Origin of the sequence: Curtobacterium sp. MCBA15_005 (genome assembly GCF_001864855.1) — a bacterium.
Lineage (GTDB): Bacteria > Actinomycetota > Actinomycetes > Actinomycetales > Microbacteriaceae > Curtobacterium > Curtobacterium flaccumfaciens.
Map to the genome: position 1 here is coordinate 57,672 of NZ_MJGL01000067.1, position 49,032 is coordinate 106,703.

A 49,032-nucleotide genomic window follows, 5' to 3' on the forward strand; every position below is an offset into this window, starting at 1 on the left:
TGCTCGCCCTGGTGCCCGGCGGCCGCAGCATCGCCTGGAAGAAGCTCCGCACGGTCGTCGGCGTCAACAAGCTCTCGATGCCCGACGCCACCACGGCGCTCGAAGCGTCCGGCTACGAGCGCGGCACCATCACGCCGATCGGTGCCACGGGCGACCTGCCGGTGTACGCCGACGAACGCATCGTCGGCCGCCGGGTCGCCCTGGGCGCCGGCCGGCACGGTGCGAGCGCCTTCGTCGACGCCGACGCGCTCATCGCCGCCTACGGCGCGACCGTCGCCGACATCACCGACGAGGAACCGCAGCGCGACTGACGCAGCCGTCAGTCCGGCACCTCGGACCAGTCGCCCTCGGCCCCGGCGAACGAGCCGGCGTCGATCAGGCAGGCGTCGCCCTCGCAGACCGGCGCACCGCCGTGCTTGACGAGCGTCAGCAACGCGGGACGGGCCTCCAGACCGGGAACGCCCGAACCACCGAACGCGCCCGGCAGTCCCGTGATCGCGTCCGGTACGGAGGGCACCGACGTCACGGCCTGGAGGCGCACCGCGCCCTGGTCGCTGATGGTCATGTCCGTCATCGGGTCACCGCCACGTCCGCGCTCGCGTCGTCCGCAGCGCGCTCGGCCGCCGAGGCGACCTCCTCCGGCGTGGTCTCGCGGAGCGCGACCACCTGGCGGAGCACCTGCTCGAACGCCGTGGGGTCCTGGGCGCCGGAGACGCCGTACTTGCCGTCGATCACGAAGAAGGGCACGCCGTTGATCCCGTACGCCTGCGCCTGGGCCTGGTCGGCGCGGACCGCTGCGAGCTGGGCGTCGTCGCGCAGGGTGCTGAGGACCTCGTCGCGGTCGAGGCCGATCTCCGCCGCCAGGTCGGCGAGCGAGGACTCCTGTCCGACGTGTTCGCCGCGCTCGAAGTAGGCGGTGAACAGACGCTCGACCATCTCGAGCTGCTTGCCGTGCTGCTTGGCGAGGTGGATGACCTGGTGGGCCTTCACCGTGTTGGTGTGGTGCATGGCCTCGAAGTCGTAGTCGAGACCGACGCCAGCGGCGATGGCGGTGACCTGGTCGAGCATCTGCTGCGCCTGGTCGACGGGCATGCCCTTGTGGCCCGACAGGAACTCGGCCTCGGTGCCCTCGAAGTCGACGGGGGTGTCCGGGCTGAGCTCGAAGGAGTGGTACTCGACCTCGACGGGGCGGCCCTCGCTCGAGGCGCCGAACGCGGCGACGCCGGCCTCGAACTTGCGCTTGCCGATGTAGCACCAGGGGCAGGCGATGTCCGACCAGACATCGACCTTCACGGAGTCGTTCATGCTGACCCCAACGCGCTCGTGCGGCGCGCATTCCCGCCGCTGGCAGCAAAACACCGGTGTTCGCAGGTCGAACACCCTGCTGCGGGTGTGCAACACACGAACACCGGTGTCTTGCGGAGCCGCGGAACCCCTACGCGCCGAGCAACCGCTGCGCCAGGTACCCCTGCAGCTGGTCGAGCGAGACGCGCTCCTGGCCCATGGTGTCGCGCTCGCGCACCGTGACGGCCTTGTCCTCGAGCGTGTCGAAGTCGACCGTGATGCAGAACGGCGTGCCGATCTCGTCGTGGCGACGGTAGCGACGGCCGATGGCACCGGCGTCGTCGAAGTCCACGTTCCAGTTCTTGCGCAGGTCGTCGGCCAGCCCGCGGGCGACGGGCGAGAGCTGCTCGTTGCGCGACAGCGGCAGGACGGCGGCCTTCACCGGGGCCAGGCGCGGGTCGAGGCGCAGGACCGTGCGCTTGTCGACGCCGCCCTTCGCGTTCGGGGCCTCGTCCTCGTGGTACGAGTCGAGCAGGAACGCCATGAGTGCACGGGTCAGCCCGAACGACGGCTCGATGACGTACGGCACGTACTTCTCGTTGGCGGCCTGGTCGAAGAACCGGAGGTCCTGGCCGGACGCCTCGATGTGGTTGTTCAGGTCGAAGTCGGTGCGGTTCGCGACGCCCATCAGCTCGCCCCACTCCGAGCCGGTGAAGCCGAAGCGGTACTCGATGTCGGCGGTAGCGTCGGAGTAGTGCGCCCGCTCGCCGTCCGGCACGTCGAAGCGGCGCAGGTTCTCCGGGTCGATGCCGAGGTCGGTGTAGAACGCGACCGAGTCGGCGATCCACTGCTCGTAGTGCTCCTCGGCCGAGGCCGGCGGCACGAAGTACTCGATCTCCATCTGCTCGAACTCGCGCGTGCGGAAGATGAAGTTGCCGGGCGTGATCTCGTTGCGGAACGCCTTGCCGACCTGACCGATGCCGAACGGGGGCTTCATGCGGCTGGTCGTGACGACCTGCGCGAAGTCGACGAAGATGCCCTGCGCCGTCTCGGGACGCAGGAAGTTCAGGCCCTCTTCCGACTCGACCGGGCCGAGGTAGGTCTTGAGCATCCCGGAGAACTCGCGGGGCTCGGTCCACTCGCCGCGGGTGCCGCAGTTCGGGCAGGCGATCTCGGCCATGCCGCCCTCGGGGGCGCGGCCCTTCTTCGCCTCGAACGCCTCGAGCAGGTGGTCCTCGCGGAACCGGTGGTGGCAGTGCAGGCACTCGACCAGCGGGTCGGTGAAGGTCGCGACGTGCCCGGAGGCCTCCCACACCTTGCGGGGCAGGATCACCGCGGAGTCGAGGCCGACCATGTCCCCGCGGCCCCGGACGAACCGCTGCCACCACTGGCGCTTGATGTTCTCCTTGAGCTCCACACCGAGGGGCCCGTAGTCCCATGCGGAGCGGGAGCCTCCGTAGATCTCACCCGACTGGAAGACGAAGCCGCGGCGCTTGGCCAGGGCGATGACGCTGTCGAGACGGGAGGGCTGTGCCAAAGGGTGCTCCAGAGGTCGCCGAGCTGGGTGCTCGGTGCGGAAACGGTCCGGGCAAGACTACCGGCGATCCTGGCCCGGGAGGCCCGCCACGGGTCCGCCCTCCACGCTCACCTCGCCGACGTGCCCGGCCCCACCCCGCCGAGCGCGGCCACGACGTCGGTCACGTCGGACTCGTCGTTCCACAGGTGGAACGCGATGCGCAGTCGCCCGGCACGCCCCGAGGCGGTGACGCCCGCGGCGGTGAGTGCCCGGAGGGCCGCCCCGTCGGCGTCCGCGAACGTCACGATCGCCTGCCCGCCGCCCTGCCGGGGCGACCCGAGGGCGTCGCACAGCCGATCCGTGAGACCGGTGGCGTGCCTCCAGACCGCCCGCTGGTCGAGCGCGACCGCGTGTTCGAGCGCGGCCACGGCACCGGGCCACGCCTGCCAGGCCGGCGAGACGTCGAAGCGACGCGCGTCGTCGGCCAGGTGCATGGCGGGGCCGTAGCAGGAGGACCAGACGTCCGCTCCCGCGTACCAGCCGGCCTGCACCGGGCGGAGCCGGCCGAGGGCGGTGTCGGAGAGCGTCATGAAGGCGACGCCGCGCGGAGCGCAGAGCCACTTGTAGGTGTGCGTGAGCGTCACGTCGAACGCTGCGGCGTCGACGGGCAGCACGCCGGCGGCCTGCGTGAGGTCGCAGAGGGTCAGGGCGCCGACACGACGGGCGGCGGCCACGACCGGGTCGGGGTCGGTGACCACGCCGGTCGCGGACTGCACCGCGGACCACGCGACCAGGGCGGTGTCGGGCCCGACGGACGCCGCGAGCCGCTCGAGCGGGACGCTCCGGACCCGGACGCGGCGGTGCGCCTGGGCGAGGAACGGGAAGACGACCGAGCTGAAGTCGCCGTCGGGGACGACCACCTCGGCGCCGTCCGGCAGCGCGTCGGCGACGACCGCGGCCATCACCGAGGTCTGCGATCCCGTCGCCACGCGCTCCACCGGGACGCCGACCAGCGCGGCGAAGAGCGCACGTCCCTGCTCGACCAGCGCGCCGTACCGGGCGGGCGACGTCTCGGCCCGGGACCACGCGTCGAGGTCGGCGCGCTGGGCGGCGAGGGTGCCGCGGGTCGGCAGGCCCGCGGTGCACGCCGCCAGGTAGCCGCGGCCGGCCGGGAAGGAGTCCATGCGGACAGCGTCCTCGTTCCCGCCCCATCACGCCAGAGCCGGTTCGTTGTGTCACCGATAACATCGGGTGATGGACGACATCGATCCCCAGTTGCTCCGGGTCCTCCGCGCCGTGGCCGACGGCGGGTCGATCACCCGCGCTGCCGCCGCACTCGGGTCGAGCCAGCCGGCCGTCAGCCAGCTGCTGGCCCGGGCCGAACAGCGCCTCGGCCACGCGCTGGTCCTGCGGGGCGGACGGGGTGCGACCCTCACGCATGCGGGGCAAGTGCTCGCCGACCACGCCCTGCACGTCCAGGCCGCGCTGACCGCGGCGCGCGAGGACCTCGACGCCGTCGGTGGACTCAGCCGTGGCCGGGTGCGACTCGCCGGGTTCCCGAGCGCGTCCTCCGCCCTCGTGCCCGCGGTGCTCGCCCGGCTCGCCGCGACGGCGCCCGGCGTGACGACCTCGTACGTCGAGGTCGAGCCACCCGAGGCACTCGACCTGCTGCGCGGCGGCGAGGTCGACGTCGCCCTGACCTTCACCTACGTCGGCGACGAGGTCGGGACCACCCCGGACCCGGGCCTCGTGACCCGGGCACTCGGTCGCGACCCGCTCGCGCTGGTGACGCCGATCGAGCCAGGAGGCGCTGCGCGACTCCGCCCCGCCGGCTCCACCGTCGTGGACCTCGCGTCCCACCACGACGCCCGGTGGATCGGGGGCTGCCCGCGTTGCCGTGGGCACCTGCTCGCGTCGTGCGCGAGCGCGGGGTTCACGCCGGACATCGTGCTGGAGACGGACAACGCGGCCGCCGTGGTGGGGCTCGTCGCCGCCGGGCTCGGGGTGGCGCTGCTCCCCCGGCTGGCACTCGCGACGACGGTCATCCCCGCCGGTGTCGCGATCGACCCCGTGGACGACGAGCTCGCCCGGCGTGTCGAGGTCGTCGTCGCGCGTGGTGCCGACCGTGTGCCGAGCGTCCGTGCGGCGCTCGACGCGGTGCGCTCCGCAGCCCACCTGCTCGAGGGGCCGCTGCCGGGCTGAGGGGCCGGGCTTCGGGGCTCGGGCTTGGGCCCGGGCTCGGGCTAGGCCGTCGGGGTGTCGACCGCGCCGCCGTAGCGTCGGTCGCGGCTGGCGTACTCCTCGATCGCACCCCACAGGTCGGTGCGACGGAAGTCCGGCCAGAGCCGGTCGAGGAACACCATCTCGGCGTAGGCAGACTGCCACAGCAGGAAGTTGCTGGTGCGCTGCTCCCCCGAGCTCCGGAGGAACAGGTCGACGTCGGGCATCTCGGGCACGTACAGGCGCTTGGCGAGTGCCTTCTCGGTGACCTGGCTCGGCTTCAGGCGTCCGGCGGCGACGTCCTCGGCCATGCCCCGCACGGCGTCGACGATCTCGTTCCGGCCGCCGTAGTTCACGCACATCGTCAGCGTGAGGACGTCGTTGCCCGCCGTCATCCGCTCGGCGGTCTCGAGCTCGTCGATCACGCTCCGCCACAGCCTCGGACGGCGGCCGGCCCACCGCACCTTGACGCCCCACTGGTGCAGCTGGTCGCGGCGACCGCGGATGACGTCGCGGTTGAAGCCCATCAGGAACCGGACCTCTTCCGGGGAGCGCTTCCAGTTCTCCGTCGAGAACGCGTACGCCGACACGTGCCGGACGCCGATCTGGATCGCCCCGGCGACGACGTCGAGGAGCGAGGCCTCGCCTGCCTTGTGCCCCTCGATCCGCGTCAGGCCACGGCCGTTCGCCCACCGGCCGTTGCCGTCCATGACGATGGCCACGTGCTCCGGCACGAACCGGGCCGGGATCGCCGGGGGCGTCTCGCCGGTCCAGTCGATCGGGCGGAACGGTTCGACGTCGTCGGGGCGGCGGGGGCTCATGCGGTGGGGGCTCCTTCGACAGCGGGATCAGGATCGGGCTCGGGCACGGCGGGTGCCGGGGTCGAGGCCACCGCGCGCGCCGTCGCCTCGGGTCCGCCGTGGGTCTGCGGCACCGGCATCGGGTGTTCGGAGCGGTCGACGTGCGGCAGGGACCGGAGCGATCGTTCCAGGTGCCACTGGGCGTAGGCCGCGACCACGCCGGAGGCCCGCGAACGCGTCCGCTCGTCGGTGGCGTCGACCGTCGCCCAGTCACCGGCGAGCAGGGAGCCGAGCACCCCGAGCGTCGCCGGGTCGAGCCGCGGGGTCCCCGGTGGTGCCGCACGGTCGGCGACGACACCCCCGAGCTGCACCACGAACGCCGAGTGCGGGCCGGGCTCCCCCGTCACCGCACAGTCGCTGAACGAGGGGGCCCACCCCGCGATGCTCATCGCGCGGAGCAGGTACGAGTCGAGGGTCGCGCTGGACTGGTGCTCACCCCGCGACAACGAGCGGAGCGCCCCGACGAGCAACAGGTACTGCTGCAGCCCGGCGTCGGCCTCGCTCAGTCGGTCGGCGGTCTCGACCATGGCGCTGGCCGCGGTGTACGCGCCGTAGTCGGCGACGATCTGGGCCCCGTACGCGCCGAGGGACTCCGCCTGGGTGACGATGTCGAGCGAACGGCCCTCGTAGAACTGGGCGTCGACGACCATGAACGGCTCGAGGCGGCTGCCGAACTTCGACGCCGTCCGCCGCACGCCCTTGGCCACGGCGCGGATCTTGCCGTGCTGCCGCGAGAGCATCGTGACGATGCGGTCGGCTTCACCGAGCTTGTGGGTGCGCAACACGACGCACTCGTCCCGGTACAGCGGCATGCCCCCAGTATCCCCCGCCCCGCCGACAGCCGCGTGTGCTGCGGGGCGGGGGCTCGGGGTACCGAGTGGAATCGGGCGTACCTGGTCGGAAGAATCGACCAGGTACGCCCGATTCGACCTGCCATCGCGCGTGACGGGGGAAAGACCAGGCACAGACGGGAGGCGCAGTGCGGGACGGACCCGCACCGCGCCTCCAGGGCTGGTCGCGTCTCAGGCCGAGACGAGCTCCGGCGCGCCGGCCGTGGCCCCCGCACGCACCGCGCGGTTCACCGCGGACACGATCGCCTTGAGCGACGCCGTCGAGATGTCGGCGTCGATGCCGACGCCCCACAGGCGCACGCCGTCGACGTCGAGCTCGACGTAGGACGCGGCCTTCGCGTCACCGGAGGCGCTCATCGTGTGCTCCGAGTAGTCGTACAGCGTGACCTGGACGCCCTGCTCGGCGAGCACCTTCAGGAACGCGTCGATGGGACCGGTGCCGACGGCCTCGGCCGTGACCGCGCTCTCGTCGACCCGGAGTGCCACGGACAGCGAGGTCGTGCCCTCGAAGTCGCTCGACGTCGCCGTCTTGGTGAGCTCGTACCGGCCCCACTTCTCGTCGTCGATCGACGCGGGCAGGTACTCGTCCTGGAACACGTCCCAGATGCGCTGCGACGAGAACTCGCCGCCCTCGGTGTCGGTGTGCCGCTGCACGACGCCGGAGAACTCGATCTGCAGCTTGCGGGGCAGGTCGAGGGCGTGGTCGGTCTTGAGCAGGTACGCCACACCGCCCTTGCCGGACTGCGAGTTGACGCGGATGACGGCCTCGTACGACCGGCCGATGTCCTTCGGGTCGACGGGCAGGTACGGCACCGCCCACTCGATCTCGTCGATGTCCTTGCCCGCGGCGGCGGCCTTGGCCTTCATCGCCTCGAAGCCCTTGTTGATGGCGTCCTGGTGCGAGCCGCTGAACGCCGTGTACACGAGGTCGCCCGCCCACGGCTGGCGCTCGGGCACCGGCAGCTGGTTGCAGTACTCGACCGTGCGCTTCACCTGGTCGATGTCGGCGAACGAGATCTCCGGGTCGATGCCCTGCGTGAACAGGTTCATCCCGAGGGCGATCAGGTCCACGTTGCCGGTGCGCTCACCGTTGCCGAACAGGCAGCCCTCGATGCGGTCGGCGCCCGCCATGTAGCCGAGCTCGGCGGCCGCGACCGCGGTGCCGCGGTCGTTGTGCGGGTGCAGCGACAGGATGACGTCCTCGCGGTGGGCGAGGCGGCGGGACATCCACTCGATCGAGTCGGCGTAGACGTTCGGTGTGGCCATCTCGACGGTGGCGGGCAGGTTGATGATGACCTTGCGCTCGGGCGTCGGCTCGAAGACCTCGAGGACGGCGTTGCAGATCTCCAGTGCGACCTCGAGTTCGGTGCCCGTGTAGGACTCCGGCGAGTACTCGTAGTAGATCGTCGTGTCGTGCTGCAGCGTCGCCTCGGCGGCCTTGCAGAGCTTCGCGCCGGTGACCGCGATGTCCACCACGCCCTGCACGTCGGTGCGGAAGACGACCTCGCGCTGCACGATGCTCGTCGAGTTGTACAGGTGGACGATGGCCTGCTTCGCGCCGTCGATCGCCTCGTAGGTGCGCTGGATGAGGTGCTCGCGCGCCTGGGTCAGCACCTGGATGGTGACGTCGTCGGGGATCGCGCCCTCGTCGATCAGCGACCGGACGAAGTCGAAGTCGGTCTGCGAGGCGCTGGGGAACCCGACCTCGATCTCCTTGTAGCCCATCCGGACGAGGAGGTCGAACATCGCCCGCTTGCGCTCGGCGTCCATCGGGTCGATGAGGGCCTGGTTGCCGTCACGCAGGTCGACGGCGCACCAGCGCGGCGCCTTGTCGATGCGCTTCGTGGGCCAGGTGCGGTCCGGCAGGTCGACGCTGATCTGCTCGTGGAACGGGACGTACTTGTGGATCGGCATCCCGGAGGGCTGCTGGGTGTTCTGCATCGTTCTTCGCTTTCGTCGCGTGTTCGTGAGCTGTTGTGGTGCGGCCACGACGGACTCCGCGACGAGGTGGGCCGGAGTGTCAGGCCTCGTCGCGGCAGCGAAGGAGGAGGAGTGCCGAGTACATCGGGACCCACGGTAGCACCGGTGTACCAGGCTGGCGCAAGCGTGTGACGCGGGACCGCCCGGTGCCGTCGAACGGGGTTCCGAGTGGGTGCCGGGTGGGTGCCGGGTGGGGTGCCGGGGAGGTGCCGAGTGGTCGAGACCTGCCGCGCGCCGGTCGCCGAGCGGTCAGGATCTGTCGCCCGGGCCGCGTCCAGACGACGGTTCGTGACACCTCGGCGGACGTGAGCGGCGTGGCGGAGCCGGGCAGGGCACGTCGGCGCGACCACACGACGACACGGGAGGCCCGGTGCCAGCTGGCACCGGGCCTCCCGTGTCGTCGCGTGGTGCGACCAGGGCGACGGGTCAGTCGACCGCGAGCGCCTCGGTCGGCGGGACGCGCATCGCGCGCCGCACCGGGGCGATGGTGGCGACGACCGCCAGGACCAGCGCGCCGATCACCACGATGCCGATGGTCAGCGGCGGCAGCACCGGTGCCACGGGCGTCCCGAGCGAGCCGAGCAGCGTCTGCCCGCCGACCCAGCCGTACAGCGTGCCGAGTGCGAGCCCCGAGACGACGGCCGCGACGACCATCTGCACGGCCTCGGTCACGATCATCCGTCGGACCTGCGCGCCGGTCAGGCCGAGCACCCGCAGCAGCCCGAGTTCGCGTCGACGCTGGAGCACCCCGAGCGCCAGGGCGTTCACGACCCCGACGGCGGCGATCACGGCGGAGAACCCGACGATCACGCTGACGACGGCGTTGATCTGCACGAAGAGGTCCCGCTGCGCCTCGATCATCTCGGGGGTGGCGCTCCCCGCGCTCATGGCGCGCATCTCGGTCTCGAGCACGTGCTGCATGATGCCGAGCGCCACCGCGAAGGTGACGAGCAGGGTGACGCCGATGACGAGCCCGATGGTCGCCCGCGAGGACCGCCCCGGCGCCCGCATCGCGTTCCGTCCGGCGAGCAGGACGACGGGGTCGTGCGAGCCGATGCGGCCGATGAGCTGCAGCACGGGCGGCATCACGATCGTCGCCCCCACGGCGACCCCCGCGAAGGACACGAACCCGCCGAGCGCCGCCGGAAGGACCGCGACCGGGGACAGCGAGCTCACCGCGAGCCCGAGCAGCATCAGCACCGCGCCGCCGGCCATGAGCACGATCGCCCAGACCTTGCGGGCCGTACCGGACCGGACGTCGTCGTGGCTCGGCTCGACGGACGACGACAGGGCTTCGAGCGGTGTGACGGTGAGCACGCGGCGCGACCCGGCAGCGAAGGCACCCCAGGTGGCGAGGACGACGGCCACGACCGGCAGGACCAGCTCCCACGGGACGTACGTGTACTCGGCGTCGGGCAGGACCCCGTTGCCCCGCAGGACGACCACGAACAGGGCCGAGAGCGCGGTGCCCACGACGGCGCCGACGACCCCGCCGAGCACGCCGACGACCAGGCCGGTGCGGGTGATCCGCGCACGGAGGGTCGCCCCGGTCGCACCGACGAGCCGCTGCAGCGCGATGATCCGGGTCTGCCCGGCGATCAGGGTGGCGCAGGTGTTCGCGGTGACGATCGCGCCGACGTAGAGCGCGATGCCGAGGAACAGCCACCCGACCACCGACAGGATCGCCTTGATCGGTCCGAGGTCGGCGACCCCGGCGGCTCGGAGCGCCTCGGTCACGATCCCCGGTGCGATGACCAGGGCGGAACCGAACGTGGTGCCGAGGGCCGCGACCAGGACGGTGGGGGCGAAGGATCGGATGCCGTTCACGCTGCTGCCTCCATCCCGAGCATCGTCGTGGAGATCGCGCCGGCGTCCATCGCGGGGCGGTCGGCGACGATCCGGCCGTCGGCCAGGAACAGGATCCGGTCGGCGTTCGCGGCCGCCACCGGGTCGTGCGTGACCATGACGACGCTCTGGCCCCATTCCTGGACGGCGCCGCGGAGGATCGCGAGCACGTCGCGCCCGGTGCGGGAGTCGAGCGCGCCGGTCGGTTCGTCGGCGACGACCACCGCCGGCCGCGAAGCGAGCGCCCGTGCGATGGCGACGCGCTGCTGCTGCCCGCCGGAGAGCTGGTGCGGCCGGTGCGTCAGCCGGTTGCCGAGCCCGAGCATCTCGACCAGCCGGTCGATCCAGGCGGTCTCCTCGTGCGAGGGCCTGTGCCCACCGAGCAGGAACGGCAGGCGGATGTTCTCGCTGACGTCGAGCGTCGGGACGAGGTTGAACGACTGGAACACGAAGCCCAGCCGACGACGACGCAGCTCGGTGAGGTCCTTGTCGCCCAGGGCCGTGATGTCGACGCCGTCGATCTGGATCCGGCCGGCGGACACGGCATCGAGGCCGGCCGCGACGTGCATGAGGGTCGACTTGCCGGACCCGGACGGGCCCATCACCGCGGTGAACTCCCCCGCGCCGATGTCGACGCTGACGTCGTCGAGCGCGGTCACACGTCGGGCGTCGTCGCCGTAGTGCTTGGACACGTGGTCGAGGCGGATGATCGGGGCGTGGCTCGTGGTCATGCATCCACCATGGCGGTCAGCGGTCCGGTCCCGCGTCGCCCGCTCGGCTCCTGTGGATCGTCCGCTCGGCTCGGTTGCCTGTGGAGGGGTCATCCCCGCGGATGACCCGGCATCAGTCGGCCTTGGTGACGAGCCCGTGTTCGTGGGCGAAGACGACGAGGCGCACCCGGTCCCGGAGCTCGAGCTTCGTCAGGACCCGCGAGATGTGCGTCTTCACGGTCGCCTCGCTGACGTACTCGTGCTGGGCGATCTCGCTGTTGCTGAACCCCCGGGCGGCCAGGTCGAAGATCTCGCGTTCACGCGGCGTGAGGTCGGCGAACGCCGCGGGGACGGCGGCAGCGCGTCCGACCGAGTCGTCGTACCGCCGCAGGAGCTCCCGCGTGGCCGACGCGGCGAACACCGCGGTGCCGGCGTGCACGGTCCGGACCGCCGCGAGCAGGAACTCGGGGTCGGCGTCCTTGAGCACGAAGCCGCTCGCACCGGCGCGGATGGCCTTGGCGGCGGCCTCGTCGAAGTCGAACGTGGTCAGCACGAGGACCTTCGCACCGTCGGTGCCGGACTGCTCGACGATGTGACCGGTCGCCGTGATGCCGTCCATCACGGGCATCCGGACGTCCATCAGCACCACGTCGGGACGGGTCCGTCGGACGAGTTCGACCCCCTCGGCACCGTCGCCCGCCTCGCCGACGAACCGCAGGTCGGGCTGTGAGTCGATGAGCATCCGGATGCCGGTGCGGAACAGCGCCTGGTCGTCGACGAGGGCGACACGGATCGAGTGCTCGTCGGTCGGGATCGTGGTCATCGGGCGGTGCGCTCCTGCTCGGTCGGGGTGATCCGGCCGCGGGGCATCTGCCCGCTGGCCGGGACGGTCGGCATCCGGACGGCGACCGCGAAGTCGTCCCCTCGGGCCCCGGCGGTCATGGTGCCGCCGGTCATGACGGCGCGCTCGCGCATGCCGACCAGGCCGTGGCCCGTGCCGGGGCCGCGGACCCCGTCGTCCGCGCGTCGGTTCACGACGGCGATCTCGACCGTGTCCGGCCGGTAGGTCAGGGCGGCACGCACCGGGCTGCCGGGCTCACCGTGCTTGTACGCGTTCGTCAGGCTCTCCTGCACGATCCGGTAGACGGCGAGCTGCGTGGTGGTGGGCAGCCCGGCGGGGTCGCCCTCGCGTTCCACCCGTACGTCGAGCCCGAGCTGCCGCATCTCGTCGACGAGCCGGTCGATGTCGTCGATCTCGGGCGTCGGCGCGGTCCCCTGCTCGTGCCGGAGCGCGCCGAGGAGCTCGCGCACGTCGCCGAGGGCTCGGCGGGCCGTGGCCGAGATGGTGCTGAGGGCCTGGTCGGCCACCGCGGGGTCGGCCTTCAGGGCGTACCGGGCACCGTCGGACTGCGCGATGACGACCGCGAGCGAGTGCGCGACGATGTCGTGCATGTCACGGGCGATCCGCACGCGCTCCTGCTCGACCGCGACGGCCCGATCGGCCCGCGCGGCGTCACGCTCGGCTAGCAGCTGGGCCTCGCGACTCATGCTCGCCGAGCGACGGGTCCGGACGACGAGTCCGGCGAGCCACGGGAGCAGCAGCAGGAGCAGGACGACGGCGAAGAACGACAGGGTGACCTGCAGCGACTCCGGCACCGACGTCGAGGTGGTCTCGTAGGTGAGGCGGTTCTGGTAGTCGTCGAAGCCCATGTACGCCGCCGCCGCCACGGACCCGAGGATCGCCGACACGAGCCCGGCCAGCCGCACACGGCGGCTGCCGTAGGCACTCGTCGTGTACATGACGCCGGCGATGAAGGCGTTCGACACGTCCGGCACCTGCAGGGTGGCCATCTCGAAGACCGCGAACACCCACGCCACAGCCAGGGCGAGCCCGGGTGACAGACGCCGGATCGCCAGGGCGCCGGTCATCCCGACGACGGTGACCACGGACAGCGGCCCGTCGAGCCCGCGCCCGCTGGCGACCAGCACGAGGCCGCCGAGCAACACGGCGATCAGCAGGTCGGTGATGACCTGCGCGCGCAGCATGGGACGGAACACCCGTCCACGGTACGGCGGGTCGCTCGTCCCCGCGTCCCTCGCCCGGATGACCCGGGGTGCGAGCGGCGGACGGTCAGAAGCCGAGGCGTCCGAGCTGCTTCGGGTCACGCTGCCACTCCTTGGCCACCTTCACGCGGATGTTCAGGTAGACGTGCCGGCCGCCGAGCAGCGACTCGATCTCGACGCGGGCCCGGGAACCGACGTCCTTCAGACGCTCGCCCTTGTGTCCGATGACGATCGCCTTCTGGCTGTCCCGCTCGACGAACAGGTTCGCGAAGATGCGCAGGGGGCCGTCGGCGTCGTCGTCGGCGTCGGGCTCGACGATGTCCTCGATGACCACGGCCAGCGAGTGCGGCAGCTCGTCACGGACACCCTCGAGCGCAGCCTCGCGGATGAGTTCCCCGATGCGCTCCTCGTCGGTCTCCTCGGTCACCGCGCTCGAGTCGTACAGCTGCGGCGACTCGGGGAGCAGGGCGGTGATCACGCCGAGCAGGTCTTCGAGCTGCATGCCCCTGGTGCCCGAGGTCGGCACCACGGCGTCCCAGTCGCGGAGCTTCGAGACGGCCAGCAGCTGCTCACCGACGCGGTCCTTGGAGGCGCTGTCGATCTTCGTGACGATCGCGATCTTCTTGGCGCGCGGGTACTGGTCGAGCGTGTCGTTGATGAACCGGTCGCCGGGACCGACGGGCTCGTTCGCCGGCACGCAGAACCCGATCACGTCGACGTCGCCGAGGGTGGACTGCACGAGGTCGTTCAGCCGTTCGCCGAGCAGGGTGCGCGGCCGGTGCACGCCCGGGGTGTCGACGATGATCACCTGGCCGTCGGGCCGGTGCACGATCCCGCGGATGGCGCGCCTGGTGGTCTGCGGCTTCGACGAGGTGATGGCGACCTTCTCGCCCACCAGGGCGTTGGTCAGCGTCGACTTGCCGACGTTCGGACGGCCGACGAACGAGACGAAGCCCGCGCGGTAGGGCTTCTCCGAGCCGGCCTGGGTGGTGTCGGGGTCGGTCATGCGTGCGTGGTTCCCGTCGTGGTGGGTTCGGCGTCGTCGAAGGCGTCCTCGACGTCGGCCAGGGCGTGGGTGCGCTCGGCGAGCACGGTGATGAGGTGGCGGCGCTTGCCCTCCACCCGGTCGGCGGTCAGGACGACCCCGGACACGGTGACGGTGTCGCCGGAGACGGCGAGGTGTCCGAGCTCCTTGGTGAGCAGGCCACCGGCGGTGTCGACGTCGTCGTCGTCGAGCTCGATGCCGAACAGGTCGCCGAGCTCGTCGATCGGCAGTCGAGCGGAGATCCGCCAGATGCCCGGTTCGACCTCGGTCCGGTCGACGACGGCGCGGTCGTACTCGTCGGAGATGTCGCCGACGAGCTCTTCGATGAGGTCCTCCATGGTCACGAGCCCGGCGACACCGCCGTACTCGTCGACCACCAGCACCAGGTGGTTCTTGGCGACCTGCATGTGCCGCAGGGTGTCGTCGGCGTGCTTCGACTCCGGCACGAACTCGGCGGGCCGCAGCAGCCGGCTGACCCGCTCACTGCGGGACGCCGGCCGTTCGTACAGCCACCGCGCAACGTCGCGCAGGTAGAGCACCCCCCGCACGTCGTCGCTGTCCTTGCCCGTCACCGGCATCCGGGACACCCCGGCGGCCAGGAACTGCTCCATGGCCGCGGCCAGCGTCTCCGCACCGTCGACGGTGAGCATGTCCGTGCGGGGCACCATGACCTCGCGCACCAGGGTGTCGCTGAACTCGAACACCGAGTGGATGAGCTCGCGGTCCTCGTCCTCGAGCACGTTGCTCTCGGTGGCCTCGTCGACGAGCGAGAGCAGCTGCTCCTCGCTCGACACGGTGGAGGCGCTCCGGCCGCGGCCGGGGGTGACGCGGTCGCCGATCCGCACGAGCAGCCCGGCCAGCGGACCGAGCACGATGCGGACCCCACGGACGATGCCGCCGGTCGCACCGATCAGCCGCTCGGCGTGGGCGCGTCCCACGCTGCGCGGACTCGACCCGACCAGCACGAACGACACCGCGGTCATGATCGCGGCGGAGACGACGAGTGCGATCCACCAGCTGTCGAAGGCGCGTACGAGGGCGATCGTCACGAGCACCGCAGCCGCGGTCTCGGCGAGGACCCGGAAGAAGTTCAGCGCGTTGACGTGCGCCCCGACGTCGTCAGCGATCGCCTCGATGGCACGGCGGCGCTTGTTGCCCCTGGCGATCTCCTCGAGGTCGGCACGGGAGACCACCGAGAGTGCGGCGTCGCTCGCGGCGAGGAGCCCGCCGAGCACGACGAGCCCCAGCGCCACCGCGAGGAGTCCGGCGACGACGACCACCGGCTACCGCCCTCGGTGCTGGGCGGCGAAGGCGGTCAGGATCTCGCCCTGGATGCCGAACATCTCGGCCTTCTCGTCGGGCTCGGCGTGGTCGAAGCCGAGCAGGTGCAGGATGCCGTGGCAGGTGAGCAGCAGCATCTCGTCGGTGCTCGAGTGCCCGGCGGTCTTCGCCTGCTCCTCGGCCACCTGCGGGCAGAGCACGATGTCGCCCAGCAGCCCGGCAGGCGTGGGGTCGTCCTCGGTGCCGGGGCGCAGTTCGTCCATCGGGAAGCTCAGGACGTCCGTCGGTCCGGGCTCGTCCATCCACCGGACGTGCAGCTGCTCCATCGCGCCCTCGTCGACCAGCACGATCGCGAGCTCGGCATCGGCGTGGACGTGCATCGCGTCCAGGGCGAACGCGGCGAGCCGCTGGATCGCGGCCTCGTCCACCTCGACGCCGGACTCGTTGTTGAGCTCGATGCTCACCGGGTGCCTCCTCGGGCGTCGTTCTGGGGGTACGGGGGTCGTGCGCGGTCCTGCGGCGGGCGCCCACGGCGTTCGGCGCGGTTCGCTCCGTCGGGGTTGCCGACCGGGGCGGTGCCACGGCCACCGGGACGCTGCCCGGCCTGCTCGGCGAGGCGCTCCTCGTCGTAGACCGTGTACGCGTCGACGATCCGGCCGACGAGGGTGTGGCGGACCACGTCCTCGCTGCCGAGACGGGCGAAGTGGATGTCCTCGACCTGGTCGAGGATGCGCGTCACGAGCCGGAGACCGGAGACGTTGCCCGGCAGGTCGACCTGGGTGATGTCACCCGTGATGACCATCTTCGAACCGAACCCGAGCCGGGTCAGGAACATCTTCATCTGCTCGGGCGTGGTGTTCTGCGCCTCGTCGAGCACCACGAAGGAGTCGTTGAGGGTCCGGCCACGCATGTACGCCAGCGGGGCGACCTCGACGGTGCCGGCCGCCAGGAGCTTCGGGACCAGCTCCGGGTCCATCATCTCGTTGAGGGCGTCGTACAGCGGGCGCAGGTACGGGTCGATCTTGTCGGTGAGCGTGCCCGGCAGGAAGCCGAGCCGCTCGCCGGCCTCGACCGCGGGACGGGTGAGGATGATCCGGTTGACCTCGCGCCGCTGCAGCGCCTGCACGGCCTTGGCCATCGCCAGGTACGTCTTGCCGGTACCGGCCGGACCGATGCCGAACGTGATGGTGTGCTCGTCGATGGCGTCGACGTAGGCGCGCTGCCCGTCCGTCTTCGGGCGGACGGACTTGCCGCGGCTCGACACGATCGGGGTGCCGAAGGTGTCGGACGGCTTGCGGTCGTCGTCGAGGATGCGCGCGGACATCGGGATGTCGGACGGGCCGATCTCCTGCCCGCGCCGGACCATGCCGACGAGCTCGTCGACGAGCGCCTTCGCGCGTGCGACGTCGCGCTCGGGCCCGGTCAGCGTGACCTCGTTGCCACGGACGACGACCCGGACGCCCGGGTACTGGCGCTCGACGGTCTTGAGCAGACGGTCCTGGGGACCGAGCAGCTGCACCATGGCGATGCCGTCGACCTGGAGCGAGACCGAGACGGACTCGTCGTCGGCGGCGGTGGGCTGTACTGGTTCGTTAACCGGCAAGGGTGCCTTCCTGCAGTTCACCTGCGAGTACGTGCGCGTGCACGTGGAACACGGTCTGACCGGCGGCTTCGCCGGTGTTGAAGACGAGTCGGAACTGGCCGTCGGCGCGCTCGTCGGCGATGCGCTGCGCGGTGGCGACGACGTGGGCCAGCAGGTCGGGGTCGCCCGCTGCGAGTTCGCCGACGTTCGCGTACTGCTCGGTCTTGGGGACGACGAGCACGTGGACGGGAGCCTTCGGGGCGATGTCCTCGATCGCGATCACACGGTCGTCCTCGGCGACGATGGTCGCCGGGATCTCGCGCGCGATGATCTTGGAGAAGACGCTGGGCGTGCTGCTGCTCATGGGTCCATCGTAGGACGCGCCCGACGGCGTGGTCCGGCTCACCAGCGACCCAGTCGCGCCTGCAGGACAGCGAGTGCCGCCGGTCCGGCGGTGGACGTGCGGAGCACGCTGTCGCCGAGTCGGACCCGCACGGCGCCCGCGGCCTCGAGCCGGTCGAGCTCCGCGCCGTCGATGCCTCCTTCGGGGCCGACGACGAGGGCGATGTCCTCGGCGTCCGTCGGGGGCTCCCAGGTGGCGAGCCGCACGGTCGCGGTCGGGTCGAGCAGGACGAGGGTGGTCCCGTCCCCGAGCGCGGACAAAATCTGTCCGGTCGTCACCAGCGGCGCGACGACGGGCACGCGCGGACGGATCGCCTGCTTCGCGGCCTCGTGCGCGATCGCGGCCCATCGGGCACGGCCCTTCTCGACCTTCGCGCCGTCCCACCGGGAGACGCTGCGCGCGGCCGACCACGGCACCACCCGGTCGACGCCGATCTCGGTCGCCGCCTGCACGGCCATCTCGTCGCGACCGCCCTTGGCCAGGGCCTGCACGAGTGTCAGCGACGGGCGCGGTGCGTCCTGGTGCTCGACGGTCTCGACCGCGAGCTCCAGCGTGTCCTTGCCGAGTGCCGTCACCGGACCGGAGACCACGGTGCCCCGGCCGTCGGCGATCCGCAGGACCTCGCCGACCCGGACGCGCGCGACGGAGACCGCGTGCCGGCCCTCGGCGCCGTCGAGCGACACCGGGTCACCGACGGCGACGCCGTCCAGCGAGTCGACGAGGTACAGCGACGCCATCAGTGGTTGAAGAACCGGTCGCGGAGCTTGCCGAACATGCCCTGCTGGAACCGGGCGAGCTGCGGGGCGGTGGTCTTGTGCGACTTCGCGAGCTGCTCGACCAGCTGCCGTTCCTTGTGGGACAGCTTGGTCGGCGTGACGACCTGCACGCCGACCCGCAGGTCACCGCGGCCGTTCCCGCGCAGCTTCGTGATGCCGCGGTCCTTGATGACGAGGACGTCGGCACTCTGCACACCGGGACGGATCTCGAGCTCGACCGGACCGTCGAGACCGTCGATCGTGGTGGTCGTGCCGAGGACGGCGTCGGTCATGCCGACCTCGAGCGTCGCGAGCAGGTCGTCGCCGTCGCGGCTGAAGACGTCGTCGTGGCGCACGCGGATCTCGAGGTACAGGTCGCCGGACGGGCCGCCGGCCGGACCGACCTCGCCCTGGCCGGGCATCTGCAGGCGGAGTCCGGAGTCGACGCCGGCGGGGACGTCCACCGGCACGGTGCGACGCGCGCGGACGCGGCCCTGACCCTGGCAGGTCGGGCAGGGGCTCGGGATGACGGTGCCGTAGCCGCGGCACGTGCCGCACGGGGCGCTCGTCACCACGTTGCCCAGGAGCGAACGGACCTGGCGCTGGATGTGCCCGGAGCCACCGCAGATGTCGCACGTGCGCGGGCTGGTGCCCGGTGCGCAGCAGGAGCCGTGGCAGGTCTCGCACAGCACCGCCGTGTCGACCTCGACGTCCTTGTGGGTGCCGAAGACGACCTCGTCGAGGTCGACCTCGATGCGGAGCAGGGCGTCCTGGCCGCGCTCGGCACGGCTGCGCGGGCCGGATCCACGGCCGCCGCCACCGCCGCCGCCGAAGAAGGCGTCGAAGATGTCGCTGAAGCCACCGGCGCCACCGCCGAAGGGGCTGTCGGCCTGCGGCCCGGCGTCGTACCGGCGCCGCTGCTCAGGGTCGCTCAGCACGTCGTACGCGTGCGTCACGTCCTTGAAGCGCTCGGCGGCGTCGGGTGCCGGGTTCACGTCCGGGTGGAGCTCACGCGCCAGGCGGCGGTAGGCCTTCTTGATGTCGGCATCGGAGGCGTCTCGCTGGACGCCGAGGACGTCGTAGTGGTCTGCCACGTATCCCTCAGTCGGTTGGGTTCGGTCGGTTGGTCAGTGTTCGCCCAGGAGCTTGGACAGGTAGCGGGCGACGGCGCGGACGGCCGCCATGTTCGTGCCGTAGTCCATGCGGGTCGGTCCGAGGACGCCCAGGCGGGCCACCTCGCCACCGGCCAGGTAGCCGCCGGCGACGATGCTCGTGGCGTCGAGCCCGTACTCGGCGTTCTCGACGCCGATGCTGGCCGCCACCGCGATGTCGTCCACCTGCATCTCCCCGAACAACCGGAGCAGGGTGACTTGTTCCTCGATCGCTTCGAGCACCGGGAAGAGGCCGCCGGAGAAGTCCTGCTCGCTCTTCGCCAGGTTGGCCGCACCGGCCATCAGCAGGCGGTCCTGCCGGTTCGCCGCGACCTGCTCGATGAGCGTGGCGACGACGACCCCGCCGAGCGTCTGGGCGTCGGGGCGGAGCTGCTGCGGCACGGCTCGGAGCGCGGTCGGGACGTCCTGCAGCAGGAGCCCCACCGTCGCGCCGTTCACCACGGTGCGGAGTTCACCCAGCGAGTCTTCGTCGAGCGGGACGTCGGTCTCGACCACGCGCTGTTCGACGCGGGCGGTGTCGGTGATGAGCACCACCATCAACCGGGCGTCACCGAGCCGGACGAGCTCGACGTGCTGCACCCGGGCGCGCACCATCGAGGGGTACTGCACCAGGGCGACCTGGTTGGTGAGCTGGCTGAGCAGCCGGACGGTGCGCCCGAGGACCTCGTCGAGGTCGTTCGGGGCGCCGAGGAAGGTCTCGATGGCGTGCCGCTGCGCGCTGGAGAGCGGACGGGCACCCGCCAGGTGGTCCACGAAGACGCGGTACCCCTTGTCGGTCGGCACCCGGCCGGACGAGGTGTGCGGCGCGGCGATCAGCTGCTCGTCCTCGAGCAGGGCCATGTCGTTGCGGATCGTCGCGGCGCTGACCCCGAAGGCGTGCCGCTCGACGATGGTCTTCGAACCGACGGGTTCACGCGACGCCACGTAGTCGCGCACGATGGCCTTGAGGACCTCGAGGCTGCGTTCACTGACCACGAGCGCCTCCTTTCCCGATCGACCTGGCACTCGGACGTGTCGACTGCTGATCCTACGCCCGACCGCTGACGGCCCGGGACTTCCGGGCGGTCGGCCGATACGCTTCCGCCATGACCTACGGACAGCAGCCCGACGGCCCCGGACCCGAGCAGCCCGGCGGCCAGTACGGCCACGGCCCCGGTGGCCCCCAGCAGCCCGGCGGACCGCAGTACCCCGGCGGGCCGCAGTACCCCGCCGGCTACACCCCGCCCCGGCCGATGAGCCCGGAGGACCAGCGCCTGTGGGCCACGCTGACGCACATCGGCGGCATCTTCTTCAACTTCATCGCACCGTTGGTCGCCTACCTGGTCCTCCGCGACCGCGGCGGCTTCGTCCGCGAGCACACCCGCGTCGCGCTGAACTTCCACATCACGATGGGCATCGCCTACGTGGTCGGTTCGCTCACGTCGGTGTTCGGCGTCGGGGTCCTGATCGTGCTGGCAGCGGGCATCGTGTCGCTGATCTTCAGCATCATGGCCGCGATCGCCGCGAACCAGGGCCAGTTCTACCGCTACCCGCTCTCGATCGAGTTCATCAAGCAGTAAGCGGCAAGCACTGCGCAGCCGGCAGTGCGCCGGCCCCTCAGTCGAGCAGCTCCCGCACCACCGCGTCGGCGAGCAGGCGACCCTGCAGGGTCAGGTCGATCCGTCCCCGCACCGCGGCCGACCCGTCCACGAGTCCGCGTGCGATGAGGCCGGCGACCCGGCCACGGGCCTCCTGGCGGATCTCGCTCGTCGCGAGCTCTCCGCGGACCCGCGCCGCCAGCAGCAGGCGCTCGACGTACCGCGTCTCGTCGTCGATGGTCTCGCGGCCGGCGGCCGGCGACTCCCCCGACAGCACCCGGTTCGCGTACGCGGCCGGGTGCTTGACGTTCCACCAGCGCGTGCCGGCGACGGCGGAATGTGCGCCGGGGCCGACGCCCCACCAGTCGTGGCCCTTCCAGTAGGACAGGTTGTGGCGACTCGCGTGCGCGTCGCCGCGCGCCCAGTTCGACACCTCGTACCAGGAGTAGCCGGCGTCGCCGAGCACCTGGTCGGCGAGCTCGTACATGTCGGCGGCCAGGTCGTCATCGGGGGCTGGGAGCTCGCCGCGGGCGACCATGCGGCCCATCGCGGTGCCGTCCTCGACGATGAGCGAGTACGCCGACACGTGGTCGGGCTCGCAGGCGATCGCGGCGTCGAGCGAGGTCCGCCAGTCGGCGAGGGACTCCCCCGGCGTCGAGTAGATGAGGTCGAGCGAGACGTCGAGCCCCTGCTGCTTCGCGAGGTCGACGACGACGGGGACCCGGAGCGGGTCGTGCGTGCGGTCGAGCGTGGCGAGCACGTGCGGCACGGCGGACTGCATGCCGTAGCTGATCCGGTTGAAGCCGCCGGCCCGCAGCGTCTCGAGCGACGCCGCGTCGACGGAGTCCGGGTTCGCCTCGGTGGTGACCTCGGCCCCGGGCAGGATGCCCCAGGTGTCGTCGATCGCACGGAGGATCATCGCCAGGTCGGACGCCGGGAGCATGGTCGGGGTGCCGCCGCCGAAGAAGACGGTCGACACCGGCCGCCGCGGCACACCGGAACGGTCGAGCACGGTCGCGGCCCACTCGATCTCGCGCACGGCGTGCCCGGCGTAGTCGTCGCGACGGACGCCGCGGAGTTCCGACGCCGTGTAGGTGTTGAAGTCGCAGTAGCCGCAGCGCACGCGGCAGAACGGCACGTGCACGTACACGCCGAAGGGCACGTCACCGGCGGTGGGACCAGCCCCCGGCCCGGCAGCGGAGCCCGCTGCCGCCCACGGGGTGATCAGGCCGTCCGCTGGTGCTGGATCGGCGATCGGGAGAGCACTCGGCATGGGCTCCATTCTCCGTCATGATGGAGCCATGGAGCACCATCCCGTCCCCACCACGGTCCTGTGGGACATCGACGGCACCCTCGTGATGAACGCGTCGTCCCCGGGCAACCTCTACCACCTCGCCCTCGAGCGGGCGGTGGGCCGCGACCTCACCCTGCGGGTCGGGCACCAGCACGGCCGGACCGACGCCGGGCTCATCGCCGAGCACGTGCACGCCCACGCGTTCGAGGACACCCTGATCCCCACGGTCAGCCGGCACCTGCACGACCTGACCGCCGAACGGCACGCCTCCGGCGACCACCGCAGCCCCGTCCCCGGGGCGAAGGCGCTCCTGACCCGCTTCGCCGAACTCGGGTGGCGCAACGGCCTGCTCACCGGCAACTCCGAGTACCGCGCCCGGGTGAAGCTCACCGGCGCCGGGTTCGACGCCGACGTCTTCGACTGGGAGCACTCGTACTTCGGCGACACCGAGGTCGAGCGGGCCGGGGTCACCCTGCGCGCCGCCGCCGAGCTGGTCGGCACCCGGGCGGTCATCGTCGGCGACACCCCGCGCGACGGTGAGGCCGCGGACGCCGCGGGCATCCCCTTCCTGGCCGTGGCGACGGGTGTCTACGACGTGGACGCGCTGCGGCACACGAACGCCGTGACGGTCGCACGCGACTGCCAGCAGGACGCCGCCCTCATCGAGGATGCGATCGCCGCACTCCCGCCGCTCCGCTGAGGAGCAGGAGCGAGCGGGGTCGCGAGACCGCGGGCGCGACCGCGAGACCGCGGGCGCGACCGCGAGACCGCGAGACCGCGAGACCGCGAGACCGCGACCAGACGCCTAGTCGCCCCGCAGCGCCGCCAGGTACTTCTCCGCCATGACCTTCTGCTGCCGCCGCACGAACGGCGCGACGAAGCGCCACTTCCGGCTCGCCGGCTGCGAGAACTGCCGGACCTGCAGCCACACCGAGCCGTCCGGGGTGCGCTCGACGACGAACGACTCCTCGCCGGAGAGCGGGTGCCCCTCGAGCGTGCCGTAGGCGAACCCCTTGCGGTCGTGCTCGTCGATGATCGACACGACGCGCACCGGTGCCAGCACGGTCTGCCCGAAAGCGTGGATCGTCAGCGTCGCGCTGGTGCCCGCGGTCAGCAGCGGGGTGCCGTCGGGTGCGAACTTCTCGACCCGGGGCGTGCCGATGGACGCCGGGGCGATCGGCACACCGTCGTCGTCGAAGGTGACCGGGTTGTACCGGACCTCGTCGTCGTCGGGCTGCTCCTCGACGCGCACGCGGACCCCGCTGCGCTCCTGGATCTGCCACGTGAGCGCCTGCACCACGGCGGTCTCGAACCGTTGGTCGCCGTGTCCGATCCGCGCGCGCGACTCGGCCGGCGTGAAGCCGTCCGGCGGGTAGGTCATGAGGTCCGACGCCTGGGTCGCCCCCACCGCGCCGTACGTCAGGGCGGTCCGGTAGCTCCCGCGGATGCTCATGCCGCCATGTTACTTGGGCGGGCCGCCCCGGATCGAACCGATCCACGCTCACCTCCGTCGGATCGGCCCGCCTGCCGTGCACCCCGAACTGGAGGCCCGACAACCGCCCGCCCCGGGGCTATCGTCAGCAGGTGCCCCACCCCACCCCCGTCCGTCCGCGGTCCGTCGACCGCCGGACCGCCGTCCTCGCCGCGCTCACGCTCGTCGCGTTCGGCGTGGCGGCGACCGCCCGGGTGCTGGTGGACGTGACCACGTCGGCCGCGGCGTCACCCGCCCGGTACGCCACCGTCGCGCTCGCTCCCGAGGCGTGGAACGGCTTCGACACCGCGAACGTCATCGCCGCCGTCGGGGCGAGCTGCGCCGGCGCCGGGGTGCTGCTGTTCGGTGCAGCACTGGTGTCGGCGGTGCGGCGTCAGCGCGGCCGTCGGCTGCCGCTGGTCCTCGCGGTCGTGACGCTCGCGATGGTCGTCGGCGCCGTGGTCGCCGGGGTGGCCTCCGGCGAGCAGACCGACTTCGACGCGGCTGCCCACTGGGCCATCCTGCGGACCGCACTGGCGGGACTGGCCGCTGCGAGCCTCCCGGCCCTCTGCCTGGCCGCCCTGCGGGCGCGCGCCCGCCGGACCGGCTGACCCGCGCCGAGCTTTCGCGCTCACCGACAGATCTCGGCGGTCGCAGTGCGTGAGCTGTCGCTCAGCGCGAAACGCGCCGCGCGCTACGCGCCCGGCGCTACTTCTTCTTCTCTTCGACGTCGCCGGAGAGCGCCGCGATGAAGGCTTCCTGCGGGACCTCGACCCGACCGATGGTCTTCATGCGCTTCTTGCCCTCCTTCTGCTTCTCGAGGAGCTTGCGCTTGCGGGTGATGTCACCGCCGTAGCACTTCGCCAGGACGTCCTTGCGCATCGCGCGGATGCTCTCACGGGCGATGATGCGGGCGCCGATGGCAGCCTGGATCGGCACCTCGAACTGCTGGCGCGGGATGAGCTTGCGCAGCCGCTCGGTCATGAGCGTGCCGTAGGCGTACGCCTTGTCACGGTGCACGATCGCACTGAAGGCGTCGACCTGGTCGCCCTGCAGCAGGATGTCGACCTTGACGAGGTCGGCGGCCTGGTCGCCGGTCGGTTCGTAGTCGAGCGACGCGTAGCCCTGGGTCTTGCTCTTCAGCTGGTCGAAGAAGTCGAAGACGATCTCGCCGAGGGGCATCTCGTAGCGGATCTCGACGCGGTCCTCGCCGAGGTACTCCATGCCGAGCAGGGAGCCGCGGCGCTGCTGGCACAGTTCCATGATCGCGCCGACGTAGTCCTTCGGGGCCAGGATCGCGGCGCGGACCATCGGCTCGCGCACCTCGACGATGCGGCCGGTCGGGAACTCCGAGGGGTTCGTGACCTCGGTCACGGCGTTGTCCTCGGTCGTGACCTCGTAGATCACGCTCGGGGCGGTGGTGATGAGGTCGAGACCGAACTCGCGGGACAGCCGCTCGGTGATGATCTCGAGGTGCAGCAGCCCGAGGAACCCGCAGCGGAACCCGAAGCCGAGCGCCACCGAGGTCTCCGGCTCGTAGACCAGTGCGGCGTCGGAGAGCTTGAGCTTGTCGAGCGCTTCGCGGAGCACCGGGTAGTCGCTGCCGTCGATCGGGTACAGGCCCGAGAACACCATCGGCTTCGGGTCCGTGTAGCCGGGCAGCGCCTGGGTCGCGGGCTTCTGTGCGCTCGTGACGGTGTCGCCGACCTTGGACTGGCGGACGTCCTTCACACCGGTGATCAGGTAGCCGACCTCGCCGACGGACAGCCCCTTCGTGGGCTTCGGCTCCGGGCTCGAGACCCCGATCTCCAGGATCTCGTGCGTCGACTTCGTCGACATCATCTGGACCTTCTCGCGGGGCGAGATGGTGCCGTCGATCATGCGGACGTAGGTGACGACGCCGCGGTAGCTGTCGTAGACCGAGTCGAAGATCATCGCGCGGGGCGCTGCGTCGGCGTCGCCGACGGGGGCCGGCACGCGACGGACGACCAGGTCGAGGAGCTCCGGCACCCCGACGCCGGTCTTGCCGGACACCCGGAGGACGTCCTCGGGCTTGCCACCGATGAGCTGCGCGAGCTCGGCCGCGTACTTGTCCGGTTCGGCCGCCGGGAGGTCGATCTTGTTGAGGACCGGGATGATCTCGAGGTCGTTCTCGAGCGCCAGGTACAGGTTCGCGAGCGTCTGCGCCTCGATGCCCTGGGCGGCGTCGACGAGCAGGATCGCGCCCTCGCACGCGGCCAGGGAGCGCGAGACCTCGTACGAGAAGTCGACGTGCCCGGGGGTGTCGATCATGTTCAGCGCGAAGGTCTCACCGTCGAGTTCCCACGGCATGCGCACGGCCTGCGACTTGATCGTGATGCCGCGCTCGCGCTCGATGTCCATGCGGTCGAGGTACTGCGCACGCATCGCACGGTCCTCGACGATGCCGGTGATCGACAGCATGCGGTCGGCCAGCGTCGACTTGCCGTGGTCGATGTGCGCGATGATGCAGAAGTTGCGGATCGCGTCGGCCGGGGTCGCTGCGGGCTCCAGCGGAGCGGATGCTTGTGGGCTCACGGTTCCTCAGGTGGGTCGGACGGTCGCAACAGTCTCCCACGCTTCACCCGCCCTGGAGGCACGGCGCGCGTCCGCCACGTGCGTGACGGACGCGGGGTGCGCCTCCGAAGCGGTGATGCGGTCGACGAGGCGGGCGTCGGCCGCCGGTCAGACGGTCGCGTGCGCCGGGGCCGGCAGGGCACCCAGGCCACGCCGCAGGTCGTCCGCGGTGGCTGCGAGGCACACGCGGATCCACCCCTCGCCGGTGCGTCCGAAGGCGCTGCCCGGCGCGACGGCGACCCGCTCACGCTGCAGGAACCCCAGCGCCCACTCGGCGATGTCCCCGTCGGACGCGTGCGACATGTCGATCCACAGGTAGAACGCCCCGCGTGGGTCGAGGTACCGGATGCCGGCGGCATCGAGGGTCTCCTTCGCGACCTCGAGGTTCGCACGGTAGTGCTCCCGAGCGTCGCGCACCGCGGAGTGGTCCCCCACGATCGCCGCGAGGGCCGCGTACTGGTCGGGTTCGGCGACGCAGCTGATCATGGCCTCCTGCGTGGTCCGCATCGTCGCGCCGAGTCCCTTCGGCGTGACGAGGTAGCCCACGCGGACGCCGGTCATCGCGTACGTCTTGCTCAGTGAGAACGCCGAGAACACACGGTCGTCCTCGTCGAGCGCCGCCAGGCTGACGTGCCGGGTGCCGTAGGTGAAGTACTCGTAGACCTCGTCGCTGATCACCCAGAGGTCGTGCCGCTTCGCGAAGGCCAGGAGCGCACGCAGGGTCTCCTCGCCGAAGACCGAGCCGAGCGGGTTCGACGGCGAGTTGACGATGAGCACCCGGGTGCGTTCGGTGACGCTCGCCTCGAGGGCCTGCATGTCGGGTTCGAACCCGTGCTGCGGCTCCAGCCGGTACGGCACCGGGGTCGCCCCGATGATGTGGGCGTTCATCGTGAAGGTCGTGTAACCCGGGTCCGGCACGAGCACCTCGTCGCCCGGGCTCAGCGTCAGCGTCATCGCCTGGAACAGCGCCTGCGTCGCACCGATCGTCATCCAGATCTGCTCGAGGTCGGCCTCGATCCGGTTCTCACGGCGGAGCTTGTCTCGGACGGCTTCGCGGAGGGGCGCGATCCCGCCGTTCGGGGTGTACCCGGTGCGGTCCTCGGCCCAGGCGCGACGGGCCGCCTCGCCGATGTGCGGTGCCACCGGGACGTCCGGCTCGCCGATCACGAGCATCGTGACGTCCGTGCCGCTCGACTGCAGCAGGGCCGCCTGCTCGAAGACCCTCCGGATGCCGGAGGCGGGCACGGTGTCGATGCGCGGTGCGAGGGAGGGCATGTCCGTCACGGTATCCGGTGCGTGTTGCCGTGGGGTTTCGGCGCGGTCGGCCGCGGGCTTGTGCCGATCCGGCGGTGTTTCGTGCTTTGGTGGCAGCCCGCTTGCCTGGTAGTGTTGGTGGCTGGCTTCCGCGTTCCCCGCCCACGGGTGGAACGCGATGCGACCAAGGGCCCCTCTACCCTGCGGTCGCGCCCACCCGTACGAGACGAGCAGGAGCAATTCATGGCGAACATCAAGTCGCAGATCAAGCGCATCAAGACCAACCTCAAGGCCACCGAGCGCAACAAGGCGTACAAGTCGGAGCTCAAGACGCACATCCGTCGTGCCAACGACGCCGTCGCCGCCGGTGACAAGGACAAGGCCGTTGCCGCCCTGGCCCTCGCGTCGAAGAAGCTCGACAAGGCCGTGAGCAAGGGTGTCATCCACAAGAACCAGGCCGCGAACCGCAAGTCGGCCATCGCGAAGAAGGTCTCGTCGCTCTGACGTCCTGACCCTTCTGGTCCGAAGGCCCCGCACCGTTGGTGCGGGGCCTTCGTCGTGCGGGGCGCGTGCGGCGTGGGGTGCGTGCGCAGCGTGGGGTGCGTGCGCGGCGTGGGGTGCGTGCGCGGCGTGGGGTGCGTCGGGTTCATTTCGTGAGCAGAAAGGGTCGGGTCGTGATGGAACACCCGACCATTTCTGCTCACGAAGCGCCGGCCGACCGGCGCGCGAGAAGGCCGGGAGGCCCGACTCGCCTCAGCGGGGCTCGCCGCGTCGGGCGATGGTGCGGACCATGACCTCGAGCGCGTAGTGCGCGTCGCGCGAGCCACCCTTCACCGCGGTGTCCGCCTCGGCGATGCTGATGATCGCGTTCGCCAGCCCGGACTCGCTCCAGCCGGCGACGTCACGCTGCGCACGCTGCACCTGCCACGGCGCCATGCCGAGCGCCGAGGCCGCCTGCCCGCTCGGACCCCGGAAGGCGCTGACCTTCGCCATCGTGCGGATCTTGCTCGCGAACGCGGCGACGATCGGCACGGGTGCCTCGCCGGTGGCCAGGGCGTGCCGCAGCTCGACGATCGCCGGCGCCGACCGACCCGCGAGGGCGATGTCGGCGACCTTGAACGCGTTCGTCTCGACGCGACCGCCGTAGTACTTGTCGACGACCTTGTCGGTGATCTCCTCGGCCTCGTCCGCCAGGAGCTGTCGGCACGCGGCGGCGAGTTCGGCGAGGTCGTCGGCGAACGCGGTCACCAGGGTCCGGACGGCGGAGGGCGCGATCCGGCGTCGTGCTGCACGGAACTCGGCGTTCACGAAGTCGATGCGGTCGGTCTCGCGCTTGAGCTCGTCGCACAGCACCTCGACCCCGCCGCCGACACCGCTGCGGATCGTGTCGAGGAGCTTCTTGCCGCGCACGCCACCCCCGTGCCGGAGCACCAGGGTGACGTCGTCGGCGGGGGCCTGCAGGTACGAGATCGTCTCGGTGATGAAGGCGTCGGTGCACTTCTCGACGTTCGTGACCTGCACGAGTCGCGGCTCGCCGAACAGCGATGGGCTGGCGAGGGTCGCGAGGAGCCCGGGGGCGTACTGGTCGGCTTCGAGGTCGTGTACCTCGAGCGCGGGGTCCTCGCCCTGCAGCAGGTCCTTCAGCACACCGCGGGCGCGGTCGGCGAGGAATGCTTCGGGCCCGGTGATGAGCACGACGGGTGCCGGACGGATCCCCGACCAGGGCACCTGGTCGATCTTCGCTGCGGCGCGCGCGGGCTTCTTGGCGGCCATGTGGTCCTTCCGGTGGTGCCGGCCCGGACGGTGCCGGGTCGAGTGGTGCACCGACGATCCTACGGGCGGCCGCCGACGACGAGCGCTCCGTCCACACCCGCACCTCGTCGCTGCCGGAGCGGGCGAGCACCACGGTCCCGCGTTCGTCGGTGCGGAGCGGCAGCGTGTCAGCAGCCTCGAGCATGCCGAGCGCGGACGGCGTCGGATGCCCGTAGGTGTTGTCCGCACCGACACCGATGAGTCCGACCCGCGCGGCGAGCCCTCGGTAGAGCTGCGGGTCCTGGTCCGCGGAGCCGTGGTGCGCCACCTTCACCACGTCGATCGGCCCTGCCGGCAGACCACCGGCGTTGCGCAGCCGACGTTGCGACGACTCCCCCAGGTCCCCGAGGAAGACCCCGGTCAGGCACGCCGCACAGGAGCCTCCGTCCGCCGGCCCCGTGACGAGCACGATGCTCGCGTCGTTGCCGGCGGCACGGTCGTCGCCCGGTGGCCACACCACGCGCCAGGCAAGCGGCCCGAGGGTGCCGGAGACCCGGTCGTCCGCCGTCCGGACGTCGACACCGGCACGCCGGAGGTCGTCGACCACCCGCTCGTCCGACGCACGGCCCACGGGTCCGACCAGGGCGGTCTCGACCGTGTCCGCCACGGCGGGCACCGCGCCGACGTGGTCGCGGTCGAAGTGCGTCAGGACGAGCAGGTCGATCCGGGTGACCCCGAGCAGGTCCAGGCAGGCCCGGAGCCGTTCCTCGTCGTCGCCGGTGTCCACCAGCGCGACGGCATCGTCGCCACGGAGCAGCACGGCGTCCCCCTGCCCGACGTCACACGCGGCGACCGACCAGTCGCCCGGCACCGAGCCCCGGACGACGAGCACCGGGACGGCGACCGCTGCGACACCGACCACGACCACGACCCCTGCTGCGAGCAGCAACCGGGAGCCGAGCCGCCCCCGGACCAGCACGGCGACCGCGATGCAGCCGCACACCAGCACCGCGGCGGCCACACCGAGCGCCCCGCCCGGCCAGGGTGCCGAGGCGTAGGGCAGGGCCGCCGCACCGTGCGCGATGCCCCCGACTGCGGCGGCCGGGACCCACGCGACGGCCGCGAGTCCCTGCGCACCGACCGGCCACACCGGAGCGAGGCCACACGCGGCGAGCCCGATCACCGTGACGACCGGCGCGAACGGCTCCGCCAGCAGGTTCGCGGGCACCGCGTAGGTCGGGAGCGCCGCCGACAGCGGGATCGTCACCGGCCAGCAGGCCACCTGCGCGGCGACCGGGATCGCGAGTGCGGCGGCGACCGGCGGCCACACACGACGTGCCAGGAGCTCGGTGAGCGGCGGGCCGAGCACCACGATCCCGCTCGTGGCGAGCACGGACAGGGCGAACGCGAACGACCGCGCGAACCACGGGTCGACCACGAGCATGCCGACCGCGGCGAGGGCGATGAGCGGGACGCCCCGCACCGGTCGACCGGCCAGGTGCACGACGAGCACCACGATCGCCATCACCGTCGCCCGGACGATCGAGGGGTCGGGCCGTACGAGCACGACGAACACCAGGAGTACGCCGACGGCCGCCGCGGCCCGGGGGCCTCTGGGCAGACCACAGGCTCGACCGAGGACCACGACGAGCCCGACCACCACCGCGCAGTTCGCCCCGGACACCGCCGTCAGGTGCGTCAGCGCCGAGGTCTCCATCGCCGCCTCGGTCGTCGGGTCGAGGCCGGAGCGGTCCCCGATCGCGAGCCCGCGCAGCAGCGCCGCTCCGGGCTGCGGCAGGTCGGCCGTGGCCCGCACGAAGGCCTGCCGCGCGGTGTCGGTGGCGCCGAGCAGCCCGTCGGGCGGCACCGATGACGGCGTCCCGCGCAGGAACGCCACGAAGGCCGTCGCGGAACCGGGTTCGTCCGGCTGCAGGGTGGCGGTCACGGCGACCCGGGCACCGGCTGCCAGCACGGCGCCCGGTGCGTCGCCGTGCTGATCGGGGACGAGCCGGACCGGCACCCGGAGCCCGTCGAGGTCGTCCGCCCGCACCAGCGTCGCGGTGACGGAGCGGTCCCCCGGCACGAGGTCGCGGGTCAGCACGGCCTCGACCTCCACGTGCCCCGCCCCCGGGCCGGCGACGAGTGCACGGAGCGGTTCCGGGGCCCGCCGGGAATCCCCCACGGAGACCGACACCGCGAGCAGCGTCGTCAGGGCCCCCGCGACGAGCAGCAGCCCGGCGACGGCCGGCACCACCCCGGCGCCCCGACGCCACCGGAGCACGCTGCCGCTGACGCCGGTCAGGAGCGCCGCGGCCCCACCGACCACGGGTGCCACGTCGGGCACGCCGACGAGCAGGGCGGTCGTGATCCAGGCGACGGCCACCGGCACCGCGACCCGCAGGTCGATCGCACTCGGAGCGAGCTGCACCGTCGCCCCTCAGACCCGCACACGATCGCGGAGCTCGGCGAACCGCACGTCGCCGATGCCGCTGACGTCGAGCAGGTCCTCCACCGCGGCGAACCGGCCGTGCTCGTCACGCCAGGCGATGATCCGCCCGGCCAGCCCGGGTCCGATCCCGGGCAGGGTCTCGAGCGCGGCCTGGTCGGCGGTGTTCAGGTCGACGACGGCGGACTCCTCGCCCCCGGTGCCCGCCGTGCCACCGCCGCTCCCGGCCCCGGCCCCGGCAGTCGGCCCGGCGGCAGCACCGTCTGCCATCGGCCCGAGCGCCTCGGGCACGTCCTGTTGCCCGACCCGCGGCACGTACAACCGCTCGCCGTCCGTCAGCACCCTGGCCAGGTTCAGGCGGTCGAGGTCGGCGTCATCCGTGGCCCCACCGGCACGTTCGAGTGCGTCCCCGACGCGGCTCGATGCCGGCAACTCGACCACACCGCTCCGCCGCACCGCCCCGAGCACGTGCACCACGACGCGCCCCGCACCAGGAGCGGACGGAGCAGCACCGGCAGACGCACCTGCGGACGGAGACGGTACGCCCGACGACGCACCCGCACCGGCCGTCGGCGCCCCACGCACGACGACCCCACCCGTTCCCCCGGCACCCTCGCCACCACCCGACACCAGCGCCCCGACGAGGACCACCACGACGGCGACCACCACCACGACCGCCGCCAGCACCACGGCTGCCCGCGGTGACAACGCGAGACGGGACCACCAGGGTCCGGGAGACGACGGGGACGACATGCCCCGAACGCTACGGAGCCCGGCCGATCGGCCGGGCTCCGGAGGTCACACCCGTGGACGGGTACCGCGAACGCCCCTGCTGTGAGGGACGATGCCAGTGACGGTCGCTACCCCTTGATGGCGATGTTCACGAGCTTCGGCGCCCGGACGATCACCTTCACGATCTCGCGGTCACCGATGTACCGCTGCACGTTCGCCGACGACCGCGCCAGCTGCTCGAGCTCGTCCGCCTCGATCGACTTCGACACTTCGAACGAGTCACGCACCTTGCCGTTGACCTGCACGACGGCCGTCAGGGTCTCCTGCACGAGCAGCGTCGGGTCGGCCTTCCGCCAGCCGTACGTGGCGACGGTGGCCTCGTAGCCCAGCTTCTCCCACATCTCCTCGCCGGTGTACGGCGCGAAGACGCTCAGCCCGAGCGCGATGGTCTCGACGGCCTCGCGCACGGCGGGGTCACCGGCGCCGGGACCGCTGTCGATCGCCTTGCGGGTGACGTTGACCAGGTCCATCAGTCGCGCGATCACGACGTTGAACTTGAACGACTCCATCATCCCGGGGGCGTCGGCGAGGAACCGGTGCGTGACCTGGCGGAGTGCCCGGTCGCCGTCGGCCCAGACGACGTCGCGTGCGGACGTGACGTCGAGCGCCAGGCGGTACGCCCGCGCCAGGAACCGAGCCGAGGCGGACGGCGAGACGTCCTCCCAGTTGATGTCGTCCTCGGGCGGGCCGGCGAAGCCCATGACCAGGCGGATGGCGTCGACGCCGTTCGCGTCGAGCTCGTCACCGAGCGAGACGCCGCCCTTCGACTTCGACATCTTCGAGCCACCGGACAGCACCATGCCCTGGTTGAGCAGTGCCGAGAACGGCTCGGTGAAGTCGAGGTACCCGAGGTCGAACAGCACCTTCGTGACGAAACGGGCGTAGAGCAGGTGCAGGATCGCGTGCTCGATGCCGCCGATGTACTGGTCGACGGGAGCCCAGCGGCGCGCGGCCGCCGGGTCGAACGCCTGGGTGTCGTCGTTCGCCGACAGGAACCGCAGGAAGTACCACGACGAGTCGACGAAGGTGTCCATCGTGTCGGTGTCGCGGAGCGCCGGGGTGCCGTCGACGGGGTTCGGGACGTTCACCCAGTCGGTCGCGCCACCGAGCGGGGACGTGCCCTTCGGCTTGAGGTCGAGGCCCTCGGTGTCCGGCAGCACGATCGGCAGCTGGTCCTCGGGCACCGGGTGCTCGGTGCCGTCGGCACCGTGGATGATCGGGATCGGGGTGCCCCAGAAGCGCTGGCGCGAGATGAGCCAGTCGCGAAGGCGGTAGGTCTTGGCGGCACGGCCGGTCCCGCGTTCCTCGAGCAGCGCGATCGCCGCGCTGATGGCGTGCTGCTTCGACATGCCGTCGAGCGGCCCGGAGTTGATCATCCGGCCCTGGCCGGTCAGCGCTTCGCCGGTGGCGACCGGGTCGAGGGTCGGCACGTCGAAGTCGTCGAGCGTCGCGCCCTCGGGGATGACCGGGATCGCCCCGGTGACGGCGGCGTTCGTGTCGACGACCACCTTGACGGGCAGGTCGAACGCCCGGGCGAAGTCGAGGTCGCGCTGGTCGTGCGCGGGCACGGCCATCACGGCGCCGTGGCCGTAGTCGGCGAGCACGTAGTCGGCGGCCCAGATCGGCAGGCGTTCCCCCGTGAGCGGGTGGATCGCGGACCGGCCGAGCGGCACGCCGGTCTTCGGGCGGTCGGCGTTCTGCCGGTCGATCTCGGACGTCTTCTGCGTTGCCGTCAGGTAGGCGTCGAAGTCGTCACGGACGGAGGACGGCACCGACGGGTCGGCGACCAGCGAGGCAGCCAGGTCGGAGTCCGGCGCGACGACCAGGAACGTCGCCCCGTGGATCGTGTCCGGACGGGTGGTGAAGACCGTGACGGGCTCGTCGCGGCCCTCGATCACGAAGTCGACGTCGGCACCGACCGAGCGGCCGATCCAGTTGCGCTGCTGCGCGATGACCTTCGCCGGCCACCGCCCCTCGAGCTGGTTCAGGTCGTCGAGCAGCCGGTCGGCGTACTCGGTGATCTTGAAGTACCACTGCGTGAGCTTCTTCTTCACGACGACGGCGCCGGAGCGGTCCGAGGTGCCGTCGGGCAGGACCTGCTCGTTCGCGAGCACGGTCTGGTCCACCGGGTCCCAGTTGACCCAGCTGTCCTTGCGGTACGCCAGGCCCTTCTCGTACATCTTCAGGAACAGCCACTGGTTCCACTTGTAGTACTCGGGGTCCGAGGTGTGGATCTCGGTGGTCCAGTCGAACGACGGCGCGTAGCGCTTGAAGGACGCCTTCTGCTGCTCGATGTTCGCGTAGGTCCAGTCCTTCGGGTCCACCCCGCGCTTGATCGCCGCGTTCTCGGCGGGCAGCCCGAACGAGTCCCAGCCGATCGGGTGCAGCACGTTGAAGCCCTGCTGGCGCCAGTAGCGCGCGACGAAGTCCCCGAGGGCCCAGTTCTCGGCGTGCCCCATGTGCAGGTCGCCGGACGGGTACGGGAACATCTCGAGGATGTACTTGCGCGGACGGGTGTCGTCGAGGTCGGTGGTGAAGAGCCCGAGCTCTTCCCAGCGGGGCTGCCACTTCTCCTGGATACGACGGAAGTCGTAGGCGTTCGGGTCCTCGGCGTGCTGCTCGGTGGTCACGGTCGTCAACGATACAAGCCGGGAGGCCCGTCCCGCGTCCGCCTGTCGGCTCACCCGGCGAGCAGGCGTCCGTCCCGCATCCGCAGGGTGCGGTCGACCAGGTCCGGCGCCACCGGGACGTGCGAGACGATGACGACCGTCCGGCCCGCTGCGCGGGCCGTGGTGACGAGGTCACGCAGCACCGTGTCACCGAGGTCCGGGTCGACGTCGGCGGTCGGTTCGTCGAGCACCAGCACCGGGAACGCGTGCAGCAGTGCGCGGGCGAGCGCGAGCCGGTGCGCCTGGCCGCCGGACACGAGCACGCCGCGTTCCCCGACCGAGGCGTCCAGCCCGCCCCGCCGGACGACCCACTCCCCCAGGCCGACCCGGTCGAGCACGGCGAGCAGTTCGTCGTCGGTCGCGGTCTCACGGGCGAAGAGCAGGTTCTGCCGCACCGACTGATCGAACACGAACGGGTCCTGTTCGATCAGGCCGACCCGGGCCCGCACCGCGTCGGGGTGCATCGCCTTCGCCTCGACGCCGTCGAGCGTGTAGGAGCCCTCGTGCTCCACGAACCGGACGAGCGCGTCGACCAGGGTCGACTTGCCGGCGCCGCTCGGCCCCTCGAGCACGACGACCTCGCCGGGGGTGAGCGTGAACGAGACCCCGTCGACCGCGGGCTCGGCAGCCCCCGGCCAGCGGACCGTGAGGTCGTGGACGGTGACTGTGACCGCCCCCTCGACCACGAGCGACGCCGGGTCGGCGTCCTCGTCGGGCTCGGGGACGATTCCGACGGGCACCTCGGCGGGCACGACCTGCTCGACCCGTTCGGCCGCAGCACGCACCCGGCGGAGCGTCAGGACGGCGAGCGGGACGGTCCCGACGACCTCGAAGAGCGCGAGCGGCACGAAGACCGCCAGTGCCCAGAGCGGACCGTCGAGCGCACCGGACACCACGGCGGGGGCACCGACGGCGAGGATCCCGATCACCGCACCGCCACCGACCAGGCCGACGAGTGCACCGACGAGCGACTCGACCGTGCCACGGCGCCGGACGGCCCGGGTGACCCCCGCGTCGAGCCGGGCGATGTGCGCGAGCCGCTCGTCGAGGGTGCCGTACGCGGCGAAGACGTCGAGCGTCCGGACGGTGTCGAGCACGAGGTCCGCGACGCGACCGCGGTCGGCGGCGGTCTCGCGGTCCGAGCGCTCGGCGATCGACCGGGCGACGATCGTGCCGACCAGGGCCGCGACCGCCAGCGCGAGGACGAGCACGAGCGCCGCCGGCACCGACACGAGCGCCACGGCGACGACCGACAGCACGGCGACGACCCCGGCGGAGACGAGCGGGCCGACGACGCGGATCGGCAGGTCCTGCAGCCGGTCGGTGTCGGTCACCAGGCGCGTCATGAGGTCGCCGCGTCCGGTCCGGCCGAGTCCGGCTGGCGCGATCGACGCCAGCCGTCGGTACATCTCCGTCCGCACCACGGCCAGTTGCCGGAAGGACGCGTCGTGCCCGGCGAGCCGGTCGACGTAGCGCAGCACCGCACGTCCGAGTGCGAAGGCGCGCACGCCGACCATCACGAGCGTCAGGTACAGGATCGGCGGGTGCTCGGCGGCACGGGTGATCAGGTAGCCGCTCGCGGCGAGGAGCGCGACGGCGCAGAGCGCGCTGAGCGCTCCGGCGGCGACCGCCTTCGCCCAACCCGACCCGTGCGGCATCGCGAGCCGCAGGACGGAGCCGCCACGGGCCTCCCGGCTCATGCGCGCACCCCCCTGCGGACCGTCACGGACCCGCCGGCGCGGACGTCCACGCGGACGTCCGCCGCGGCGACGACCGCGGGTCGGTGGCTGGCGATCACGACGACGGCGCCGTCGGCCGCCAGGCCTCGGGCTGCCGCGATGACGCGTTCCTCGGCCTCGGCGTCCAGCGCCGACGTCGGCTCGTCGAGCAGCACGAGGGGCGTGGCGGCGCGGCGTGCGCGGTACAGCGCGCGGGCGACGGCGACGCGCTGTGCCTGGCCGCCGGACAGTCCGCTGCCACCGGCGCCGACCGGGAGGCCCGGGTCGAGTCCCAGCCCCGCGTCGCCCAGGGCGGTGCGCACGTCGGCGTCGTCGGGGGTCGCGCTGAGCGCGACGTTCTCGGCGATCGTCCCGCGGACGAGACGCGGGCGCTGGTCGGCCCACGTGGTGCGCTCGGCGACGGACGCGCCGGCCGGGCCGGGCACGGTGACGGCACCGTCGTGCGGCAGGACACCGCGGAGTGCGGCGATGATGCTCGACTTGCCGGAACCGCTCGGGCCGGCCAGCACGACGACGGTGCCGGACTCGGCGTGCAGGTCGAACGGTCCGATCACGACGTCGGGTCGGCGGACGGTGAGCCCGCGGACGTCCAGGGCACTGGCGGGTGCTGCGATGTCCGTGTCGGTTCCGCTGCTGCCGGTCGCGGACGACGATGCGGTCTCGTCGTCGGCCAGCACGTCGAGCACCGCGGCCGAGGCCTCGACGCCGTCCTGGGCGGCGTGGAAGTCGGCGCCGACCTGGCGGATGGGGGCGAAGGCCTCCGGTGCCAGGACGAGCACGAACATCGCGGCGCCGAGGCCGAGCGAGCCGTCGACCAGGCGGATGCCGATCGAGACGGCGACCAGCGCGACGGACAGGCTCGCGGCGAGCTCGAGCGCGAAGCCGCTCACGAACGACAACCGGAGCACGCCGATCGTGCCCCGGCGGTACTCGTCGGTGACCGCCCCGATGCGACCGACCTGGCGGCGCGCACGACCGAACACCTTGAGCGTGGCGAGCCCCTCGACGGCTTCGGTGAAGGCGCCCCCGAGCTTCGCGAGGGCGTCCGACTGCTTCCGCTGCAACGACTGCGTCGCCAGGCCGATCAGGATCATGAAGACCGGGATCACCGGCAGGGCGAAGAGGATGATCAGCCCGCTCGTCAGGTCGCCCAGGCCGATCGCGACCAGGAGCATCGGGGTCGCGATCGCGGTGAGCGCGAGCTGCGGCAGGTACCGGCCGAAGTAGGCGTCGAGTGCGTCGAGCCCGGGACCGAGCGTGGTGGCGAAGCCGGCGCTCGACCGGCCGGCGAGCCACGACGGACCGCGCTCGGCGGCGCGGGCGAGCACCGTCGTGCGCATCTCGCTCTTCACCTTCGCCGCAGCGCGTGCCGCCAGGTCGTCGGTCGCCCAAGCGGCCACCGCACGCAGGACGAACGCCCCGCCGAGCAGCGCGAGCGCCTGCCCGAACGCCGCGGGGACCGTGCCGTCGCCGACGGCGTCGACCCCGAGGGTGACGGCCGTGGCGATCCCCCACGCGATCGCGATGGTCGCGAGCGTGCGGAGGACACCGGTGCCGGCGGCGGCGACGATGAAGCCGCGCGCCGTCCGGGACAACCGCAGGAGTCGGGGGTCGAGGGGCTTCATCGTCGTCCGCCTAGTGCACGGCCGCGGTGACCTGGGCGCGGGAGACGCGCTTGCGGAACACCCAGTAGGTCCAGGCCTGGTACGCGAAGACCAGGGGCACGAAGATCAGCGCGACCCAGCTCATCACGGTCAGCGTGTACGACCCGGACGAGGCGTTGTAGACGTTCAGGCTGTTCGCGACGTCGTTCGAGGCCGGCATGACGTCGGGGAAGATCGCCGTGAACATCGCGAGCACGATCGCGGCGATGGTGACCGCCATCAGCGTGAAGGCGCGTCCCTCCTTGCCCCAGGCGTTGCAGAGCACCGCGAGCACCAGGGCCAGGGCGGCGACCACGGAGAGCACCAGCGAGGCCGGGGTGGCCCGGACGAAGGCCATCGACACCAGGAACGCGGCGCCGACGACGATCGTGACGATGCCGGCCCGGGTCGCCAGGCGCTTGGCGCGGACGCGGATGTCGCCCTCGGTCTTCAGCGCGACGAAGACGACCCCGTGGGTGAAGAACACCAGCAGCGTCGCGGCACCGGTCAGCAGCGCGAACGGGTTGAGCAGGTCGAAGATCGTGCCGGTGTAGTTGTGCCCGGCGTCCATCGGGATGCCACGGACCACGTTGCCGAACGCGACGCCCCACAGGAACGACGGCACGGCACTGCCGACGATGATCATCAGGTCGAAGCGGCGCTTCCACTCGAGGTGCTTGTTCTGGTGCCGGTACTCGAACGACACCCCTCGCAGGATGAGGGCAGCGAGGATGAGCAGCAGCGCCAGGTAGAAGCCGGAGAACATCGTGGCGTACCACTCCGGGAACGCCGCGAACAGGCACGCCCCGGCGACGATGACCCAGGTCTCGTTGAGGTCCCAGACCGGGCCGATGGTGTTGATCAGGACCCGACGGTCGGTGTCGTCCTTGCCGAGGAACGGCAGGGACATGCCGACACCGAAGTCGAATCCGTCGAGGACGAAGTAGCCGACGAAGAAGACGCCGACGATCGCGAACCAGAGAACGGGGAGATCCATCAGGCAGCGTCCATTTCTAGTAGACCGTCACTTCGTGCTTGACCTCGCCGGTCTCCTCGTCGACCTCGTCCGGGTCGGCGGGCCCCTCTTGCGCGACCTTCTTGATGAGCTTGAACTCGACGACGGCCAGTGAGCCGTAGATCAGGGTGAAGACCAGCAGCGAGATGAGGACCTCGAGTCCGGTCACGTTCGGCGACACACCGTCCTTCGTCTGGAGCAGCCCGAACACGAGCCACGGCTGGCGACCCATCTCGGTGAAGACCCAACCGACGATCATCGCGGCCATCGGCAGCGGCACCGTCCAGGTGGCGATGCGCCACACCCAGCGCTGCGTCGGGAACCGACCCTTGCGGGTCAGCCACAGGCCGACCAGCGAGACCATGACCGCGCCGACGCCGAGGGCGATCATCCAGCGGAACGACCAGTAGGTGACCCAGATGATCGGCTTGTAGTCGCCGGGGCCGTACACCTGCGTGTACTGCGCCTGCAGGTCGTTGATGCCCTCGACCGTGCCGTTGAACGTGTGCGTCGACAGGAACGACAGCAGGTACGGCACCCGGATCGAGAACAGCTCGTGCACGCCGTCCGGAGTGCCGAGCGTGAAGATCGAGAACGAGGCGTCCTTGCCGGTCGCGGTGTTGTACAGCGCCTCGGCCGCCGCCATCTTCATCGGCTGCGTGTCGACCATCGTCAGTCCGAGCTGGTCGCCGGTCAGGACGGTCAGCGCGCCGGCCGCGAGCATGGTCCACATGCCGAACTTGAGCGCCGGCATCATTGTCTCGAGGTTCTGGTTGCGCGCCAGGTGGTAGGCCGCGACCGAGATGATGACCGCCGCGGCGACCATGAAGCAGGCGAAGAGCGTGTGCGGGAACGCGGCCAGGGCGACCTTGTTGCCCAGCACCGCCCAGATGTCGGTGAGTTCCGCACGGCCCTTGGCCTCGTTCATCGCGAAGCCGACCGGGTGCTGCATGAACGCGTTCGCGGCGATGATGAAGTACGCCGACATGATCGTGCCGGCGCTGACGCACCAGATGCTCGCCAGGTGCAGCCCCTTGGGCAGGCGGTCCCAGCCGAAGATCCAGATGCCGATGAACGCCGCCTCGAAGAAGAACGCCAGGATCCCCTCGAGCGCGAGCGGTGCGCCGAAGACGTCACCGACGAAGCGCGAGTAGTTCGACCAGTTCATGCCGAACTGGAACTCCTGCACGATGCCCGTCACGACACCCATCGCGAAGTTGATCAGGAAGATCCGCCCGAAGAACCGCGTCAGCTGCAGGTAGTGCGCGCGGCCGGTCCGGTACCAGGCGGTCTGGAACACGGCCACCACGGCTGCCATGCCGATCGTCAGCGGGACGAAGAGGAAGTGGTAGATGGTCGTCAGACCGAACTGCCACCGCGACAGGAGGAGCGGATCGAGGAGGTCGTTCATGCGGCGATTCCGAGACGGGTGGCCGCGCGCTGTTCGTGCACGTCAGTTGCTTCCTGTGGAACGGATACATCAGGTGTCACAGCCCTTGGGACACCCCAACGCTATCGCGCTGCACCCCGGTTCGACAACTTGTAGAACCTCTCCGTGCACAAACGTGCATAGCCCCTGCACGGCACAACCGTGCGGCACGGATGTTCGCGCTGCCCCGTGCGCGAACGACGACAGGCGCCGGGTAGATACCCGACGCCTGTCGCTTTTCTTTCGTGGAGCTGTGGCTACAGCAGACCCTCGGCCTTGAGCCAGTCCTCGGCGATGGTGGACGCCTTCTCCTTGTCGGCCGTGCTCTTGGTGTTGAGCTCGATCAGGGCCTCGGTCGTGAGCTTCTCGTTGACCGAGTCGATCGCGTCCGCAGCCTTCTCGTTGACCTTCTTCGAGACGACCGGCACGACGTTCTGCGGCAGGATCAGGTTCTCCGGGTCCTTCAGCGTGACGAAGCCGTTCGCCTTGATGCTCGGGTCGGCCGTGTAGATGTCGGCCAGCTGGACGGTGTCGTCCTTGAGCGCCTTCACCGTCAGGGCGCCGCCGCCGTCCTCGATCGCCTTGAAGTCGACGTCGACGCCGTAGACCGACTTGAGCCCCTTCGGGCCGTACGGCCGCGTCTGGTTCTCGGAGTTGGCGCCCACGGTGAGCTTCTCGTCGACGTTCTTCAGGTCGGCCAGGCTCGTGACGTCGTTGTCCTCGGAGAACTTCTTCGTGACGGTGTAGCTGTCCTGGTCGGTGGCGTCGGCCTCGTCGAGGACCCGGAGGCCCTTCGGCAGGGCCTTGTCGAGCCCGTCGTCGATCTGGTCTGCGGTCTTCGCGTCCGAGTTCTTGTCGAAGTACTGCAGCAGGTTGCCGCTGTACTCGGGCATGACGTCGATGGCGCCCTTCTCGAGCTGCGGGATGTAGACCTCACGCTGCCCGATGTTGAAGTTGCGCTTCACGTCGAAGCCGTCCTTCTCGAGGACCTGGGCGTAGAGCTCGGCGATGATCTCGTTCGAGTAGTACTGCTGCGAGCCGACGACGATGGTCTTCGAATCGGACGAGTCGCTGGAGCCGCTGTCGAGCGGGTCGCTCGACGCGCAGCCGGCGAGGGCGGCGACGACGCCCACCGCCATCGCGGCGGCGACACCGGCGCGGATCTTGGGTGCTGTGATCACGAGGGATTTCCTTCCGGGAGTGGATTGCGGGCTCGCTCTCGCGACCCCTGACGCTGTCGGGCCGACGGGTCCGCGGTGCCCTTCGGCACCGCCGCCCGCTGCAGCACGGCGAACACGATCTCGAACGCGATCGCGAGGGCGATCACGAGGATGGAGGCGCCGAGCATCTCGGCGTAGTCCTGGGTCTTCAGGCCGAGGAAGAAGTACCCGCCGAGGCCACCGGCCCCGACGTACGCGGCGAGCGTGGCCGTCGCGACGACCTGCAGCACCGCGGCACGGATGCCACCGATCAGGAGCGGGAGCCCGAGCGGGATCTCGACCTTCCACAGGATCTGCCAGCCGGTCATGCCCTGGGCCTTCGCGGCGTCGACGACCCCCGGGTCGACGGACTCGATGCCGGAGTACGCACCAGCGAGCACCGACGGGATCGCCAGGATGACGAGGGCGAGCAAGGGAGCCTGCAGTCCGATGCCGAGCAGCAGCCCGAACAGCGAGAGCACGCCGAGTGTCGGAAGCGCCCGCACCCCCCCGGACACCGCGATCGAGAAGCCGCGAGCACGGCGCGTGTGGCCGATCGCGTACCCGACCGGTACGGCGATGACGGCGGCGATGAGCACCGCGAGCAGGGTGATCCAGACGTGTTCCCAGAGGCGCTGGGGGATGCCGTTGTAGCCGCCGTAGTTCGCGGGGTCGAACACCCACGCGAAGGCCTGTCCGATGATCACGAGGAGACCTCCGCTGCTTGCAGGACCCGGCGGGCCTGTCGGCGTGACACCGAGTTCGTCCGGGTCCACGGCATGACCAGGCGCCCGAGCAGCACGAGGAGGCCGTCGAGGGCGAAGGCGAGCACGAGCACCATCACGATGCCGGAGAGGATCTCCTCGTAGATCCCGCGCCCCAGGCCGTCGGTGAACAGGAGGCCGAGACTCGGGATGCCGAGGACCGCGCCGACCGTGGTCAGCGAGATCGTGGAGACCGAGACCACCCGGAGCCCGGCCAGCAGGACGGGACCGGCGAGCGGGAGCTCCACACGGAAGAACCGCTGCGCCGGTGAGTAGCCCATCGCGGTCGAGGCGGACTTGGTCTCGGAGTCGACCGAGGTCAGCCCGTCGACCGTGGACCGGACCATCAGCGCGAGGCCGTACAGCGTCAGACCGATGACGACGTTGATCGGGCTCTGCAGGCCGGTGCCGATGATGCTCGGGAGCGCCACGAACAGGGCGAGCGACGGGATGGCGTAGAGCAGACCGGCGAGGGTCACGATGCTGCTGCCCACTCCCGACGCGAAGCGCGACCCACCGGGGTGCTGCAGCCGGACCACCAGCCACCCGATCGGGATCGACAGCAGGAACGCGACGATGATCGGCGGGATCGCGATCGCGAGGTGGGAGAGCGTGTTGTCCCAGATCGTGTCGAGGTTCGCCAGCACCCACTTCACCGGGTGCCCCCACCCTGCGCCGGAGCACCCGGTGCGTCGTGCGACGCTCCGGCCTCTGCTGCTCGGGCGTCGGACTGCGGCACGGCCTCGGCGGCGTCGACGACCCCGACGGGGCCCGTCAGCACGCCGGCCGCGCGGCCTTCACCGTCGACGACGATCGGACCGGTCGGGGTCTGCTCGACTCGGAGCGCGCGGCGCCCGCGTCCGGCGCCGATGAACGTGGCGACGAAGTCGTCGGCGGGTGCGGCGAGGATCTCGGCCGGCGTCCCCTGCTGGGCGATCTCGCCGCCCTTCTTGAGGATGACGACCTGGTCGCCGAGCTTGAACGCCTCGTCGATGTCGTGCGTCACGAACACGACGGTCTTGCCGAGCTCGCGCTGCAGGCGGATGAGCTCGTCCTGCAGGTCGTTGCGCACCAGGGGGTCGACAGCACCGAACGGCTCGTCCATGAGCAGGATGTTCGGGTCGACGGCCAGCCCGCGGGCCACACCGACGCGCTGCTGCTGGCCGCCGGACAGCTGTGACGGGTAGCGGTCGGCGAAGGCACGGTCGAGTCCGACGGTGTCCATGAGCTCGAGGGCGCGCTTGCGGGCGTCGGCCTTGGAGACGCCGGTCAGCAGCGGGACGGTCGCGATGTTGTCGACGACCTTGCGGTGCGGCAGCAGTCCGGAGTTCTGCATGACGTACCCGATGTGGCGACGGAGCTCGACGGGGTTGATCCCGGCGACGTCCGAGCCGTCGATCTCGACGGTGCCGGAGGTGGGGTCGACCATGCGGTTGATCATGCGGAGCAGGGTGGTCTTGCCACAGCCGCTGGATCCGACGAAGACGGTGGTGGTCCGGGACGGGATGACCAGATCGAAGTGCTCGACCGCAGTCGTGCCGTCCGGGTAGGTCTTGCGTACCGAGCGGAACTCGATCATGGGGTGCCCTTCTGTTCGGAGGTAGCCCGACTCCGGATGAGAGTACCCGGGGGTGCCGACATCGGTTCGCTGTGACGATCCGTGACGGCCCCGCGGCGGTGCACCGGTCGGTGGGGATGCCGACGGGCACGACGGGATCGGCGGGGACGACGACGCCCGCGCCTCGGTGTTCGGAGGCGCGGGCGGATCGGATCGGTCACCGGCGTGTCGCGCCGGCTGAGTGGGTGGTCAGGACGCCGCGATCACCGATTCCAGGTGCGCACGGTTCATCCGGCGGTACTCCTCGATCAGCTCCGTGTCGGGGTGCTCGCGGTCGCGGTGCGCCCGCGCCAGCACCGCGTGACCGGACTCGGCGAGGACGACCCAGGCGCGGGTGATGTGCTCGTCGTCCGGCAGGCCGAAGCGGTCGCGCATGATCTGGCCCACGGTCGCTCCGAGTGCGCCCATGCGGTCCTCGGCGTCACCGGTACCGGTGTCCGCCGGGTCACCGAAGCGGATGGCCCGGAAGCCGGGTTCGGTGCGGTACATCTCGGCGGTCATGTCGATGAGCGCGTCGTTCGCGTCCTGCCAGGTCTCGGCACCGCTGGCGTCGAGGGCCTCGACGAAGCGGGAGGCGAGCCGCTGGGTGCAGCGGATCGCGAGTGCCTCGACCACGGCGATGCGGTCCGGGAAGTACCGGTAGACGGTGCCGATCGACGCCCCCGCGCGCTCGGCGACCATGGCGGTCGTGAGCCGTTCGAACCCGATCTCGTCGATCACCGCGGCTGCGGCGTCGAGGAGGCCGGCGAGGCGCGCCGAACTGCGGGCTTGGACCGGCTCGTTCCTGAGCAGTGATGATCCCCCCGGCAGAGCGTTCGTTACCTCGGTGACGAGCACGTGTTCTCCTCTTGCGCTCCAGCGCGGTTGGTTGGTGTGACGGGGACAACTTTCGCAGAACGCGCCTGGAACATGGCTGCGACTCACCAGTTCCGCCCAGCGCGCGGTTTCGTCAGCCGTACATGGGATGATGGCGCCATGCCCGACCCGACGTCCCACGAGCCGTCGTTGGCCGAGCCGCTCCTGCACCGCGCGGCCCGCATCGAGGACGCCGTCCAGGAGTTCCGCGAGCACCGTGCACGCCGTCGCGGACTGGTGCCGACGGTGGTCCCGTACACCGGCTACGGCGCGCCCGGTTGGGTGCGCATCCTGTGCCGTGTGCTGCTGACCCGCCGCGGTCTCGCCTCCGACGTCTCCTACGCCGGCGTCCGAGGCTGGAAGAGCTTCACGAGCGTGGCCGTCGACCACGCCGAGGTCACCGTCACCGCCGGCGGTGTCTCCCACGTCGTGAAGACCGACCGTGGCGGCGTCGTCGACACCATCGTCCCGATCGACCTCGAGCCCGGCTGGCGCACGGTGCGGCTGTCGGCAGGCGGCGGGCGCGACGTCGAGGCCGACGTGTTCGTCGTGCACCCGGACACCCGCTTCGGGCTGCTGTCCGACATCGACGACACCGTCATGGTGACCTCGCTCCCCCGCCCCATGCTCGCCGCCTGGAATTCGTTCGTGCTGACCGAGCACGCCCGCCGCCCGGTGCCGGGCATGTCCGTGCTGTACGAGCGGATCCTCGCGCAGCACCCCGGTTCCCCGACGGTCTACCTGTCGACCGGGGCGTGGAACGTGGCTCCGACGCTGCAGCGCTTCCTGTCCCGCAACATGTACCCGTCCGGCACGCTCCTGCTCACCGACTGGGGTCCCACCCACGACCGGTTCTTCCGCAGCGGCCAGCTGCACAAGCAGGAGAACCTGCGGCGGCTCGCCAAGGACTTCCCGGACATCCGCTGGCTCCTGGTCGGCGACGACGGACAGCACGACGAGAGCCTCTACGGGGACTTCTCGCGGGAGCACCCGGACAACGTCGCGGGCGTCGCCATCCGGCAGCTGTCCACGAGCGAAGCGGTCCTGGCCGGCGGTCGCTCGCGGGCGCAGGAACGCTCCCGTGACTCCTCGGCGCCCTGGGTGTACGCACCGGACGGCGCCGGCCTGTGGAGCGAGCTCGCTCGGGTCGGCATCATCGAGTCCGACGCCTCCGACCCGGCCTGAGCGACCCTTCATCACGATCTCGGCCCGGAGCCCCCGTCGCCGACCGCGGCGCTCGGGCATCGGGTGTTCGATCGGTCCATGAGCACCGAGCCGGCCGCGCCGCCCGAAGCCGCACCACACCCAGCCGCACCGCAACCAGCGCCGAACACACCGCCGAACCGCATCGAGGACCACGCCCTGATCGGTGACACCGGCACCGCTGCCCTGGTCGGCCGCGACGGGACCATCGACTGGGCGTGCCTGCCGCGCTTCGACAGCTCGTCCACCTTCGCCTCGCTGCTCGGCACCGAGGACCACGGGCACTGGACCCTGCGACCCGTGGACGACGACGCCACCGCCGAGTGGCGGTACCACGGTGACACCCTGGTGCTCTCGACCGTGTGGACAACCCGTGCCGGCGTGGTCGAGGTCACCGAGTTCATGCCCGTCGGCGCACACCGCCCCTCGATCGTCCGCCGGGTGCGTGGGCTCCGCGGCACCGTCGAGCTCCGGCAGACGCTCCGGATCCGCTTCGACTACTCGCGCGCCCTGCCCTGGATCCGGCAGATCGGGGACGACGACGAACCGGCGCTGCTCGCGACGGCGGGCCCCGGCTCGGTGATCGTCCGGGGGCCGCGGTTCCGCGCCGACGACCACCGGCACACCGCCGTCACGACGATCCACGACGGCGACGTGCTCGACACGGTGCTCACCTGGTACCCGTCGCACCGCGAGCCGCCGGAGCCGCTCGACGTCGACGCGGCCCTCGCCCACACCGTCTCGTGGTGGACGGCGTGGACCGCCCCTGCGCAGACCACCGGGCGGTACGCCCACGCCGCACGACGGTCGCTGGTGTTCCTCCGCGCGATGACCCACGGCGAGACCGGTGGCGTCGTCGCCGCCGCGACCACGGGCCTGCCGGAGGACCCCGGCGGCGAACGCAACTGGGACTACCGCTACGTGTGGCTGCGCGACGCCTCCCTCGCGCTCGCGTCGCTCATCGCCCACGGCTACCGCGACGAGGCCACGCACTGGCGCGGCTGGCTGCTGCGCGCGATCGCAGGCGACCCCGCCGACGTGCAGATCATGTACGGCATCGCCGGCGAACGCGAGCTGCCCGAACGGGAGCTGCCCGAACTGCCGGGGTACCTCGGGTCGACGCCCGTGCGCGTCGGCAACGGTGCCTCGACCCAGTACCAGGGCGACGTCTTCGGCGAGGTGCTCGCGGCACTGCACGACGCCCGCGAGCTCGGGGTCGAGGAGAACGCCGACTCCTGGGCGCTGCAACGGGCACTGCTCGGCTACGTCGAGGAGCACTGGCAGGAGCCGGACAACGGCATCTGGGAGATGCGCGGCCCGCGGCGCAGCTTCACCCACTCGCGGGTGATGATCTGGGCTGCGTTCGACCGCGGGGTCGCCGCGGTCGAGGAGTTCGGCCTCGAGGGCCCCGTCGACCGCTGGCGCACCCTGCGCGACACCGTCCGCGCCGAGATCGAGGAGCACGGCTGGAACGCCGATCGCGGTTCGTTCCGCCAGCACTACGACACCGACGAGGTCGACGCGAGTCTGCTCGTCCTGCCGCAGGTCGGGTTCTGCCGCGCCGACGACCCCCGGATGACGGGCACCGTCCGCGCCATCGAGGAGGACCTGCGCGTCGGGGACGACGGCCTCGTGCTCCGCTACCGCACGACGGCCGGCTTCGACGGGCTGTCCGGTGCCGAGCACCCGTTCCTGGCGTGCTCGTTCTGGCTGGTGGAGCAGTACGCGGCCTCGGGACGGGTCGAGGACGCCGAGCGCCTGATGGACGTGCTCGTCGGGTACGCGAACGACGTCGGCATGCTCTCCGAGGAGATCGACGTCGCCACCGGACACCACATCGGCAACACCCCGCAGGTGCTGTCGCACCTGACGCTCGTGTCGGCAGCGGACGCCATCGAGCGTGCACGTGGCGCGACCGTCGGGCGCCGCACACGGTTGCCCGTCCACGACGGCGGCACGCGGTCGTGGACCGGCGAGGGTGAGCGCGCCGGCTCCCCCGCCTGACGTCCGGCTCAGCCCCCGGGAGACGCCGTCGTCTTCGCGCGACACCTCGAAGCCGCCGAGACGCCGCAGGATCCGGCGGCGTCTCGACGACACGACGGCGTCTTGCGGTGCCCTGATGGTGACTCCACGACGGACGGGAGGCCCG

The 49,032-nt window shown here is 71.4% G+C and carries 43 protein-coding genes and 1 pseudogene (1 of these 44 cut by a window edge); 8 read left to right on the forward strand and 36 right to left on the reverse strand.

Features of this window, described 5'->3' with window-relative positions; genetic code table 11:
• Positions 1-311 carry the 3' portion of an aminoacyl-tRNA deacylase gene (locus BIU89_RS15630; protein WP_071248084.1) on the forward strand. It extends 175 nt beyond the left edge of the window, so the window shows 311 of its 486 coding nt (coding positions 176-486); its start codon lies beyond the left edge, outside the window; the stop codon is at positions 309-311.
• 8 nt (positions 312-319) lie between these two features.
• On the opposite strand, the gene BIU89_RS15635 is transcribed toward BIU89_RS15630, so the two are convergent.
• The 4 genes from BIU89_RS15635 to BIU89_RS15650 form a co-directional block, all read right to left on the reverse strand.
• The gene (locus BIU89_RS15635; protein ID WP_071248088.1) at positions 320-574 is read right to left on the reverse strand and encodes a hypothetical protein; all 255 of its coding nucleotides are present in this window, start codon (positions 572-574) and stop codon (positions 320-322) included.
• Positions 571-1,305: a DsbA family oxidoreductase gene (locus BIU89_RS15640; RefSeq protein ID WP_027465323.1), complete on the reverse strand. Its 735-nt coding sequence runs from the start codon at positions 1,303-1,305 to the stop codon at positions 571-573. The genes BIU89_RS15635 and BIU89_RS15640 overlap by 4 nt, the downstream gene beginning before the upstream one ends.
• A 130-nt stretch (positions 1,306-1,435) precedes the next feature.
• Positions 1,436-2,821, reverse strand: a complete 1,386-nt coding sequence (locus tag BIU89_RS15645; protein WP_027465322.1) for a glycine--tRNA ligase — start codon at positions 2,819-2,821, stop codon at positions 1,436-1,438.
• Positions 2,822-2,928: 107 nt separating this feature from the next.
• Positions 2,929-3,984, reverse strand: a complete 1,056-nt coding sequence (locus BIU89_RS15650; protein WP_071248091.1) for an aminotransferase class V-fold PLP-dependent enzyme — start codon at positions 3,982-3,984, stop codon at positions 2,929-2,931.
• 70 nt (positions 3,985-4,054) lie between these two features.
• On the opposite strand from BIU89_RS15650, the gene BIU89_RS15655 reads away from it, so the two are divergent.
• A complete protein-coding gene (locus BIU89_RS15655) occupies positions 4,055-5,002 on the forward strand; it encodes a LysR family transcriptional regulator (protein ID WP_071248094.1) in 948 nt (315 codons plus the stop codon).
• A gap of 41 nt (positions 5,003-5,043) precedes the next feature.
• Here BIU89_RS15655 and BIU89_RS15660 read toward each other — a convergent pair whose 3' ends face one another.
• From BIU89_RS15660 to hrcA, 15 genes are all read right to left on the reverse strand, one after another.
• A complete protein-coding gene (locus tag BIU89_RS15660; protein WP_071248097.1) occupies positions 5,044-5,841 on the reverse strand; it encodes an isoprenyl transferase in 798 nt (265 codons plus the stop codon).
• Entirely contained in the window at positions 5,838-6,692 is an 855-nt protein-coding gene (gene recO / locus BIU89_RS15665) for a DNA repair protein RecO (RefSeq protein ID WP_027465318.1), read from the reverse strand. Before recO ends, BIU89_RS15660 begins: the two co-directional genes overlap by 4 nt.
• 210 nt (positions 6,693-6,902) lie before the next feature.
• Positions 6,903-8,672 (reverse strand): 2-isopropylmalate synthase, encoded by a 1,770-nt coding sequence (leuA, locus tag BIU89_RS15670; protein ID WP_071248100.1) that lies wholly within the window; start codon positions 8,670-8,672, stop codon positions 6,903-6,905.
• Between the two features lie 465 nt (positions 8,673-9,137).
• A complete protein-coding gene (locus BIU89_RS15675) occupies positions 9,138-10,538 on the reverse strand; it encodes an ABC transporter permease (protein ID WP_027465316.1) in 1,401 nt (466 codons plus the stop codon).
• Complete coding sequence (locus tag BIU89_RS15680; protein ID WP_071248103.1) at positions 10,535-11,287, reverse strand: ABC transporter ATP-binding protein; 753 nt, start codon at positions 11,285-11,287, stop codon at positions 10,535-10,537. Before BIU89_RS15680 ends, BIU89_RS15675 begins: the two co-directional genes overlap by 4 nt.
• A 112-nt stretch (positions 11,288-11,399) precedes the next feature.
• Positions 11,400-12,089, reverse strand: a complete 690-nt coding sequence (locus BIU89_RS15685) for a response regulator (RefSeq protein ID WP_035808237.1) — start codon at positions 12,087-12,089, stop codon at positions 11,400-11,402.
• A complete protein-coding gene (locus BIU89_RS15690; protein ID WP_051596686.1) occupies positions 12,086-13,324 on the reverse strand; it encodes a sensor histidine kinase in 1,239 nt (412 codons plus the stop codon). The genes BIU89_RS15685 and BIU89_RS15690 overlap by 4 nt, the downstream gene beginning before the upstream one ends.
• A gap of 73 nt (positions 13,325-13,397) precedes the next feature.
• Complete coding sequence (gene era, locus BIU89_RS15695; RefSeq protein ID WP_071248106.1) at positions 13,398-14,336, reverse strand: GTPase Era; 939 nt, start codon at positions 14,334-14,336, stop codon at positions 13,398-13,400.
• A complete protein-coding gene (locus tag BIU89_RS15700; protein WP_071248109.1) occupies positions 14,333-15,655 on the reverse strand; it encodes a hemolysin family protein in 1,323 nt (440 codons plus the stop codon). Before BIU89_RS15700 ends, era begins: the two co-directional genes overlap by 4 nt.
• Positions 15,656-15,658: 3 nt before the next feature.
• A complete protein-coding gene (gene ybeY, locus BIU89_RS15705) occupies positions 15,659-16,120 on the reverse strand; it encodes an rRNA maturation RNase YbeY (protein WP_017886675.1) in 462 nt (153 codons plus the stop codon).
• On the reverse strand, positions 16,117-17,259 hold the full coding sequence (locus BIU89_RS15710; RefSeq protein ID WP_071248113.1) for a PhoH family protein: 1,143 nt from the start codon (positions 17,257-17,259) through the stop codon (positions 16,117-16,119). The genes ybeY and BIU89_RS15710 overlap by 4 nt, the downstream gene beginning before the upstream one ends.
• Complete coding sequence (locus tag BIU89_RS15715; RefSeq protein ID WP_027465310.1) at positions 17,249-17,602, reverse strand: histidine triad nucleotide-binding protein; 354 nt, start codon at positions 17,600-17,602, stop codon at positions 17,249-17,251. Before BIU89_RS15715 ends, BIU89_RS15710 begins: the two co-directional genes overlap by 11 nt.
• Before the next feature lie 38 nt (positions 17,603-17,640).
• On the reverse strand, positions 17,641-18,378 hold the full coding sequence (locus tag BIU89_RS15720) for a 16S rRNA (uracil(1498)-N(3))-methyltransferase (RefSeq protein WP_071248116.1): 738 nt from the start codon (positions 18,376-18,378) through the stop codon (positions 17,641-17,643).
• Complete coding sequence (gene dnaJ, locus BIU89_RS15725) at positions 18,378-19,490, reverse strand: molecular chaperone DnaJ (protein ID WP_017886671.1); 1,113 nt, start codon at positions 19,488-19,490, stop codon at positions 18,378-18,380. Before dnaJ ends, BIU89_RS15720 begins: the two co-directional genes overlap by 1 nt.
• 33 nt (positions 19,491-19,523) lie before the next feature.
• Complete coding sequence (gene hrcA, locus BIU89_RS15730; protein WP_027465308.1) at positions 19,524-20,543, reverse strand: heat-inducible transcriptional repressor HrcA; 1,020 nt, start codon at positions 20,541-20,543, stop codon at positions 19,524-19,526.
• Between the two features lie 110 nt (positions 20,544-20,653).
• Between hrcA and BIU89_RS15735 the strand changes: the two genes are divergently transcribed.
• On the forward strand, positions 20,654-21,127 hold the full coding sequence (locus BIU89_RS15735) for a DUF4870 domain-containing protein (protein WP_083404419.1): 474 nt from the start codon (positions 20,654-20,656) through the stop codon (positions 21,125-21,127).
• Positions 21,128-21,164: 37 nt separating this feature from the next.
• On the opposite strand, the gene hemW is transcribed toward BIU89_RS15735, so the two are convergent.
• On the reverse strand, positions 21,165-22,418 hold the full coding sequence (hemW, locus tag BIU89_RS15740) for a radical SAM family heme chaperone HemW (RefSeq protein ID WP_027465306.1): 1,254 nt from the start codon (positions 22,416-22,418) through the stop codon (positions 21,165-21,167).
• Between the two features lie 28 nt (positions 22,419-22,446).
• Between hemW and BIU89_RS15745 the strand changes: the two genes are divergently transcribed.
• A complete protein-coding gene (locus tag BIU89_RS15745) occupies positions 22,447-23,139 on the forward strand; it encodes an HAD family hydrolase (protein WP_051596685.1) in 693 nt (230 codons plus the stop codon).
• A gap of 105 nt (positions 23,140-23,244) precedes the next feature.
• Here the strand turns inward: BIU89_RS15745 and BIU89_RS15750 are convergent, their stop codons facing one another.
• Positions 23,245-23,892, reverse strand: a complete 648-nt coding sequence (locus BIU89_RS15750; protein ID WP_035808235.1) for a DUF1990 family protein — start codon at positions 23,890-23,892, stop codon at positions 23,245-23,247.
• Positions 23,893-24,023: 131 nt separating this feature from the next.
• On the opposite strand from BIU89_RS15750, the gene BIU89_RS15755 reads away from it, so the two are divergent.
• Positions 24,024-24,521, forward strand: coding sequence for a hypothetical protein (locus BIU89_RS15755; RefSeq protein ID WP_071248126.1), 498 nt, complete (start codon positions 24,024-24,026; stop codon positions 24,519-24,521).
• Between the two features lie 97 nt (positions 24,522-24,618).
• Here BIU89_RS15755 and lepA read toward each other — a convergent pair whose 3' ends face one another.
• Both lepA and BIU89_RS15765 read right to left on the reverse strand, forming a co-directional pair.
• Positions 24,619-26,466, reverse strand: coding sequence for a translation elongation factor 4 (lepA, locus tag BIU89_RS15760; protein WP_071248130.1), 1,848 nt, complete (start codon positions 26,464-26,466; stop codon positions 24,619-24,621).
• Between the two features lie 147 nt (positions 26,467-26,613).
• Positions 26,614-27,780, reverse strand: a complete 1,167-nt coding sequence (locus BIU89_RS15765) for a pyridoxal phosphate-dependent aminotransferase (RefSeq protein WP_071248138.1) — start codon at positions 27,778-27,780, stop codon at positions 26,614-26,616.
• A gap of 222 nt (positions 27,781-28,002) precedes the next feature.
• On the opposite strand from BIU89_RS15765, the gene rpsT reads away from it, so the two are divergent.
• Entirely contained in the window at positions 28,003-28,263 is a 261-nt protein-coding gene (gene rpsT / locus BIU89_RS15770) for a 30S ribosomal protein S20 (protein WP_017886662.1), read from the forward strand.
• A 249-nt stretch (positions 28,264-28,512) separates the two neighbouring features.
• On the opposite strand, the gene holA is transcribed toward rpsT, so the two are convergent.
• From holA to BIU89_RS15835, 13 genes and pseudogenes are all read right to left on the reverse strand, one after another.
• Positions 28,513-29,532, reverse strand: a complete 1,020-nt coding sequence (holA, locus tag BIU89_RS15775; RefSeq protein WP_027465301.1) for a DNA polymerase III subunit delta — start codon at positions 29,530-29,532, stop codon at positions 28,513-28,515.
• A gap of 619 nt (positions 29,533-30,151) precedes the next feature.
• Positions 30,152-31,939: pseudogene (locus BIU89_RS19105) on the reverse strand (ComEC/Rec2 family competence protein); the annotation flags it as partial.
• 9 nt (positions 31,940-31,948) lie between these two features.
• Positions 31,949-32,710, reverse strand: coding sequence for a ComEA family DNA-binding protein (locus BIU89_RS15785; protein WP_071248142.1), 762 nt, complete (start codon positions 32,708-32,710; stop codon positions 31,949-31,951).
• Positions 32,711-32,817: 107 nt separating this feature from the next.
• Positions 32,818-35,379 (reverse strand): leucine--tRNA ligase, encoded by a 2,562-nt coding sequence (gene leuS, locus BIU89_RS15790; protein ID WP_139179273.1) that lies wholly within the window; start codon positions 35,377-35,379, stop codon positions 32,818-32,820.
• Between the two features lie 50 nt (positions 35,380-35,429).
• Positions 35,430-37,118, reverse strand: a complete 1,689-nt coding sequence (gene cydC / locus BIU89_RS15795) for a thiol reductant ABC exporter subunit CydC (RefSeq protein WP_071248146.1) — start codon at positions 37,116-37,118, stop codon at positions 35,430-35,432.
• A complete protein-coding gene (gene cydD, locus BIU89_RS15800; RefSeq protein WP_071248149.1) occupies positions 37,115-38,782 on the reverse strand; it encodes a thiol reductant ABC exporter subunit CydD in 1,668 nt (555 codons plus the stop codon). The genes cydC and cydD overlap by 4 nt, the downstream gene beginning before the upstream one ends.
• A gap of 10 nt (positions 38,783-38,792) precedes the next feature.
• Positions 38,793-39,797, reverse strand: coding sequence for a cytochrome d ubiquinol oxidase subunit II (gene cydB, locus BIU89_RS15805; RefSeq protein ID WP_071248152.1), 1,005 nt, complete (start codon positions 39,795-39,797; stop codon positions 38,793-38,795).
• 16 nt (positions 39,798-39,813) lie between these two features.
• Positions 39,814-41,226 (reverse strand): cytochrome ubiquinol oxidase subunit I, encoded by a 1,413-nt coding sequence (locus tag BIU89_RS15810; RefSeq protein ID WP_027465275.1) that lies wholly within the window; start codon positions 41,224-41,226, stop codon positions 39,814-39,816.
• 275 nt (positions 41,227-41,501) lie between these two features.
• Positions 41,502-42,425, reverse strand: a complete 924-nt coding sequence (locus tag BIU89_RS15815; protein WP_138803100.1) for an ABC transporter substrate-binding protein — start codon at positions 42,423-42,425, stop codon at positions 41,502-41,504.
• Positions 42,422-43,150 carry an ABC transporter permease gene (locus BIU89_RS15820; protein WP_027465273.1) on the reverse strand — a complete coding sequence of 243 codons (729 nt, stop codon included), beginning with the start codon at positions 43,148-43,150 and terminating at the stop codon, positions 42,422-42,424. Before BIU89_RS15820 ends, BIU89_RS15815 begins: the two co-directional genes overlap by 4 nt.
• The gene (locus BIU89_RS15825) at positions 43,147-43,863 is read right to left on the reverse strand and encodes an ABC transporter permease (protein ID WP_071248154.1); all 717 of its coding nucleotides are present in this window, start codon (positions 43,861-43,863) and stop codon (positions 43,147-43,149) included. The genes BIU89_RS15820 and BIU89_RS15825 overlap by 4 nt, the downstream gene beginning before the upstream one ends.
• The gene (locus BIU89_RS15830; protein ID WP_071248155.1) at positions 43,860-44,786 is read right to left on the reverse strand and encodes an ABC transporter ATP-binding protein; all 927 of its coding nucleotides are present in this window, start codon (positions 44,784-44,786) and stop codon (positions 43,860-43,862) included. Before BIU89_RS15830 ends, BIU89_RS15825 begins: the two co-directional genes overlap by 4 nt.
• Positions 44,787-45,014: 228 nt before the next feature.
• A complete protein-coding gene (locus tag BIU89_RS15835) occupies positions 45,015-45,545 on the reverse strand; it encodes a TetR/AcrR family transcriptional regulator (protein ID WP_175475042.1) in 531 nt (176 codons plus the stop codon).
• Between the two features lie 255 nt (positions 45,546-45,800).
• Between BIU89_RS15835 and BIU89_RS15840 the strand changes: the two genes are divergently transcribed.
• The gene (locus BIU89_RS15840) at positions 45,801-46,865 is read left to right on the forward strand and encodes an App1 family protein (protein ID WP_071248161.1); all 1,065 of its coding nucleotides are present in this window, start codon (positions 45,801-45,803) and stop codon (positions 46,863-46,865) included.
• Positions 46,866-46,943: 78 nt separating this feature from the next.
• Entirely contained in the window at positions 46,944-48,887 is a 1,944-nt protein-coding gene (locus BIU89_RS15845; RefSeq protein WP_071248163.1) for a glycoside hydrolase family 15 protein, read from the forward strand.
• The last annotated feature ends 145 nt before the right edge of the window (positions 48,888-49,032 follow it).

Bases quoted from the DNA above. Each gene is read 5' to 3' on its own strand.
- BIU89_RS15830 (WP_071248155.1), bottom strand. From the start codon at position 44,786: ATGATCGAGTTCCGCTCGGTACGCAAGACCTACCCGGACGGCACGACT.
- BIU89_RS15715 (WP_027465310.1), bottom strand. From the start codon at position 17,602: ATGAGCAGCAGCACGCCCAGCGTCTTCTCCAAGATCATCGCGCGCGAG.
- recO (WP_027465318.1), bottom strand. From the start codon at position 6,692: ATGCCGCTGTACCGGGACGAGTGCGTCGTGTTGCGCACCCACAAGCTC.
- BIU89_RS15745 (WP_051596685.1), top strand. From the start codon at position 22,447: ATGGAGCACCATCCCGTCCCCACCACGGTCCTGTGGGACATCGACGGC.
- hemW (WP_027465306.1), bottom strand. From the start codon at position 22,418: ATGCCGAGTGCTCTCCCGATCGCCGATCCAGCACCAGCGGACGGCCTG.
- BIU89_RS15680 (WP_071248103.1), bottom strand. From the start codon at position 11,287: ATGACCACGAGCCACGCCCCGATCATCCGCCTCGACCACGTGTCCAAG.
- era (WP_071248106.1), bottom strand. From the start codon at position 14,336: ATGACCGACCCCGACACCACCCAGGCCGGCTCGGAGAAGCCCTACCGC.
- BIU89_RS15810 (WP_027465275.1), bottom strand. From the start codon at position 41,226: ATGAACGACCTCCTCGATCCGCTCCTCCTGTCGCGGTGGCAGTTCGGT.
- holA (WP_027465301.1), bottom strand. From the start codon at position 29,532: ATGGCCGCCAAGAAGCCCGCGCGCGCCGCAGCGAAGATCGACCAGGTG.
- BIU89_RS15655 (WP_071248094.1), top strand. From the start codon at position 4,055: ATGGACGACATCGATCCCCAGTTGCTCCGGGTCCTCCGCGCCGTGGCC.
- cydC (WP_071248146.1), bottom strand. From the start codon at position 37,118: ATGAGCCGGGAGGCCCGTGGCGGCTCCGTCCTGCGGCTCGCGATGCCG.
- BIU89_RS15650 (WP_071248091.1), bottom strand. From the start codon at position 3,984: ATGGACTCCTTCCCGGCCGGCCGCGGCTACCTGGCGGCGTGCACCGCG.
- BIU89_RS15635 (WP_071248088.1), bottom strand. From the start codon at position 574: ATGACGGACATGACCATCAGCGACCAGGGCGCGGTGCGCCTCCAGGCC.
- BIU89_RS15785 (WP_071248142.1), bottom strand. From the start codon at position 32,710: ATGTCGTCCCCGTCGTCTCCCGGACCCTGGTGGTCCCGTCTCGCGTTG.
- BIU89_RS15640 (WP_027465323.1), bottom strand. From the start codon at position 1,305: ATGAACGACTCCGTGAAGGTCGATGTCTGGTCGGACATCGCCTGCCCC.
- rpsT (WP_017886662.1), top strand. From the start codon at position 28,003: ATGGCGAACATCAAGTCGCAGATCAAGCGCATCAAGACCAACCTCAAG.
- BIU89_RS15735 (WP_083404419.1), top strand. From the start codon at position 20,654: ATGACCTACGGACAGCAGCCCGACGGCCCCGGACCCGAGCAGCCCGGC.
- BIU89_RS15765 (WP_071248138.1), bottom strand. From the start codon at position 27,780: ATGCCCTCCCTCGCACCGCGCATCGACACCGTGCCCGCCTCCGGCATC.
- BIU89_RS15660 (WP_071248097.1), bottom strand. From the start codon at position 5,841: ATGAGCCCCCGCCGCCCCGACGACGTCGAACCGTTCCGCCCGATCGAC.
- BIU89_RS15750 (WP_035808235.1), bottom strand. From the start codon at position 23,892: ATGAGCATCCGCGGGAGCTACCGGACCGCCCTGACGTACGGCGCGGTG.
- leuA (WP_071248100.1), bottom strand. From the start codon at position 8,672: ATGCAGAACACCCAGCAGCCCTCCGGGATGCCGATCCACAAGTACGTC.
- BIU89_RS15720 (WP_071248116.1), bottom strand. From the start codon at position 18,378: ATGGCGTCGCTGTACCTCGTCGACTCGCTGGACGGCGTCGCCGTCGGT.
- cydB (WP_071248152.1), bottom strand. From the start codon at position 39,797: ATGGATCTCCCCGTTCTCTGGTTCGCGATCGTCGGCGTCTTCTTCGTC.
- BIU89_RS15845 (WP_071248163.1), top strand. From the start codon at position 46,944: ATGAGCACCGAGCCGGCCGCGCCGCCCGAAGCCGCACCACACCCAGCC.
- BIU89_RS15840 (WP_071248161.1), top strand. From the start codon at position 45,801: ATGCCCGACCCGACGTCCCACGAGCCGTCGTTGGCCGAGCCGCTCCTG.
- BIU89_RS15685 (WP_035808237.1), bottom strand. From the start codon at position 12,089: ATGACCACGATCCCGACCGACGAGCACTCGATCCGTGTCGCCCTCGTC.
- cydD (WP_071248149.1), bottom strand. From the start codon at position 38,782: ATGAAGCCCCTCGACCCCCGACTCCTGCGGTTGTCCCGGACGGCGCGC.